The organism is uncultured Oribacterium sp. (assembly GCF_902481605.1).
GTDB lineage: Bacteria > Bacillota > Clostridia > Lachnospirales > Lachnospiraceae > Oribacterium > Oribacterium sinus.
In genome coordinates this window covers 55,990-113,660 of record NZ_CABSXI010000001.1, presented here as the reverse complement: position 1 = coordinate 113,660, position 57,671 = coordinate 55,990, and the positions used below count along the sequence as shown (strand labels likewise).

Here is a 57,671-nt window from a genome sequence, read left to right as displayed (position 1 = left end):
AATAGTTGGTGAACTCGATTAATCCTCTGGTATACACCCCATTGCCATAGTATGCTTCGGTACACTCCTTTGCCAGGTTCTTCGCCAGCTCCTCATCCTCTTTCGTCCTATTCGAAAGAATCAGCTCATATTCTTCCAAAGACAAATGATGGGTTTTTTGTAGCTGACGAAGCAAATCTGCTACTTTACTTGCTGGCATAGGCAGTTTTTACACTGATTTCCGGGATGTTCCCAATCTTTCCCGCCAAAGCGGAAATCGTGTCGTTGGGGGCATCCAGAGCGATGGATACAATGTTTACTCCCTTCTTCTCATAGGGCAGTCCCATTCTTCCTACGATATAATCTCCATACTCATGAAGCAGCTGATTCAATGCATCAACGGACTCACGGTTTTCCACGATAATGGCCATTACCGCAATTCTGCTTTCCTGTTCCATAATTGAACCTCCTTTTACTATAGTACTGTCAGATTATTTTACCATATTGCCAAGGGAGAGGCTATAGGGGAGTTTATTTTTGGAGAATATTATAAAATCCCTCAGAAGTTGCCGTTCCTGGGGGATTTGCGTACTGCATGAGTACTTCTATTTTACATTTCCTTGTCCTATACATGAATCGCATCGGATGCATTTATAGAATAAATTGTAGCATGCTTCAAAGCATTCCCATATTTCTTATTTTGGCCTGCAAGCATTAGCACAGGAAGTATAAAAGCCTTAATGAAATACAGAATTGTCCAAATCACAGTGTTTTCGAATTGGTAAGATTTCGTTACAACTCCATAAAGTAAAGTAGAATTCAGAATCAAATTAAATGTTGTGGCCAAACTAGCAGTCATTAGATTCGTCCGTATTTCGGGATGATAAAATTTTACTGCATATAGGCCAAGTAAAGAAATGTTGTAAATACAAATCGGCTTATAATCTTTCCTATAAACTACCAGTGTTTTTCGATTATAAAACAAAAACTTTTTTCTTACATAATGGGCTTCATTAATCCATACATGGCTTACAGCAGTAATTTCCGTCCAGGGCACAAGTAAATCTATTTTACAAAGGTAAATCCCCTCCTCACCAATGCTACATTTCCAGCCTATAAAAGAAAATAATAAAATGAGAAAGAGACTGATTCCCGAAAGGATATAGTTTATCTCCTCCTGACCAATACTAACCATCCCTTGAAAAAGCTCCAGTTTCTCACCACTCTTCTCGGTAATAGTCCAAAGGAAAAGAAGAGGAAGGATCACAACGATAAACAAATAGTAGCGATAATAAATACTATGAAACTTAATTCCTTTTTTCATCCTAAACGAAACTCCAACACTATGCATTAAACCTGTCAAAAAGATCATGCTTCAATCCTAAACTCCAAAAGATGCCCTAAAAGCTCCTCCGCCGGTACAGCGAATTCCTCTGCAAGCTCCTGCAAACGTTCATCAATCAAATACTTACTTTGCCTTTGATAATGCATTAATCGCTCTCCGTGAAGAAAGCTCTCACTGATTCCATTGGGCTTTGCCCCTAACTTCCGCATCATACCGATAGAAGCTTCATTGTCCGCATCCACCCGTCCTCTATAGACAGACTCTCCGGTACGGCGCTTTAAGGCCTTCATCAAAAGTCTTAAGCTTTCTGTACCGATTCCCCGTCCTTGATATTGTTTTTTCAAGGAAATGCACAATTCCCAAGGGCTTGCCTGTAGATTTCGGATTCCACAATAGCCTAAGAATAGTCCATTAAAAGAAAATATACTGTAATAGGCTCTATTCCTATAGTGGAAGCTGTTCCAAAGATTCTTTAAAAATCTTTGATCGGAAAAGGCCGCCTTAAAGAAGGAAGCATCATATTCCACCTCCATATAGCCTTCCCTATCTTCCTCTGCAATTCCCAGCAAACAAAGGCTTTCTCCCTCCGCCAGAAGCTCCCCTGCCTTCGGTAAAATGCTTTCATCAAAAGCAGGATTCCTCTCCTCCAGAACTTCTTCCTCTGCGAAATGAAGTTCCTCCTCTAGTGCAGAAAAGAGGCTGCAAAATCGCTCTGCTGCCCCTTCTTTCTTGTCACCCTGTTCAATTTTTTCGATTTCTTTCAAACCTTCCAATATTTCCGAGAACAACATCTGTTCCTTCAAGTGAATATTTCTGTCCTCCTTCAGTACTTTCATAGCCACCCCTCTCTGTAGGTCGCCGTCCCACACTCTATAATTCTCCAAGCCTTATTGCCGGAGAATATTTTTATACCGAAAAGGCTATCTTTCTAGCTTTAGGATACACCCAAGAGTATGGGATTTCTACACTTTAGAGCATAAAAGTTTTTTGCAATCCTGCTAAAGCTTTAAATTATTTTTCATTTTTTTCAAAATTATAATTTTATGGGTTTTCGATGTCTATGAAATTTAATAAAGAAAGAGATTATAAAGAAAGAGATTATGAAGCAAAAACAACCCTAGCTTTCATGCATCATAGATCTGAAATGGGGGTAATCTGAGCCCGTCAGTACTTACTGAAAGCAAGTACCTTCCTTTATCCCTTAGACATACAAAATCCTTTGTCCTGCTGCCTTCTTTAAGCGATTCATTAAGGCAAATCCTACTCCTTCTTCGGAATAGCACTCTCCCAAAATCAATTCCACTCCCTCTTCATCCGCCTTACGAAGCAGTCGAAACAAATTATGGGTCATGGATAGGGGTTCCTCTCGCCTACCTAAAATTTGCACTGTAAAACGACCATCCCCCTCATATAGGGACGCAGTATCCTCTCCGCAAAGAATCCAGATCCTTTTCTCCGGAGATACCGAGAGTTCCTTCTCCCCATAGGAAAGGATGGCTTTTGCTACAGACTTTTTCACCTCTTGCTCCGGGCAATCAGAAAGTTCCTCCCCCCCGTAGGAAAGGATAGATTTTGCTATGTCCTCTTGTCCTGCCTTTAAGTCATTTTCCTCTTCTTCCTTTTTCTTAAAGAGTATCATCTCCGCCTTAGGTGCATAATGCCGGTACTTCATGCCGGGAGCCTTTGGGGTAAAGCCCTCTGCCATGCTCTTTCCCAATAAAGTCGGGTCAATGGCCACCTTCTCCCCTAAAAGCTCTTCCAAATCTTCCGGAGTGATAGCTCCCGGACGAAGCAGGGTGGGACAGTTTTCACTTAAATCCACAATGGTGGATTCCACCCCGATGCCTACTGCTCCATCCTCTAAAATCCCCTCAATTCTCCCTCCCAAATCTTCAAATACATGAGAGGCCTCTGTGGGGCTGGGGCGTCCGGACAGATTTGCGGAAGGTCCTGCAATGGGAAAGCCGCAGGCGCGAATCAGGTCGAGGGTTAAGGCATTTTCCGGAGAACGGAGAGCCACCGTTTCCAGTCCTCCGGTGCTTTCCTTTGGCACAATGTCGGACTTTGGCAGTACCAGTGTCAAGGGTCCCGGCCAAAAGGCTTCCATCAGCTTCTTTGCCTTTTCCGGTAAAGCCTTCACCAAAGGATAGACCTCTTCTATAGAGGAAACGTGCAAAATCAAAGGATTATCGGAGGGTCTACCCTTAGCGGCGTAAATCTTTTTTGCCGCCTCCTTATCCAAACCGTTCCCTCCTAAGCCGTATACAGTTTCTGTAGGGAAAGCCACTAAGCCTCCCCCCTTTAGAATCTCAGCGGCCTCTGAAATCCCTTCTTTTCCAAAGATTTTTGTCTTCATCCTGACGCCTCTATTTTAAGATGTTTTTTCTTCTAAATTCAGAATAGACCAAAAGCCCTGAGGCTCCTGTCCCAGCTTCCAAGCCGCAACACCTTGAATGCCCTTTTCCCGAAGCAGGCTCATCTTTGCTTCCATGGACTTTTCATCCTCCATCCAGATTTCCTTTTTCTCATTTCCATCCTGAATCACACCGTAGTATTGACCAATATCCTCTTTCCACTCTAAAGGAACATTTTTCTCTGTAATCCATTCCTTGGCCTTTGTGATGGAAAGAGCCTCGGAACGGAGCTTTCCGTTTGTATCGGTAATCCACACTCTGGTATAGAAAGGAAGGGCGATAATCACCCTGTTCTTATCCATCTTCGCAGCACTTTCGTCAATTCCCCTCTCCACATAGCTTAAAGAGGACACGGAGCCTGCTTCCTCGGATCCCGCATAATGCTCGTCATAGCACATAATGACTACATAGTCGCAAATTTCTCCCAGCTCCTTGATATTGTAGTAAGCATTATAAGAATAGGGAACATAGCAATCCACGCTCAAAAAGAGCTCCTCGGTACGGCAGGCAATGGACAGCTCCCGCATGAATTCCAGATAATCTCTGGCTGCGCTTTCCGGTAAAAGCTCAATGTCCACATTGATACCGTCAACCTGCTTTTCCTTTAAATCCTTGACCAGATTTTCAATTAAAGCACTTCGATGCTTTGCCGCAGAAAAAAGTGCCTTGGCATCCACCTTTCCCGCATCAAAGTTATTCAGGGTGGCAAATACCTTCTTTCCTGCTGCATGAGCCTTGGCTACATAGTTGGCATCACTATAAGAAATAAAGTTCCCGGCATTGTCGGAAAGCACATACCAGGTAGGTGCCACAATATTTGCCTCAGCTGCATTGGGAAGCAAAGTATCCAAAGTATTATTGGCTTCCCGGGTAGTAATCTGGTGGAAGGCCAAAGTCGGATGGACTCCTTCTCCCATACTTTTATGAGAATAAACCGGAGCCCGGAAGTCGGAGCTCTTTTCAATCTCCACCTCATCCCCTAAACGACTGTTTCGAAGATAACCGATAAAGCCGTCCTTGGTTTCCACCTTGGACCACTTCTCCATTTTCTCCAAAACAAGAACCTTATCTCCCTTTTCCATATCCGTAAGGATAGGGCTCTTTACACCTCCCTGTACGCGAACCGCCTCTTTAGCCGTTAAAGTAGCCTGCTTTTCCTTACCAAAAGCATTGTAGAGGAAGACTCTCTTATGCTCCGTATCCGTAAAGTTCTCCACTTCCAAAGCGGTATGGGACTGAATCAGTGAGAGGCTGAGGAAAATGTTTTTCCCATCCACAAAATAGGGAAGCTTTCCCTCCTTTCCCTTTTCTCCCGGCTGATAGATTTCCACAGAATCCGGCAAAGCATAGCGAAGGGTTTTCTCATCATCGTCATAGTAAAAACGAATATTTAATTGCTTCACCACAAAGCCATAGGGAAGATACACCTCTCCGTCCTGCATTCTTCCCAGAGTCAGTACAGAATCTTCCACCTGCTTTTCATGGTTTAAATACAGCTCCACATTGTCTCCGGATACGGAAAAATAGCTGTTAAAATCCGCTCTGGCTTTGGTAGGCATATATTTCTTCACATAGTAAAAAAGCCCTGCTCCGGCAAAAAGCAAAATGAAGCAAAAAAAGATCAGAAAAAAAGGAAGCAGGCTCTTTCCCTCACTCTTCCCCCTTTTTCTGCTCTGTCTTTCTCTTTGTTCTTCCATTCCTTACCCCTTCTAAACTTTTATCGATAAATTCACTATTCCAAGTCCTATGCCCCTTTTGTTTTGCATCTTAATCCTTTTCTTTCTTCTTATAACACCGTGGGAAAGACTTGAAAATTTCCTTAACACTCTATATGGAAACCATTTTATTATACAAAAATCCCCCCTTTTCCCCATTAAGAAAAGGAGGCATTTTCCTTAATTCTTCTCTTCCAAACGAGCCAGTTTCTCTGCCTGATCCTCGGTAATCAAAGGATCGATTAAAAGATCCAGATCCCCGGAAAGTACTGCATCAATGTTGTAAAGAGTAAGCTTAATTCTATGATCTGTCACTCTTCCCTGAGGGAAGTTATAAGTACGAATCTTCTCGGAACGGTCTCCTGTTCCCAGCTGAGAACGCTTTTCCGCCGCATTTTCCGACTGCTGCTTTTCCAGCTCGATTTCATAAAGTCTTGCTCTCAAAAGTCTCATAGCCTTCTCTCGGTTTTGCACCTGAGAACGCTCTTCCTGACACTCTGCCACAAGACCTGTAGGCTCATGAATCAGTCGAACCGCAGAAGAAGTCTTGTTGATATGCTGTCCACCTGCTCCGGAGGAACGGAAAACCTCCATACGCACATCCGCAGGATTGATTTCTACCTGCACATCCTCTACCTCCGGCATAACCGCCACAGTTGCAGTGGAGGTATGAATTCTTCCGCCACTTTCCGTCTCCGGAACACGCTGTACTCTGTGTACCCCGGACTCATATTTTAAACGGGAGTAAGCACCGTGACCGTCTACAATAAAGACTACTTCCTTTAAACCCCCAAGGCCGGTTTCATTAAAGGAAACAAGCTCTGTCTTCCAGCCTCTTTTTTCCGCATAGCTGGTGTACATTCTATAAAGCGATCCGGCAAATAAAGCCGCTTCCTCTCCCCCTGCACCGCCACGAATTTCCATTACGATGTTCTTATCATCATTTTCATCCTTAGGTAAGAGGAGAAGCTGAATCTCCTTGGTAAGTCTCTCCTGGTCTTCCTTGGCCTGCTGCAATTCTTCCTTGGCCATCTCCAGAATTTCCTTATCCTTTTCATTGTCCAAAAGGGAAAGAGCCTCCTCTTCACTTTGCTCCGCCTTTCGGAAAGCCAGATACGCCTTATAAATCGGCTCCAGGCTGGTCTGCTCCAAAATCAACTTTTTATACTGACTAATGTCGGAAACCACCTCCGGAATCGTCAGGTTATGCATAATTTCTTCGTAATGCTTTTTTACTTCTTCTAAATTTTCAAACATCCTTTACTCCTTGTAATGGAATTTTTCCCAAGAGGGGATTCAATGCTGTAAGACCTGCACGCCTAAAGGGGCTGTCTTGGCTCTACACTATGCATTAGAAAAGGGAACGCCTCATCTCTATACTATGCACTTGCAAAGGGAACTATATAGCAAAAAGCCTCCCCCTGTCAAATGGGATTTCCGCTTGACTCCGTGCTATATTTTCGTATAGTGATAAGGGAAAAGAAATTCACTAAAAAGGAGGAAATATGAAGGTTCAAATCGTTGGTAGTCATATATGTCCGGGATGCGTAGAAATTCTGGAAAAAATGAAGAAAAGAAATGTAGAGGTGGATTTTGTAAATATTTTTGAGGATTTTCACTCTCTGAAATATTATCTGATGTTACGGGAGCAGGAGGACTGCTATGCGGAGATTCGGAAGCAGGCCCTTCAGTCTGATTATCCTGAAAATGGCAGACTGGGCATTCCTTGCATGATTCTTCCGGACGGAAGAAAGTTTTTGGATATGGATGAGGCCTTGAAGGCTTTGGAAGCTTAATAGCTCCAAAGCCTCCTACATTCTACCCTTTTCTACCTGCTCCTTTGCCAGCACCGCAGCGCCCAAGGCTCCGGCATAGCGGGCATTTTTATGGGAATGAATGGGCTTGCCGATTTTCTCCGATAAAATCTCCTGAAAATAGGCCGCTTCACAAAGCCCTCCAGTAAGATAGACCTCCGGGCTTTGATCTCTGAGCCTTCCCAACATTTGCACCACCTTTCCTGCAACGGATTGCAGGATGCCGTAAGCAATATTGGCTCGTTCAATCCCCTGTCCTACCAAGGAAATCACCTCTGATTCCGCAAAAACCGTACACATGGAGCTGATTTTTACCTCTTCGGTATGCTTCTTGGCAAGAGAGTTTAAGTCCTCCATGGAAATGTTTAAGCGGTTTGCCATAACCTCCAAAAACTTCCCGGTTCCTGCAGAGCATTTGTCGTTCATAAAAAATTCTTCCACGGTTCTCCCCTTACAGGTAATGACCTTGGTATCCTGACCGCCCACATCGATCACATTCATGGCTTCATTCCCAAAAAGAGCCATGGCTCCCTTGGCATGGCAGGTGATTTCCGTCATGGTTTTTCCCGCAAAGGCCACCGCGTTTCTACCGTAACCCGTGGCAATGCAGGCATAATGTTCTTCATCCATGGGTTCTTCCAATCTTTCCCCAATGGACTTTAGAGCCTCAAAGCTACTCCAGCCGGTAGGTACGGAAAAGGCTTGAAGAATCTCGCCTTTTCCGTCTAAAACCACCGCCTTTCCCGCTGTGGAGCCTATATCAATTCCTAAATATTTTCTCTCCATCTTCCCTTCCCTACAAAAAGACTAAAAAGGAATTACAGCATCTCGATAAATGCTGCCACACGGGTATTTAACTGTCCCACATCGGACTGAGAGTAGTCAGTCTCTACGTTAAGATAAGGAATGCCCTTTTCTTCATTTACAAAGCGGCGAATCTTGTTGGTTTCAATAGCATAGGTATGGCAGGCCTGCAAGGTCATATCCAAAACACCATCCGCATGATACTCACTGATCATCTCTCCCAAAGTCTGGAAACGGTTATTATTCGGTGTCATTACAGAGCAGCCGATAGCCAGATATCTTCTGGAAATTGCCTCGTAGATATCTTCAGCATTTTCATCCACCTGAATACCGATAGCCTTTTCTCCTGTACAGTTTTCATATCCTACTACCACACCGCCATTTTCCTCTACCGCACGAATGACCTTCTCGGTAGCTCCTCCGATAGGGCAGCCTGTAATCAGTATACGGGGGCGCTTCTCAAAATGCTTTCCTGCCTTATATTCCTCTTCTGTCTTCTGCTTTAAGGCAATGACCTCCTCCGCCAATGCCGCTCTATCAAACTTAAAGGTAGAGCCGTAGAGTACCTTAAAAACATCATATCCGGAAATCGGTGTAGGATCGTGCTTCATGAGTCCGTAGAAATCCTTTAATGCCTGATTGGCTCTATTGTTGATTCTAGTGGCTTCTCTAACCATCTCGTCGGTAATCTCTACCTGGAATTTCTCGGAAAGATAGTCCTTTAAGCGAATGATTTCATTTCTATAGAGCTGAACTGCCGCCTCTGTCTGCTCATGGGGCAGCCGCAGGAAGAAAACGTCCTTAAACTCACTCATCAGTTCGTACATCTTCTTCTTTCCGTCACAGGTGCTTTCTCCCACAACCACATCGGAAAAATAGAAAAAGGGGCACTTGTCGGTTTTTGCAAAACCATAGCTTGACTTAATCAAAGGGCAGAGATTCTTGGGTAGATCCTTTTCCGCCTCTGCAATGGTTTCATCGGAAGTTGAACAAAGAGAAACACTGGCCGCTCCTGCCGCCATAGCAATTTCCTTCGGAAAATATGTACAATAAGATCCTACAATGGGCTTCCCCTGGTCCTTCCATTCCTTCACCATCAGGAAGGACTTCTTTCTCTGCTCCGCAAAGCTCTCAAAAATCTCCGGCAAATCCTGTACAAGTTGCATGTTTGTCTCCTTTCCAAAATAGACGCAAGTAGAATATATTGTGCTACAGCTCCTCTTCCCTCCTGACAAAAGAGAGAAACTGTTGTAACCTTTCCTGTTTGGTATCGGAGAAAAACCCCTCCGGTGGGGCATCCACCTGAATCTTCCCTTCTTCCATAAACAAAATTCGGTTTGCCACCTGTCTGGCAAAGGAAATTTCATGGGTGACGATAAGCATGGTGCGCCCCTCTTTCGCTACCTCTTGTATGGTAGCCAAGACTTCCTTTACCCACTCCGGATCCAGAGCCGAGGTGGGTTCATCGAATAAAATCACCTCGGGGTTTACCGCCAATGCTCTGGCAATGCCCACTCTTTGCTGCTGTCCTCCGGACAGCTTGGACGGATAGAAGTCCATTCTATCCCCCATCCCTACTTGCTCTAATAAATGCTTGGAAATTTCTTCCGCCTCCGCTTTGGGCATCTTTTGCACCTTCGTTAAGGCTTCCATAACATTTTCCAAAGCAGTTTTGTTTTTAAACAGGTTGAACTGCTGAAAAACCATGGAGGATTTCCGCCGTAAAGCATAAACTTCTTCCTTTGTGTGGGACTTTGCATCCACTGTACATTCCCCGATGCGAATCTTTCCTTCGCTGGGTACCGTAAGATAATTTAAACAACGAAGCAGGGTGGACTTTCCCGTTCCGGAGGGACCAATGATGGCTACAATATCTCCTTTATGAATCTCCAAGGAAATATCCTTTAAAACCTCTGTTCCTCCCGGAAAGCTTTTGGACAAATGTTCAATTTCTATGAGCACTTCTTTTGCCACGGATTGTCCTCCCTACTTCTATGCATAATCCTTTACATACTTCTTTGTATGCTTCTTTACATAATTCTTTGCATACTTCTTTGCATACTTCTTTACATACTTCAATATGTACTGCTGTATGAATACTCTTCTTATACTCTTCCGCTTATTTCTTATTCCACGGTAAAGCCAAGCTCACTGTAAGGAATAATGTTCTTGGTCATATCGGAATACATATATTTCTCTACAATCTTTGCTACAGTTCCGTCCTCCAGCATGTCGGAAAGAACCACATTTACCTCATTTCTTAAAGCCTTACCTTCATCAGTTTTTGCAAAGTAGTAAGCAACGTCGTTGGCATAAAGTCGCTCATCCAAGAAACGAAGCTTATTGTTGCTGGCATTTTCCCACTTATAGACTGCGGAGTCTGTGGAAGCAAAGGCATCCAGTCTTCCCAAAAGAACATCCTGATATCCTGCGGAACCGTTCTCTCCCTCATACAGGGTTACAGTAAAGCCCTTTTCCTGCCCCATTCTTTCAATGGTCTGCTGGGCAGCCTGTCCGTTTAATACTCCAACCTTCTTATCCTTTAAATCATCGAAGGTCTTAATGGCACTGTCTTCCTTTACCACTACGCACTGTGCATCTCCATAGTAAGGTACGGAGACCAAATACTTCTGCACCCTGTCAGCATTTACCGCATAACAGTTTGCCGCCACATCCGCTCTTTTCGCATCCACCTGTCCGAAGGTTGCTCCGGAGCCGGTGGCCTGCATCACATCAATGGTCCAACCGGTTCTGTTTCCTATTTCCTTCCAGATTTCCGCATCAATACCGGTCCAGTTGCCCTTATCGTCAATCAAGCTGTAGGGCTCTCCCCCACCGCTGGTCGCCACATGGACGGTTCTTCCTTTTGTGATTTCCACCTTGGCACTATCACTGCCTGCTTTCTCTGTAGCTTTCTCGCTTTCTCCCGCCTTCTCCTCGGCTTTCTCAGAAGCCGCCTCAGTAGCCTTCTCACTGGCATTTTCGCTTCCTGCCGCAGTTGTTGCCGTCTTAGCTCCTCCGCAGGCATTTAATGCCAATGCAGCCAAGGCCAAAGCAATCCATAAATTCTTTTTCTTCATTTTTCTTCCTCCCTATACAAAAGTTTCGCTTTTCCAAGCAGTAGCCAAGTTTTCTTTGAATTTTCCTAAGGAAAAGCTCTTTTAGTAAGCTTCCTTTAGACGCTTCTCCACTATTTTCCGGAAAAAATCAAAGAAACTAATCACAACCCAGTACACCAGCATCACTGCCCCATAAACTTCAAAATAACGGTAGCTTTGGGAGCCTTCCGTTCTGGCTGCTCCCATGATATCTGGAACCCCCAGCATAAAGGCTAGGGAACTGGATTTGATCAGATTGATAAAGTCATTAAAGAGGGGTGGTATAGCCACACGAATTGCCTGAGGCAAGACAATGCGGTATACCACCTGAAAGTGAGTCATCCCCAAAGACAGAGCCGCTTCTTTCTGTCCTTCTTCTACAGACATAAGGGCTCCTCGGATGCTTTCTGACATAAATGCTCCAACATTGACACTCAGCACAAAGGCTACTGCGGAAATCGGTGTCATGTCTCTTACAAGAACACTGTAAACCGCCAAGCCAAAATAAAAGAAATAAAGCTGGGCAACGATGGGGGTTCCCCGCATAAAGGAAACCAAAAATTTACATAAGGGGTTTAAAATCGGAACCTGATAATAAGAAATAATGGCAATCAAAATGCCTAAAACCAGGGAGAAAAATGTTGCGATTAAAGCGATTTCCAGGGTTACGGGAACCTTTAGGAAAATCTTGGGAACCACAGAAAAAAAATAAGAAACATCAAACATTGCGCTATCCACTTTCCTCTATACAAGCCTTAAAATTCGTGTCAAAAAGAAAATTTTTCTTTTATAGGATAAACGAAAATGCATAGCATGACAAATTCTGAAAACTTATAATTCTCTATTATTATAGGGAATTTAAATAAATATCTTCCCCTTATGCCTCTTCCGCCAACGACCTTATGGACTGAGCATACTCCGAAGGAGACATATCACACTCTTTTTTAAACTGCCGGGAAAAATAATGAATGGAGGAGTAGCCCAGCTGGTCTGCAATCTGGGTAAAGTTTAACTGCCCCTCTCGAATCATCCGCTTTGCGGTATCAATCTTCATCTTATGGAAGAGTTCCATCACTCCCATGCTTCCCACTTCCTGAAAGAGCTTTTGTAAATGAGAACGTCCCAAGAGCATATCCCGACAGATTTCCTCTATAGTAAGCTTCTCCTGAATTCTTCTTTCCAGATACTCTACCACGCTGTTATAAAGCTCCCGTTTCCGATTTCCCTTTTCCACAAAATACTCCGTACTTCTCCCCGGTAAGGGCAAAGAAAAATACCGTCTGTATAAGGAAATCAAAAACTCCGACAAATACTGCCGAATAAGCTGTTGCCCACCGAAATTTTGCTCCGGAGAGAAAAGCAGCTTCTTTTGGTAGGGCTGATCCATTCTCCCGCTGAAAACATTGCTGCCTTCTTGAATAATTTTCGATAAAATCCGCTTTTCCTGCTCCGTAACGGAAAGACATTTTCTGCGAAAATGCCAAAGAGCCGGACTGTGACAGTAAAAACTGATGACCACAAGGCTGGGCGCACTCTTTCCGTTGGTTAAGACATTATGAAACTCATTGGGTTCATGAAAGAGTATTTCTCCCTTTTTCAGGGGAATCTCCTTCTCTCCCGCAATAGCGGTGATTTCTCCGGAATCCACACAAACAAATTCCCAAAAGGGATGAGCCTCTCCGGGAAAAGCAAAATCTTTATGGTATTGAAAATAATGAAGAGATACCAGTTCCAAAATCTCTATAGAATCCTGCAAATACACGCTTTCGTAATCCATTCTTCCCTCCCTAAACTTGCCTTTACCCCCAATACCGATACATTTGTTTTAGTTTCAGCAGTTAATATGCACTTAAAATGCACTTAAAACGTACTTAAAACGCCATGGAAGCTTAATAAACTGTTTTCCTCTATTGTCCTCCGGCATCGCTATACTATTCGATTATACCAATTAAATCGCTAATCATGCAAATATATATTGCCATTTTTTATGCTTTTTGCACTAAAATACGGAGTAGATTTAGAAATTATACAGAGGAGCAGCATTATGGGAAAACGAACAGGACAATTAACTCTTCCCGGAGAAGAGAATTTTTTTGAAGAAACCAAGGAGCTGGTGGAGCGTTTAGGAGCGGATGCCATCAGAGACAGTGACGGCACGCACTTGGATCCAAAAAGTAAAACCCTGCCGGTAAAAATTTACAGCACTTATTTTGTAGCCAGAGGGCACAATGAATTTGCAGAAAAGCATCCGGAGGAGTGTCAGCAATTTTATCTGATGTCAAAGCCTCTAACCGCCTATTCCTCCCACTTGGAAATCCCCTATATGGAAGGCTTCTTTCCGAAGCAGGTAAGTCCGGACTTTGACCATGATCCGAAAAAATGGTGGGAGCTTATAGACCGTAGTACAGGGGAGGTGGTAGAGCCCTCCCTTTGGAGCCTAAAGACAGAAAAGAAGGAAGAGGAAAATCAGTATCTCCTGATTCTGGAAGATGCTCTTCCCTTCCACCGTTATACCCTAAGCTTTTTGGCCTATGCCCTTTGGGATCCCACAGAGCTTTATAACCACATTACCAACCAGTGGGGGGATAAGCCCGGAGACATCCCTTTTGATATTCGGAAGCCCCACAGTAAGGCCTTCGCTAAATCCTGTCTCAGCCAGTGGTTGGCAGAACACCCGGATACGGATGTGGTGCGCTTCACCACCTTTTTCTACCATTTTACCCTTCTTTTCAATCATGAAGAAAAGGAAAAATATGTGGATTGGTTTGGCTATGGAAACACCGTTTCCACAGATGCTTTAGAGGCCTTTGAAGAGGAATACGGCTATGCTCTTCGGCCGGAGGATTTGGTGGACGAGGGATATTTCAACAGTACCTTCCGTATTCCCAGCAAGGCTTATCTGGATTACATGGATTTTATTCAACGCTTTGTGGCCAAGGAAGCCAAGGAGCTGGTGGAGCTTTGCCATAAGGAAGGCAGAGAAGCCATGATGTTCCTGGGAGATAACTGGATCGGTACAGAGCCCTACGGAAAATATTTTCCCTCCATCGGCTTAGACAGCGTGGTGGGAAGCGTGGGAGGAGGGGCTACTCTTCGTCTGATTTCCGACATTCCCGGAGTCCGTTATACCGAAGGGCGTTTCCTTCCCTACTTCTTCCCGGACAGCTTCTCTCCCGGTATGCATCCCGAAAAGGAAGCCATAGAAAACTGGATTAGCGCAAGACGGGCCATTTTCAGAAGTCCCATTGACCGCATCGGTTACGGCGGATATTTGAGCCTGGCCTACAAGTTCCCCGCCTTTTTGGATACCATGGAAAAGGTGGCGGAGGAATTTAGAGCAATTCATCAGGAAGTAAAGGGGCAGAAAGCCTACAATAAATGTAAGGTAGCCATCCTGAATGCCTGGGGAAAAATTCGTTCCTGGCAGGCTTACATGGTGGCGCATGCCCTGTATTATCAGCAGATTTACAGCTATTTCGGTATTTTAGAAGCCCTGTCCGGTATGGCGGTGGAGGTGGAGTTCCTCTCCTTTAGCGATCTTTTGGAAAATGGAATCCCAAAAGACATTGATGTCATCCTGAACGCAGGGGATGCAGGTACCTCCTGGTCCGGTGGAGAAATCTGGCAAAATGAAAGGCTTTGCACCATGCTACGGCAATTTGTCTATGAGGGTGGCGGCTTTATCGGTGTGGGAGAACCCTGCGCTACGCAGTATCAAGGCAGCTTCTTCCAGCTTTCCGATGTGCTGGGTGTAGAGAAGGAGCTGGGCTTCAGCCTTTCTACAGACAAGTATTTTAAAACGGAAAAGACCGCTCACTTCCTATTGGAAGACTTTTCCAAAGAAGAACTTTCCTTTGGGGAGAGTAGGAAAAACATTTACGCAACGGACAAGGATACAGAGATTTTGGAATACAGCGACGGTTCTGTGCACCTTTCTTCCCATGCTTTCGGAAAGGGTCGAGGCATCTATATGGCAGGACTTCCCTACTCTCCGAAAAACACCAGACTTCTTTTACGGGCTCTTTTATACAGCTGTGGTAAGGAAAATGAATACGCTCTCTACCAGGCCACAAACCCCTACTGTGAAGTGCATGCCTATCCAGAAAAGGGACTGCTTGCAGTTTTAAACAATAGTCAAGAGCCTCAAGATACCGGCTATTATGACGGAAAGGGAAGGCTACAGGAAATCCATTTGGAAGCCGGAGAAATGCAGTGGCACAGGGCAGAAAAACTGTAAACTATATACGTAAAAGAATAACAAAAAATAAAGCAGAAAAGTACATAACATGATAAGCCGGGACAGCACGCAGTCAAAAGGACAAATGCTTTACACAATCGTATAAAGATTATTTAGGAAATTCTCCCTATACTTAGAAGAAAATAACAGATGTTTTTGTTCCTTCTATATAATTCATAAAAAATAAGAAGAAGCAGAACAAAAAGAGGAAATCCCCTACAGTAAGCAAGGGATTTTTCCGGAAAACGGAGGAAAAAATGAAAAGAAAATTATTGTACCCCATCGCCGTAATGGCATCCTTAGCCCTTGCGCTTACAGCATGCGGCGGCAGCCAAGCAAAGGAAAGTGCAAAAGATGAAAAGGGCGAAAGCAAGGCTGATGCAGGTAGTGAAGCTGCAAAGGCTGATGCTTCCGCACAGAGTGGAGACGGATTAGTATACTGGTCCATGTGGGAGGCTACAGAGCCACAGGGACAGGCTTTGAAAGAAGCAATTGATGCTTTCACCAAGGATACCGGCATTGCCGTAGATGTTCAGTTTAAGGGAAGAACCGGAATCCGTGAAGGATTACAGCCCGCACTTGATGCCGGAACCAACATTGACCTTTTCGATGAGGATATCGACCGTGTAAACAAGACCTGGTCTGCTTATCTTTTAGATTTAGAAGAATTGGCAAAGGCAAATGACTACGAGAAAACCGCAAATGCCGGCCTTATCGCGGCTTGTAGAGAAGTAGGCGGAGGAACTTTAAAGTCTATTCCTTACCAGCCAAATGTATTTGCTTTCTTCTACAATAAGGCAATCTTCGATGAAGCAGGCATTAAGGAAGTACCAAAGACCTGGGAAGACTTGGACAAGGCTTGTGCTTTAATCAAGGAGAAGGGCTATGCGCCTATCACCAGTGATGACGCTTACATCTTAAGCAGCTTCGGATACCACCTGTCCAGAATCAACGGCTATGAGAAGGCCTCTCAGATTGTGAAGGACGGAAAATGGGATGATCCTTCTGTTCTTGCAGTAGCTAAGGCTTATGAAGACTTTGCTAAGAAGGGCTATTTCTCCGAGAGCATTGCCTCCAATGTTTGGCCGGCAGGGCAGAACCAGGAATTGGCTGCAGGAACTGCTGCAATCTACTTAAACGGTTCTTGGCTTCCAAACGAAGTGAAAGACATTGCCGGCGACAACTTCCAGTGGGGATGCTTTAGCTATCCTGCAGTAGAAAATGGAGTAGATGGCGTTGAAGCGGCAAACTTCGGAGCACAGGTATTGGCAATCAACAAGAATTCCAAGCATGCTGAAGATGCATTCAAGTTAATCACCTACTTCACCAAGGGTAAGTACGACCAGAAGCTTTCCGAGATGTCTTTGGGAATTCCTGCAGACAGCGACAATAAGGAATGGCCTGAGATTTTATCCTCTGTAAAGCCTGTTATGGAGAGCTTAAAGACTCGTTATCCATGGGCAGCTTCCGCAGAAGATAATGCGGATATGACTCCGATCTTAAAGGAGAACTTCACAAAGCTTTGCGGTGGCAGCATCACTGCTGAAGAGTTTGTAAAGAATTTACAGAAGTAATGAAATAGTAAAATGACATTTGACGCTGTGAAAAAAGGAAATCAGGGCCCTCCTCTAATCCGGGGAGGGAAATGCCCTAAAACTTCTTTTTTCACAGCCAATTTTTTAGGAGGCTACAGTGAAAAAGAATTCTGCTATACTATTTGCCTTTGTCAGTCCTGCGGCAATTCTCTTTCTTTTGGTGTTTCTTTATCCCATCCTGAGAACCTTGTGTATGAGTTTCTTTAAGATCGACGGGGTAACGGATACCTTTTCAAAATGGCAATTTGTGGGATTGGAAAACTATCAAAAGCTATTAAGCACCACCCTTTTCCGGATTTCTATGGGAAATCTCTTCCGGATTTGGGCTTTAGGGGGAATCCTGGTGCTCAGCCTTTCCCTTCTTTTTGCCGTAATTATAACCTCCGGCATTCGTGGCAAAAGCTTTTTCCGTGCCATGATTTATCTTCCCAATATTGTTTCTGCAGTAGCCTTAGCCACCATGTGGCTCCAGTATGTTTACAGCCCGAAATTCGGCTTATTGAAGAGCTTTTTCACCATGGTTCATCTGGACAAGCTGGCCAAGATTCAATGGCTCAGCAATGACCATAAGTTTATGGCTCTTTTGATTGCCTATTGCTTCGGTATGGTGGGCTATCATATGTTGATTTTTGCCAGCGGTATCGAAAGAATCAGTGGAGACTACTTTGAAGCTGCCACCTTAGACGGCGCCAATAGACTCCAGCAATTCCGACACATTACCCTTCCTCTTTTAAAGGGAATGTTCCATACCAATATCACCATGTGGTCTGTCAGCAGCGTAGGCTTCTTCGTCTGGTCCCAGCTTTTCTCCACGGTAACGGCGGATACCCAGACCATTACTCCTATGGTCTATATGTATATGCAGATTTTCGGAGCGGGAAACAGTGTTACGGAGCGAAATGCGGGAATTGGAGCCGCGGTAGGGGTTTGCTTAAGCCTTTGCGTAGTCCTAATCTTCCAGCTTTGTAACCGTCTTTTCCGGGACAAGGATTTGGAGTTCTAGATTTGCTGAAAATACTATCGCTAAGATTCCAAAGTATTTTCCGTTATAAAAAATCTTACTCCTAAATCCAGGATGGCTAAATCATTTTTTCAAAAGTCCATAAAGCTAGTCTGTGTAAAGATAGAATTGGAACATAAACAAGAAGGAGAAACAATATGTCATTCTTTTCCAAAGAAAAAACTTATAGAGAACCCATACGGTGGCAGAAGGAGTTGCGTTTAGCCCCTGCTTATCTACTGCTTTTGATTTGGATTTTCTTCACCGTGATTTTGCTGGGTTGGGTGGTTTTGGCCAGCTTTTCCACCACCAAGGAGATCTTTGCCAATAAGTTGCTTTCCTCCGGTTTTCACTGGGAGAATTATGAAAAGGCCTGGGTCAATTCCGATGTATCCACCATCTTTTTTAACTCTCTCTTTTATTCTCTGAGCTCCGTTTTTCTTTTGGTTGTAGTCTGTGCCCCGGCAGCCTATGCTCTTTCTCGATTTTCCTTTAGGGGAAATCAGCTCATGCAAAATGCCTTTGTGGCTTCCATGGGTGTACCGGTGGTCATGATTGTTCTGCCCCTCTTTGCCATGGTGGCAGGACTGGACATTTTGAATCATGTAATTCCCAACAAGCTTACCCTGATTTTCCTCTATGTAGGCATCAATGTACCTTACACCACGATTTTCCTGATGGGATTTTTTGCCAATATTTCCAGAGCCTTTGAAGAGGCTGCCGCCATTGACGGTTGTCCTCCCGGAAAATGCTTTTGGCAGATTATGCTGCCTATGGCACAACCGGGCATTATCACTGTCAGCATTTTCAACTTTATCAATGTTTGGAACGAGTACTTTATCTCCTTAATCTTCGGAAACTCCGACCAGGTGCGTTCTGTGGCGGTTGGACTCTACTCCATGATTAACTCCATGAAATATACCGGAGACTGGGCAGGGATGTTTGCCTCTGTCATCATTGTCTTCTTACCCACCTTTGTACTCTACCTCTTCCTTTCCGAGCGAATTATTGCCGGAGTAACCGGAGGCGGTGTAAAGGGATAAAAAGCGTAAATCCTTGCAGTGCAAAGCTGCAGTTTTTTCCTCATGCCATTTTTTGAAAAGGAATTCCTATGAAAAACAAATTAACGAACGAAGAATTGCAAAATGCCCTTTCCCGATTTGCTTTGGAGGGAGAGATAAAATCCTGTACTCCCTATGGTTCGGGGCATATCAATGATACCTTTTTGGTGGAAGCCGGCAGAAACTATATTCTGCAACGAATCAACAGTGAAATCTTCACAAAGCCCAGGGAACTGATGGAAAATGTAGACCTGGTCTGCCGCTTTATGACGGAAGAAATCAAGAAACAGGGCGGAAATCCGGAACGGGAAAGCTTGCAGATTATCAAAACTAAGGACGGAAATCTTTATTACGAAGACGAGAAGAAGAATTTTTTCCGAATGTATCTCTATATTACCGACTGTAAGGCCTTTGACCTTGTGGAAAAACCGGAGCACTTTTATGAAAGCGCCTATGCCTTTGGGCATTTTCAAAAGCTGCTTTCAGACTTTCCCGCAGAAAAATTACATGAGACCATCCCCCACTTCCATGACAGCCCGCAGCGTTTTCAGCATTTTCTGAAGGCTGTGGAGGAGGATAAATTCGATAGAAAAAAAGATTGTGAAGAGGAAATTCAGTTTTTCCTCTCCCATGAGAAAGACTTGTCCTATGCTTTGGAGCTTTTGAAAAAGGGAGAATTGCCGCTACGGGTAAGCCACAACGACACCAAGTTAAACAATGTGCTCTTTGATGCCAATACGGAAAAGGCTCTTTGCATCATTGACTTGGATACCGTCATGCCGGGACTTTCCATCTTTGATTTTGGAGATGCCATCCGCTTTGGTGCCAACACCGGGGCGGAGGATGAAGAGGATTTAAGCAAAATCTCTCTGTCTCTTCCCCTCTTTTCCCTCTATACCAAGGGCTTTTTAGAGGCCTGCGAAGGCTCCCTTTGGGAGAAAGAGATTCTTTCCCTACCGGAAGGCGCAAAAATCATGACTTTAGAATGCGGAATGCGCTTCCTCACCGATTATTTGCAGGGAGACAGCTATTTCCATGTAAAAAGACCGGGACATAACCTGGATCGTGCCAGAACCCAGATTGCCCTGGTAAAAGATATGGAAAAGAAATGGACGGAGATGAAGGCAGAAGTGAAGAAATACCTGAGATAAAAAGCAGGAATTCTTCATAATAAAAAAATAATGCAGTATAGGTCTAAAATTGGGGCGAGCTCTCGCTAGCTCAATCCTGTGTATTGAAGGACTGTATTTATTAAAGATGCGCTCTAATGCAGTATGGGTCTACAATCGGGGCACGCTCCCGCTAACCTCGCCTTCGTAACAGTACTAACTTCAAGCTTCGCTTTGCTCGCTTTCAGTAAGTACTGACGGGCTCAGATTGCCCCAATTATAGACCCATACTGCGTTATTCGCTTCACTTATTGATTTTTATAGTTCTTCACTTCGCCGGATTTCACAAGTACCGGGCTCAGATTGCCCCTTTTTTAGACCTATACTGCATTAAAAAACGCCTATTGTATTTTGAATAATCCCAGCTTTTTATCTCCATATAAACCAAACGAAGAGATAGCCGGTTCCTGCCGCAGCCAGGGTAAAGGGAATTCCGATTTTCATAAATTCGCCAAAGCCCACCTTGTAGCCCTCCTGCTTTAGCATTCCTACTGCGGTGATATTGGCACTGGCTCCGATGGGGGTGATATTTCCGCCCAAAGTTGCGCCGGTTAAAAGTCCAAAATACAGAAGATAGGGTTCAATCTGTAAGAGCTGGCAAATGCCGGTAATGATGGGAAGCATGGTTGCCACATAGGGAATATTGTCAATAAAGGCAGAAAAGATTACAGAGCCCCAAACAATAATGCTGTACAAGAGGAAAAGATTGTTTCCTCCCAGCTTTACGATTCCTTCGGCCGCAAGATCAATCAGACCCACATCGGTAATGCCCTGAATCACAAGGAACAGCCCCATTAAAATCAAGAGAGTCTCTCTATCCACAGAAAGCAAAGACTTCTTAAGATTCTCCGGCATTTTCTTCACATGATAATCCACCGCCATACAGATGACGGCGATAATACAACAAATCAAGCCGTTAATAATTCCGGGCGTGTTGGGAATAAAGGAGGCTACAATCAGAGAAACCACCACCCCGATTAAAGCGATACTGGGAAAATATCCTTCCACCTCGGTTTTTTCCGTAGCCTCCACCGGCTGACGGAATTTTCTAAACAAAAGCATCATAATCGGTACGGTCGCCATGGCTCCCAACTCTACGGAAAAGAACATTCCGGGTTTTCCCTTCATAAAGAAAAACTCCATGAAGTTCATCTTGGCATAGCCCCCCAGCATAATGGAAGTGGTATCTCCTACCAAGGTTGCAGCTCCTTGTAAGTTGGAGGATACCGCAATGGATAAAAGCATGGGAACCGGGCTGATTTTGATTTTCTTACAAATGGCAATCCCCACCGGAGCAATCATCAAAACCGTAGCCACATTGTCGATAAAGGCGGATACTGATCCTGCAAATAGGGACATTAAAATGATAACCCACATCACATTGGAACATTTATCCAAAATAATCTCCGCCAGACGATTGGGCATCTTGGATTCAATAAAGAAATACACAATGACCATGGTTCCGCCGATCATCATTATCACGTTCCAGTTAATGACGGATAGGAGGTAGAGGGGATTTCTCTGTAATATACCCAATCCCACAAAAAGGAGAGCCACCACCCAAATGGCATATAGCCTCCACTCCTGTTTTACAATCATCACTACATACATGAGAATAAACAAAATCAATGCAATACTTTGTAATGGCATCCCTACTGCTCCTTTACTGTAAAATATCCGCCCTCACTAGCTTGCTTCCTATACCACTGTTTTATAGTCGTTTTATAGTCGCTCTATGATCGTTTTATGCGGATTCATCTCACTTTCTTACTCTAATACTACTAGGCAAAGAAAAAACTCCCGCAAAGCAGGAGCCGTTTTTCCTTTGTTATGCTATTGTGCCCTAAGCTATTAAGAAAGTCAAGAATTCTCTTCTTTTTGATACTTCGCTCCATTTCCAAAGGGGAAAGTTCCCTCTCCCACACCTTTTAGAAAATGATACTTGGCAATCCCCAAATCCACCATGTCCATGTCGTAATTATCCGGTACGAAAGCTCGAAGTTCCCCACGCTCATAAAAGAACTTCGGCTTTTGCTTATTTAGTGCACTGGGCGCTAAAGCTACCGCCTCCATTCCCTCCTGAATCCAATGGGGATAGGAATCTTGTCCGGAAATTCGCTCATGCCAAGGCTTTTTCTTCATAGGGAACAAACTGCCAATCAGCTTTCTGCCGATTCCTTCTTCTCCGCTATGTCCAAGAACGATTACCGCCTGAATATGCTCATCCTCCGGATAACAAAAGCTCTCCCGGTCAAAGGTTCCTCCAACCCAGCAGCTTCCTATCCCAAGCTCTTCCACAAACAGTACCAGCTCCTCCCCATAAAAACCGATTTTCTCCCGAAAGTGGGCAAGCCCCGCATTTCCCTTTAAGAGAATCAAACTACGAACATTTTTGAAAAGACCGTAGCTTTTCCGAAAATCCTGAAATGCTCTACTGCCGTCTTCTTCAAATTCTATGGTAAGTCCTGTTTCCAGATTGATTGCAGAAATTTTATTTTGAATCGCCTCCATTTCCTCCTCGGACAGAGGGGCCGGAGTAAAAATACGATGTGATTTACGATGTAGGATTGCGTCTGTCATGCTTTTCTTCTAATTAGCCTTTCTTTTTAGAATTTATTTCTTTCGTTTTCCTTTAGCATTTATAGCTATTACGAAATTTATTACCGACTTTTATGACCAAGACTTGTACCGGCCTCTTCTCTATTTTCAATAGCCAAAAACACCCTTCCTAGTATAGAAAGTTTTTTGCAAAAAGCAAGGGAGAGGATGTCACTTCCTCTCCCTCTCCTATTCTGCCTTTAACAATGCGCTTACCAATGCCGGAATCGCCGCAAAATCCTCTTCCTTTGCCGTCCATTCCGCCCGAATATTTTCAGGAATGACATTATAGCCTGCTTCCTTTAAGGACTCCTGTAAAACCTTCACAGACTCTCCGCTCCAGCCATAACAGCCGAAAGCTGCTGCCTTTTTCTTCTTAAACTTCAGCTGCTTTAAAAACTCCAACCAGCCTGCCACAGAAGATAAGACAGAATTTCCCACGGTGGGGGATCCTACCGCAATGGCCTTGGACTTAAAGATCTCCGTCATCACTTCATTTTTATCCGACTTGGAAATGTTAAAAACCTTCACTACCGTATCCGGACTTTGCCGATGAATCTCCTCCGCAATGCTGTAGGCAATCTTTGTAGTGCCCTCCCACATGGTATCAAAGGCAATCGTCACCTGATCTTCCTGATAATCCTGAGCCCATTCCGCATATTTTTCCACAATCTGCATGGGATTTTCCCGCCAAATGGCACCATGGGAAGGAGCAATAATCTCTATCGGAAGATTTAAAGCCGTAATCTCCTCCAGCTTTTTCCGTAAAATCGGAGCAAAGGGGGCCACAATATTGGCATAGTACTTCATGGCTTCCTTCATGAGAACGCATTGATTTGCCTTATCGTTAAAAAGCTCCTCCACCGCATAATGCTGTCCAAAGGCATCCATGGAGAAGAGGATATTGTCCCCGGTTAAGAAAGTTGCCATGGAATCCGGCCAGTGGAGCATCCGCATTTCCAGGAAAATGAGTTTCTTTCCGTTTCCGATATCCAAGGAATCCCCGGTCTTAACCACATGGAAATTCCAGCCCCTCTTGCCATACTGCCCCTCAATGCTTTTCACCGCATTTGCCGTACAATAAATAGGCACATCCGGAATCTCCTCCAAAATGGTAGTCAGAGAGCCGGAATGGTCGCACTCCCCATGATTTGCCACGATGAAATCAATCTTTTTCAAATCAATTTCTTTTTTCAGATTCTCCACAAAGTCAAAACGATGGGGTGTCCAAACCGTATCCATCAAAACCGTCTTTTCTTCCTCGATGAGATAGGCATTTTGGCTGGAACCGTTGATGATGGAATAATCATCCCCATGAAAATGCTGTAATTCCCAGTCGATATAGCCTATCCAACTGACATTTCCCTTTACTGCTTTTCTCATCTTATTCTCCCAAAGAATTCTCTTATGTACTTTAAACGTTCTCTTATGCCAAACTGATTAACAAAGCCATTTTGAAATTCCCCTTGGCTGTTACTGCATGCCGTCCTGCCTTGGCAAAATGGAACTCTTCTCCGGCATGAATCACATGGTCCACGCCCTCATACTGAATTACTGCTTCCCCTTCCAGCGCAAATACCATAGCCTCTCCCGGAGCTGCGTGCTCGGAAAGACCGGTGCCCTCGGCAAAGGACATCAGCACAAACTTCATTTTCTCATTGTGCATCAAGTCCATGTTTACAATCTTGCCCTCCTGATAGGGGAGTAAGTCTGCCAAACGAAAAACCTCACCTGCTTTTACTGCTTCATTCATAAAATCTTCCCTCCTTATGGAAATTTCTGTGTATACTGCACCTTTTTCACTACGGATTCCCACCGGTTTCTCCACCGGGGTGAGAATGGCTTGCCCCTTGGAAAGGAACTTCCCCTCTCCTTCTCCGTAAACTTCTATCTCCCCCTCCGCTACGAAAAGCAGCTTATGATAGGAGTAAAGCTCTGCACTGATATCCGTCCTCTCCGCCATGGAAAAATAAATGACAGCGTTTTCTCCCGGATGAATCTGCTTGGATACTGTACAGCTCCGTACCGGCGGATTGTCTCTTGCTATGGAAAACACTTCTCCGACTTTTTCTTTCATAAGCCTCCTTTCTTTGCCGAAGGACTTTGATTTTGAAAATGCTTCAGGCTTTAAAAACATTGCTCTTGAAGTCTCTTTAAGCTCTAAAAAATTCGCCCTTTAAACAATTTAAACTTTAGCTTTATAAGAGGCTTACATCTTTAAATCCTTCTTACAAAGTCTATTGTATACAATATATGCGATTCATTTGTTGCAAATGCAACAAATGAATCTAACAAAAGAAAAAAAGAATTTTTACCGATATATCTCATACAGGTGCTTTCTACAATTAGATACATTATTTATCGCCATAATGAGAACCACATTCTGCAATTTCCAGCATATCTCCCACAATACGAAAAACAATCCGATTCTTTTCATCGATTCTTGCACTCCAAAAGCCGGACAAATTATCTGATAATTTTTCCGGTTTTCCAATACAATTATATCCATTTCTATCTATGTCTTTCAAAATTTTATTTATTCTTCTTAGTGTTTTCTTATCTTGTTCCTGCCAGTATAAATATTCCTCCCACGCTTCATCATGCCATATTTTTCTCATTATTCGGCCTCAATAAGCTCATGCTCATGTATCTTATATCCGGCCTTCATCTCCGCAACTCGTCTTTCCAAAGTAGCTAAATGTTCACTACTATAAAACGTGTCTCTCTCTGTTGTAATTTCAAATGGAATTCTTCTTTCACGAACTACCGTTTTAGCAAAAATGCAAAATGCTGTAGTCATATTCATCCCCACATCAGAACAAAACTCATCAAACTGTTTCTTTAAATCTTCATCCATACGAACACTGATACTCGTCTGTGCCATAAGAAAGCCTCCTTATCTGTATTGAATTTTAGAATCATATTCTATATATTATATATACATTGTATTATATTTTCAATGCAATGTATATATAATTATTGTTAATTTGGTAATTTGCATTATAAAGTAAATCACCATACTAATCTTTAAAAATTGATTCACTAAACAAGATAATTTATTCACTATTCTTTTAAGGAAATACTAACTCTTTATCAACTAACCTTTCTTCCATTTCCAAAGAGCCGTTCCAAAAATGAGGGCATAGCCCACGAAGCTATAAACGTCCGGAATTTCCCCAAAGACCACAAAGCCCAAAACAGCCGCAAAGAGTACCTGAGAATAGTCAAAGACGGAAATTTCCTTTGCAGGGGCATAGGCATAAGCTTTTGTCACAAAGATCTGCCCCACAGCCGCACTACATCCTGCCAAAATTAAAAAGATAGTCTGTTGTGCAGTCATTGGCTTGTATTGCAAAAGAAAAAATGGAAGCAATACCAAAACGGAAAACATCGAAAAAGAAAAGACCACTACCGGTCCTTTCACGCCACCTAAGCCTACCTTGCGAACAAAGGTATAGGCCGTTCCCGCCGAAAATCCTCCAAAAAGTGCCACCAGTGCGGGAAGTCCCACGATTCCCTGCCCGGGCTTCACCACAAAGGCTGCTCCCAGCAAAGCTAAAAGAACAGATACAATCGCCATCTTATTGGGCTTTTCTCCCAAAATAAAAATAGACATTACAATAGCAAAGAAAGGCGCCATTTTCTGTAAAATACTGGCATCCCCCAGCTTCAGATACGTAATTGACCAAAAGTTACAAAGAATCCCCAAGGTTCCAAAACAACAACGAAGAAGTAGAGGAATCCTAAGCTCCTTGGGGACAGAATAATGCAATCCCTGCTGCCGCATCATCACGAAGGCAATCAAAGCCGCCACACAATTTCGAAACATTGCTTTCTGCATGGTAGGCAGATCTCCGGAAAGCTTTACAAAAAAAGCCATTCCCGCAAAGCCTGCCGCAGAAAGGATTATGGAAATGATTCCCTTTATTTTACGGTCTTTTTCTAATCTGATTTCATCTTTCATTTACACTACTCTACTTTCTAAACTAAATATACTGTCTTATTATAACGAAGATAAAATAAAACAGCCAGTGTAGTAATTCATCCTTGCTCTATTCCTTTTCTCTCGTAAAGCCTTTATACTGAAAACACTTGAACCAGGCAACTTCTATTCCTATAGAAAATATACAGAAAGTTTGACGGCATCCTATGTACAGCGCTATTGATAATATTCATTTTCATTTTTTATATATTGATCGCTATTCCTTTGGGCGTAATTGGATCTTTCCTGAAAGCAGTATTCCCTACAATATGCTCCGCTACATTGAATCCGGAACCGCCAGCTTCTTTATAGATTCTCAGGAGTATTCTGTAAAAAAGGATCAAATCATCTATATCCCCAAAGGAAGTCAGCTCTCCTGCTTTGCCACCAGCAGCCATTTTTCCTTCACCAGTATTCGTTTTACCAGCTCTGTTTTCTTTGAAGGAGGGGACTTACTGGGGGATTATTATCATTTGCCGAAGATTATGGAGGGCAAGGGAGAAAGCTTTTATTTTGATGAAATCTATCAATGGGTAAAAAAAGAGAGCCCTGCAAAGATGTTCTTTGTCAGGGGATATTTAGAGCTTTTGATTGCCTCTCTCATTGCCAAGGTAAATCCCGAAACAAATCAGAATGAAGTTCCTTCTAACACTTTGAATTCCCAAATGTCCATAGAAGAAAAATCAGAAAATGCTTCTGATTTTTCTTCTCGTATTCTTCCTACTACAAATAAGGGGAAAAAGTACGGAGATGAAATGGACTTAGATAAAATCAGAACCCAAATCAAAAAATCCGGTACCGCCATGGATTCTCGTATCCAGGGGGTAGTGGATTATATTCTCTTGCATCCCAATGAAAAATATTCTCCAAGCCGTTTAGCGGAAATGGCAGAATTAAGCAAACAAAGATTTACTTCCTTATTTAGTTCCCAGCTGGGAAAATCTCCCATGGTCTATGTCAAAGAACTAAAGCTTACTACTGCTGCCAGAAAATTGCTGGTTTCCAACCTTCACATTAACGATATTGCCTATGAACTGGGCTATGAAGATAGCAATTACTTTATTCGTGAATTTAAACGAGCTTTTGGTTGTACACCAAATCAGTATCGTCATATTGCAAAAGAATAAAAAATATTTCTTATTTATTATTTAATATAGAGGATAAATCTTATTAACAGCAAAAACATTGTTTTATGAGTGTAAAATGCTATTATTAGGTCTATTTTCTATGGAATCGTCTAATTTATTCCTATATCATACAAATTAATCAGTTATTATCCACAAATAAATATCGCAAGTCCCAAAAGAAACTTGCGAACAAGATGCCTAGGATTCCCCTATAGCACTTGCATACTACTAAGGAGGAGATTTATGAGAAAAAAGATTTTAAGCGCTATGCTGAGTCTGACAATGCTTTGCACAGCTCTGAGCGGATGCGGTAGCAGCGCCGCAAAGGAAGAAAGCAAAGCTCCTGAGCAAAACAGCAGCGAAGCAAAGGGTAGTGAGGAAAAGGCGGAAGCTAATGCTGAATTGGAGGGAGATATTACTTTCTGGCATTCCTTTACCCAGGGACCAAGATTGGAAACCATTCAGGAGGCTGCGGATAAGTTCATGGAGGAACATCCAAAGGTTACTATCAAAATTGAAACCTTTTCCTGGAATGACTTTTACACCAAGTGGACAACAGGGCTTGCTTCCGGGAATGTGCCGGATATGAGTACCGCTCTGGTAGGGCAGGTTTCCGAAATGATTAATTCCGACGCTATCATTCCTCTGAATGGATTAATTGATGATATCGGACGGGATAAGTTCTATGAAAACGCATTAAATGAGCTTTCCGTAGACGGTAACAACTATGCTGTTCCTCTCTATTCTCACGCCATGGTGATGTGGGTTCGCAAGGATTTACTGGAAAAAAACAACTTAGAGGTGCCAAAGACATGGGATGAGCTTTATGAAGAAGCCAAAGCGCTAACCAAAGACGGTATTTACGGTCTCTCTTTTCCTTGTGGCTCTACGGACTTCCAAGCCACCAATTTCCTGAATTTTTACGTAAAGGGTGCCGGAGGAAGCTTACTGACGGATGACTTAAAAGCGAATCTTACCAGCGATTTAGCTATAGAAGGAATTAACTACTGGTTGAAGGTATATAAGGACTGCTCACCAAAGGATTCCATTAACTACAATGTACTGGATCAGGCTACACTCTACTATCAGGGGAAAACCGCTTTTGACTTTAACTCCGGATTCCAAATCTCCGGTGTAGCGGCAAACTCTCCGGATTTACTGGATTATGTAGACTGCTATCCCATCCCCACCATTAAGGGTACAGAGCAGAAGGGCATTACCACTTCTAACCAGCCTTTGGTTATTTGGAAGAATTCTAAGCATCCTGAAATTTGTGAAGCCTTTATCAAAACCTTATATGAAGAAGATACCTATGTGAAATTCCTTCATTCCGTTCCTGTCGGAATGCTTCCGGCAATTAAGGGAATCGAGGATTCCAAAGCGTATAAAGATGACCCCACTATTCAGAAATTTGCTCATGCGGAAGAAGTGATTTCTTCTCAGATTCCCGGCGGAACTGCTATCGGATTTGAACATGGACCAAGCGTACAGGCAGGTATCCTTACCAACCAGCACGTAATTGAAGAAATGTTCCAAGATATTATTACCAACGGAACAGATGTAAAGACAGCCGCTAAAGCAGCTGAAGATAAGTTAAACAGCTTAATGGAAGCTGCTACGCAATAATCTTTTTCTTCTCGAAAGAGGCTGCAAGAAGATTTCTTCTTGCAGCCTCTCCAAACTAGAAAGGTAGGTCAGAAAATGAAGACAAGATCTTATACGAAATGGTTGTTTGTACTTCCTGCCGTCATTGTCGTAGCCGCCCTTTTTATCTATCCCATTTTTTCCAGTCTCTTTTTCAGTATGACCAGTAAGAATCTTATTCGACCAAGATACAATTTTCTGGGACTGAAAAACTATAAAGATATTCTAAGTGATCCCAAATTTTGGGCAGCCTTTTTGAACTCTTTAAAATGGACTGTATTTTCCTTGTTGGGACAGATATTGGTGGGCTTCACTGCTGCTCTGGCCTTAAATCGGGTAAAGCTCTTTAAAGGGATGTATAAAACTCTACTGATTATCCCCTGGGCCTTCCCTTCCATCGTTATCGCCTTCTCTTGGACTTGGATATTAAACGGAGTCTATGGCATTTTGCCGAATCTTTTGGTGAAATGGAAAATTTGCGAAACCGCTCCACAGTTTCTCACAGAAAAGAATCTGGCTTTTATCGTACTGGTACTCATCAACATTTGGTTCGGAGCACCAATGATTATGGTCAATGTCTTATCTGCTTTACAAACTGTACCACAGGACCAGTATGAAGCCGCAAAAATTGATGGTGCCAGTGCCTTGCAGTCTTTTCAACACATCACCATTCCCCACATCAAGCTGGTTATGGGACTTTTGGTGGTTCTAAGAACGGTTTGGATTTTTAATAACTTCGACTTAATCTATCTGATTACCGGTGGAGGGCCTGCCGGAAGCACACAAACCGTTCCCCTTTATGCCTATGAAATGGGATGGGGAACCAAGCTGCTGGGAAAATCCTCTGCTGTAACAGTACTGCTGTTTATTTTCCTAATGAGTGTTTGCATTATCTACTTCACCATTATGAATTACTGGGAAAGGGAGGAAAATAAATGAGAAAGAAATATTTTGCGAGCTTAATCAGCCACATCTACCTCTTGCTCCTCTGTTTCTTCGCCGTTTTCCCCTTGCTATGGATTATTATTTCCTCCATTAAAGGAAAGGGCGAATTAACCGGGAATCCCACAGCCTTTCTTCCGAAAGTAGTAACTTTGGAATATTATCGCCATGTGATTTTTGATTTGGGTTTCATTGTAAATATCCGAAACAGTGTCATTATTTCCTTAGCCACAACAGGAATAGCTATTACAATTTCTGCCTTGGCAGCCTATGGCATTGTTCGATTCTTCCCTAAAATCGGAACGGTACTATCGAAGGTTTTGGTGACCACCTACATTTTCCCTCCCATCCTTTTGGCCATTCCTTATTCCATCGTAATGGCAAAGCTGGGACTGACCAATACCAGAATCGGATTGGTACTGGTGTATCTCTCCTTTAGTATTCCCTATGCGGTTTGGCTTTTGGTGGGATTTTTTAAAACAGTTCCCATAGGAATAGAAGAAGCCGCAAAGATAGATGGAGCCAATAAAATTCAGGTGTTTATGCAGGTAGTGATTCCTCTGGTGGCACCGGGAATCGTAGCCACCGCCATTTATACCTTTATCAATGTTTGGAATGAGTTTTTATACTCTTTAATCCTGATTAATGATACTTCCAAGATGACTGTGGCTGTTGCCCTTCGCTCCCTAAACGGTTCAGAAATATTGGACTGGGGCGATATGATGGCGGCTTCCACATTGGTAGTAGTTCCTTCCATTATCTTCTTCTGCCTGATTCAAAATAAGATTGCAGGAGGACTGTCCGAGGGAGCTGTAAAGTAAATTAATGTAGAAGCTATATCAACTTTAAAAAAACGAAAATAAAAAGCGAGGATTGGGACTATGAGAAGTAAAGAAATGAATATTTAGCCCTAAATCGTGAAAAGTTAGGAGTTAAACATGATAAATTATGCCGTAGTGGGTGTGGGCTATTTCGGTGCAGAATTAGCCCGCATCATGAAAGAACAAGAAGATGCACAAGTCGTTGCTGTTTATGATCCGGAAAATGGAGAGACTATTGCGAAAGAATTGTCCTGCGATGCAGAAGCAAGCTTGGAATCCCTTGTTTCCAGACCGGATGTAAATTGCGTGATTGTAGCATCTCCAAATTATTTGCACAAAGAGCCGGTAATTTTGGCTGCAAAACACGGAAAAAATGTTTTTTGTGAAAAGCCTATCGCCCTCTCCTACGCAGACTGCGACGAAATGGTAAAGGCCTGTGAAGAAAATCACGTGATTTTCATGGCAGGACACATCATGAACTTCTTTAATGGTGTACACCATGCAAAAGAACTGATTAATGAAGGAAAAATCGGAAAGGTTCTCTACTGCCACTCTGCCAGAAACGGATGGGAAGATGTGCAGGAGTCCGTATCCTGGAAGAAGATTCGGGAAAAGTCCGGAGGACATCTTTATCACCACATCCATGAGCTGGATTGTGTTCAGTTCCTCATGGGAGGGATGCCGGAAGAAGTTACTATGGAAGCCGGAAATGTGGCTCACCAAGGCGAAGCCTTTGGTGATGAGGATGATATGATTTTCATAACCGCCCGTTTTAAGGATGGCCGTTATGCTGTGATGGAATGGGGTTCCGCCTTCCGTTGGCCGGAGCATTATCTACTGATTCAGGGTACAGAGGGAGCCATCAAGCTGGATATGTTTGATGCCGGCGGTACTCTGAAGATAGACGGAAAAGAAAGCCATTTCCTTCTTCACGAAAGCAAAGAGGAAGACGAGGACAGAACCCGCATTTATCACGGTACGGAAATGGATGGCGCCATTCAATACGGTAAGCCCGGCAGAAAGCCACCACTATGGCTACAGGGCATTATGAAGAAGGAAATGGCCTTCCTCAATGGTATAATGCACGGCAAGGAAGTAAGTGACGAATATAAGCCATTGCTTACCGGAGAAGCCGCAAGAGCTACTATTGCCACAGCGGATGCCTGCACGAAGTCCAGAATGGAAGACAGAAAGGTAAAGCTTTCAGAAATTATCGGATAAAAAGATAATCACTCTTCCATGATCCACCGAATCCCCTTTTCGATTCTTTGCTCCACTTCACAAAAATGGTTTCCGGGATTTTGCTCAAAATTCACACAGTATCCCGAGGATTGGTAGTGCTCTACCAGTTCTCGGGTTTTTCTTTCTATGGTGTACAGGACGGCATGCTTGGTCTTCGCTTCTTCTGTTCCCAAAGAAAGATAGAGCCTCTCCGCTTTGCTCAGCATTTTCTTCTCCTTGGCAAAGGAAACAAAGTCCGGATACCAAAGGGAGCCGGAGACAGAAGCAATCCGAGAAAATAAAGAGCTTCGGTAGCCGGCATATAGGGCAAAAAGACCGGCCAAGGAATATCCGGCCAACGCATAATATGTAGGCTCTTCTCCAAGAATTTCTACTGCCCTCGGAATAATTTCCTTTTCTAAAAGGAACAAATATTCATCCGCTCCGCCAATAAAATCCTTCTCATTTTTAATAAGAGCAGGACTATCCCAGGGGCACATGTCCTTCTGCCATTCCAAGTTGTTGATACAAAGAAGCGGAAATGTAAAGTACTCCTGCCCTTGTAAAAGCTTTACCACCGCCTCTTCCTCTTCGGAAAAGCAATGAAGAATCAGTAGATGAGGGGATAATTTGACTTCTGATGATTTGACTTCTGATAATTTCCCTCCCAAAGCTCTTGCTTCCATAGTCTGACCATTTGTGTTCAGACTGGTATTTGTATTCGCCTGATTTAATTTCTTCTCTACCATACTTTCAAGCGGTTGATACAGTGTCGCTTTCTTTCCCTCTACGGAAAAGGACGATATTTTCAGCTCTTTTTCCATTCCTATATTCTCCATTCCTATTTTTTCCATCTCTGCTTCCAACAAATCCGGTTTCTGTATCCATAGCTTCTTTATCCATAGTTTCTGTATCCATAGTTTCTTTATCCATAGTTTCTTTATCCATGGTTTCTACATCGCTGCTTCTGTATCCATAGTTCCTACATCGCTGCTTCTGTATCCATAGTTCCTACATCGCTGCTTCTGTAGCGCCGGCCCCTCTGTATCTCTGGTTCATACACATCCGGCTGCTCCATTTATCAAAGTATCATGCTCTGGATATTTTCTATACTATAGCATTGTTTTCCTTTTCGGAATACAAATCTAAAAAAAGCTGGAAATCCCGGGGATTCTTGTAGATTGCCTTCTCATTTGTGCTAAAGTAAAGCTATCAGTTATCAAACTAAGGATTTTTTCAGCAAATGTTATAGCTATAAACTACAATGCTACAGAACCGTTTCATTATAAATCAATTTCATCGGAAAGGAGTTACTATGCAGAAAACCATATATCTTGCAGGCGGTTGCTTTTGGGGAGTAGAAGCCTATTTTCAAAGAATACCGGGAGTGCTCTCTACCTCTTGCGGTTACGCCAACGGAAACAGCAGAAATCCCAGCTATAAAGAGGTTTGTCACAACAATACCGGCCATGCGGAAACCGTAAAAATCGACTATGACCCGGAGCGCCTGCCTTTAAAAAATCTTTTGCGTTATTATTTTCGTATTATTGATCCTACCAGCTTAAATAAGCAGGGAAATGATGTGGGCACCCAATACCGCACCGGTATCTACTATGTAGAAGAAGGGGACAAAGAGATCATTCAGGAGGCTCTAAAAAAAGAGCAAGAGCAGTACAGCTCTCCTTTAGTGGTGGAAGTGCTTCCCTTGGAAGCCTTTGACTCGGCGGAAGAATATCATCAGGATTATCTGAATAAAAATCCGGGAGGCTACTGCCACATCTCCCTTGCCCTGGCGGATGAGCCATTGATTGATTCAGAGCAATATCAGCCTCTTTCCGAAAAAGAGCTACAGGAAAAGCTGACAAAAGAGGAATACAATGTGCTGATGCATAGTGCCACAGACCGTCCCTTTGAAAATGTTTATTGGGATACAAATGCTAAAGGGCTTTATGTGGATAGAGCCACCGGAGAGCCGTTATTTTCCTCCAAAGACAAGTTTCACTCCTCTTGCGGATGGCCCAGCTTTGCAAAACCTATTGCCGGAGAAGTGATCCGCTACCTGGAGGACAACAGTCTGGGAATGCGTAGAATAGAAGTCCGTTCCCAGGGTGGAGACTACCATCTGGGCCATGTCTTTCATGACGGTCCAAGAGAACTGGGCGGCCTCCGCTACTGCATTAACTCCTCTTCTGTCCGCTTTATTCCCTATGAGGAAATGGAAAAAGAGGGGTATGGGGAACTGAAAAAATATATATAAAAAACCATCTTCCTTGCCTTAGTTGCCGGCGCAACTAAGTTCCCTCCAGTTCCTATACGTTCTGACGTTCCATCTACTCTTCAAATCAGATTGAAACGAAAACAAAGTATGATAAAATAGTAAAAATTAATGTTTGAATAGTACGGAACAAAAACAAAGACGATAACTAAACTCTCTTAAAGAGAAAAGGCAAGGAGGACGAAATGAAAGCGAAAAAACAACTACTTTTAGTATTATTCCTTCTTCTTAGCTTTCTTTTTCTGTCTTGTGCAAAGGCAGAAAAAGAAGCTGGCAGGACGGACAAAACAGGAGTAGAATCAGGTACTTCACAGAAGGAGCAGAAGGACAGCAGAGAAGAAAAAGAAGCACAAGCTGAAAGCACGATTATAGGAATGCCCCATATCCTTTTAGAAGAAATCGGAGAAAGGCACACGGATGCAAACTATCATTATCTTTATAGTATAGAAAGCACTAAGTTACACTTGAAGGAAGAGGGTGAGAAATTTAATGCCCTGAGAAAGGCCTTTGAAGACTATAACAAGGAAGTAGAAGATCTCTATCAAAAGGATTTTGCGGAGTTGGTAAATATCGCTAATACTTCAGAAGAGGCCAAAAGGAATGTGGCGAACTACTTAGGAAATACTCCTGAAGTGAAGACCAATAGTGATGTTATTCGGGCAGACAAAAGCATCGTCAGCATTTTAAATTCCAAATCTATAGATTACACGGGAAGCGGAAGCGAGTATCAGCACTATTCTTTGAATTTTGATAGTAAAAGCGGAAAACGACTGGCTTTTTCCGATGTGGTAAAAGACAGGGACAGCTTCTTTGCTTTGGCTGAAAAAAGAGCGCAGGAATCCGCAGGTACAGCTGTGGAATTTCCTCCTGCACTTTTACAGAATATAAAAGAGAAGGGAGATGCACTTACTTGGACGGTAAATGCGGAGGGCGTTTCTATATATTCCGATATCGATCTTACCGGCCGGTCTCTTAAGTCCCCCAAGGTTCTTACCGTATATTTTGATGAAGGGGAGAATCTATTTGTCGAAGATTATACTAAAACGGAAGAGGACTATGTAATCCCACTTTTTGACAATATGTATCTGGATGTAGATGTGGACAGAAGCGGAAAACGGGAGCCCGTTTATCTGAAAAAACAGGAAGAAGAGGGAATGTTTTATTTGGATATCTCCGTCGTTTCCGGCAATAGAGAAAGTGGAGCTGTGGAAGGCATTGACGGAACTCCTTATCTTCTCAAAAAATCCGGAAAATACTACATTTACCTCTTTAAGTATGAAGAAGACGGGGTAACTTTACTCTATCGAATCGACCTCTCTACCATGGAATTAAAACCGGAGGAAAACTGGTATGTGGACCTATCTGCTAGAGAATACTACTTTAAAAATGTAGGCAATATCGAATACACGCATCTTCTCAAAGAAAATTTTACGGATGCTAAAGGGTTTTGCGGAGCAGAAGACAACGGCTTTCTCAGTACCAATACTGTAGAAATAGACTGGTTGATTGATGCGGAAGCCTATCCAAAACCAAATGGAAACCGCTACAAAATAACCAGCAATCATGTTATCCAGGCTATTCAAGATGTTCCGGTTCAAGAAGTAGATGTAAATGGAAATGTGCTAAAAGAGGGAACTATCCCCGCCGGTTCCTATCTCCTACTGATGTATACGGATAATGCCTCTTACATGGATATGCGAATTATTGATGAAAAATATATAGACAATGTAGGAAATGAGGACTTCAGTATTTTTAACCTAAATGATTTTAGTCAATTCCAATATAACGGAACTTGCTACCGAGTACCGGTTGAAAGAGATACGCAGAATTGGACTTTAAATATCAATGGAAAAGACGAAAATGAACTCTTTAGGGGAATGCTATATGTTGGCTAATCTTGCTAAGGTCAACGCATGCCGGTTCTGATACAAGCTAAAAGATAGAAAAAAGCAGTGGAAAAGACATCCACTGCTTTTTCAATTCATTACAGTGCCCCAAGCTCAATCTCCCTTAAGCTATGTTTTTCTACCTTTAGATGAATCCCTTCTCCTTGGAAGCTGATTTCCTTAGCCTCCGCCGGGAGTTCATAAAGGGTGCCGGAGAGAACCTGCTCCCCATCATTTATAAAGAGCTCAAAGGAAAAACGGTCCAGCAAAAGTCTTAGCGAAAGCTCTTTCGAACTTCCCACATAAATCCTTCTTACTTCACAAATACTGGCAGACCTTCCTGCATGACTTCTATCCACAGTCAGGATTCCCGTTACAAAATCATAAGTACAGAGGACATAGTTCTCTCCCTGCTTTGCAAATTTCATTTGGAAAACTTCTTGTCGTTCAGAAACTACTTTCTGTTCAGAACATTCTTGATATTTTAGGCAATACTTGGAAGCCGAACTCCGTAGACTAAGGTCCAGAACTTTGCCCTCTAATTCTGCATAGCTTTTCTCTTCTTTTTCGCAGGAAATCTCCAACTCGACCGTATCCTTATAAAGCTTCTGAATCTCCGAAATGGGGCGCTGGCAAAGCCTGTCTCCCCGGAAAAACATTTCTCTGGGAAAAGACATTTGTCCATACCACTTAGCATTCTCCGGAGCATTTCCACCGGCTTCAGGAGCCTGCATCCAGCCTACCATGATTGTTCGTCCATCCCTTTCCATGGTCTGAGGCGCATAAAAATCAAAGCCTAAATCCAAAGCTTGGGGGTTCGCCTTTTTCATAGTCTGCTGTAGCAGATTTTCCAAAAAATCTTCTGCTCTGTTCTCTTCCTTTCCCTGCTGTGACTCCGGTAGAATATCTACTTCTTCACTTATGGTATCCCCCACAAAAGCAACGGTGCAATTTCCATTCCTAAACAAGGGACTTGTATTTTTCATATTCATGACCGAAAGGGAAAGCACAGGACGACCTTCCAGGAAAAAGAAATCCGGACACTCCCACATCCCGCCGAAGCTTCCGTCATTTTCCCTAATCGTGTCCAAATACTGCCATTCCACCACATTTTCCGAAGAAAAAAGCAAAGCCGCTCCAAGATTGTCTCTCTTCTTTCTGGCCACGGTTACCGCATAGTATTTTCCGTCTTTTCCAATCCAAAGCTTGGGATCTCGGAAATCTTCAATCGTGAATTCTTCCGGCAAGTCCTTTTCTGAAAGCACCGGATTTCCCCGGAACTTTTGATACTCTCTCCCATCCCCTCTGGCGATGCACTGGGTTTCTCTTCGAATCCCATTTTTCCCTGATAAATCCGTAGAATAATCCGGAGCCTTGGTATAATCCGCCGTATACATAATAAGATGAGAGCCATCCTTATCCGCTATAGCGGTACCGGAAAAAACACCGGTTTCATAATCTTCATCCGGCGCAAGACTTGCCTCTTGATAGTCCCAGTGGAGTAAATCCTTGGAAGTCCAATGCCCCCAATGCATCGCATCCCATCTGGTGCTATAGGGATTATACTGATAAAAAAGATGGTATTCCCCCTTATAGAAGGAGAAACCATTTGGGTCATTGAGCCAGCCTAGCGCAGGGCTTAAATGAAAGCCGGGACGCTCCTGTCTTTGTATCTCCGAAAAATGTGCCTTTTCAAAAGAACGGGCAAGGGATAATTTCTTTGATATTTCATTTGATATTTGCTTCATACGACTCCTTCAACTTTCACTCCCAGCTTTTCCACTTCCTTTTTTTCTTTCTCCGAAAATGTCTTATCCGTTACCAGCATATCAAATTCCTGAATGGAGCATATCTTCATCATCGCCTGCTTCTCAAACTTACTGGCATCTGCCAACAAAACAGACTGCTTTGCCTGCTGCAAAATAGCCTTTTTCAAAGCCACTTTTTCCAATGTAGGCGTACTCAGCTCCAGCTTTTCATTAATGGAAGAAGCCCCTAAGAAGGCGATATCAAAAGAATAATCTTTCAATTGATTCACTGTATAGCTTCCCAAAGCAGAGCCGGTACTTTTCTGGATTTCTCCTCCGCAGAAAAAGAGGCGTCCCTTTCCACTTTGTAAAACGCCGGCAACCATTATGTCCGTGGTGACCACAGACAAACCCTCACGTTCTTTTAATAATAGAGCCAGTTCCCTATTGGTGGTTCCCGCATCCAAGAAAATCACCTTGGCATCTTTAATAAGTTCCAAAGCCTTTTGGGCAATACGCTTTTTTGCCTCAATATTCTGCACTTCCTTTTCCTGATAAAGCACCTCATCCCGCAGAATGGCTCCCCCATGAAAACGCTCTATCCGGTTCTTTTCTTCCAGATATTTTAAATCTCTCCGAATGGTCATTCCGCTGACAGAAAATTGCTTAGCCAGTTCATCTACGGAAACGGAACCATCCTTCTCCAAAATGGATAAAATGCTTTGCTGCCGTTCTCCTGATAACACCTTTTCTTTTTTCATGATTTCTCCCCTAGCTCATTCCGGTCCTTTTCTCCGAAAACATCTTAGCATATTTTATAAAAAAATGGCTTAGCTTCCCGAAAGAAACCAAGCCATTTATCCTCAAACATTTATCCTCGGAAAATTAGTGCATAATAAAGCTAAGGATAATTACTTCCAAACATCCTACAGCCCAGATAATGGTTGTGGTAATGGACCAAACACGAATCTGATCCTTTGCCTCACTTACGCCAAGAGTTCTGTTGACTACCCAGAAGTAGCTATCATTGAAATAACTGAAGAAGCAGGAGCCTACGCAACAAGCCAAAGCGGAAACCACAGGATTAGCTCCGGTAGCCAGGATAATCGGTGCGGAAATACTTGCCGCTGTAGTCATGGCTACAGTTCCGGATCCCTGGATAAAACGCATTACAGTGGAAATCACAAGGGGAAGCAGAATAATCGGTACATTCATTGCGGTAATTCCCTCCGCCATATAGGTTCCCAGTCCGGAATCCTTAATGATTTGTCCTAAAGCTCCACCGCCACCGGTTACCAGCATAATGATTCCTGCAGACATCATTCCCTTCTCCATCGAAGAAAGGATATCCTTACGACTCATCTTTTTGCCAAGAATGAAAATAGCGCTTAATAATCCGATACCAACCGCAACAATAGGCTGTCCCAGGAAAATCAGAATATGGAAAAATCCGTCCATAAGCTTCATTGCCGTAAATACGGTATTCATTAAAATCAAGATGACAGGTAAAACAATGGGAAGGAAGGAAGAAAATGTAGAGGGAAGATTTTCTGAACCTAAATTGATTTCTTTTCCAAGCTCTACACTACCGGCCTGTGCCTCCACAAGCTCATCGTTTTCATTAACAATCCAGTTTAACTTCTTAGCAATATACTTTCTGGCATAAAGAATAGCCACAATGGTCATTGGGATAGAAAGAACCAAAGCCAGTAAGATAAACTGTCCTACATCCACACCGAAGATTCCGCAAACCCCCAAGGGGCCGGGTGTAGGAGGAACCATGGTATGGGTAATTACAAGACCTGCTGCAAGAGCTACCCCCAAAGAAATCAGAGATTTCTTTGTAACCTTGGAAATCGCCTTTGCGATAGGGGACAGGATAATGAAGCCGGAGTCACAGAAGATAGGAATAGAAACCAGGAAACCGGTAAAAGCCAAAGCCTCCTCTTCCTTATTCTTTCCAAATACCTTTAAGAAGCAAAGAGCCATTCGCTTTGCTGCTCCTGTTTCCTCAAAGATTGCTCCCAGCATAACGCCGAAACCAATAATAATACCGATACTGGATAAGGTATTTCCAAATCCGCTGGTAATAGACTGCAAAATACCGAACTTCGTTCCATTTTCCAAGGTGATGGTATTCAAAGGCATTCCGCCAATTACACCAATCACTACGGTAGTGATAATCAAAGCCAAAAAGGCCTGAATCTTTGTCTTTAATACCATGAAAATCAGTAACACAATACCGATTGCCAAGCCCAGGAGCATTTGCTCTCCATGTAAACCATTAACCATACTTTCCTCCTCTTTAGAAAAATACTTTACTTTTCCCCTTCGTTGTCAATTGCTCATTTGCATAAGCCAATTTTTATGTCTTTCCGGTTCTTCTTAGTGCTTAAAAGCCTCTGCATACTTTGCCGCAAGTCGAATCGCTTCTTCCATACTGATGCTGTCTGCAATGCCGGTTCCGGCAATGTCAAATGCAGTTCCATGATCCACAGAAGTTCTTAAAATCGGCATACCGTTGGTAATAGCGATAGTTCTATCAAAATCCAAGGTCTTTGTAGCGATATGCCCCTGGTCATGGTAGAGAGACAGTACGGAGTTGTATCTTCCCTGTGCTGCCTGATGGAAAACAGAGTCTGCCCCGATAGGTCCAACCACAGGATAGCCCTCCTTCTGCAGCTCTTCCACCGCCGGCATAATCTCCTTCACTTCCTCGTCTCCGAATAAGCCATGCTCTCCACAGTGCGGATTCAGGCCGGCAATGGCCATTTTTCCGTCTGTAACCCCCAGCTTTTTCAAAGCCTCCAGACAACGCTTCACATAGTCCTTAATTCGCTCCTTGGTAATCATATCCAGCATTTTCCTAAGAGATACATGTCTGGTTAAGAAGAACACTCTCATGCCGTTACACTCAAACATGGTCAAAGGATCTTCCGTATTGGTTAATGAACCAAAAATCTCCGTGTGACCGATAAAGGGTACCTCTGCCGCCTTTAAGGATTCCTTGTTGATGGGCGTGGTAGCCACCGCATCCACCAGTCTTTCATTGGCCAGCTCGATAGATTTCTTAATATAGGAAAATGCAGCCTTTCCGCACATTGCGCTGACCTTTCCATAGGCAAAGTCCGCCATGGAAATTTCGCCCTCCTGCATATAGTAAAGGCTGTCCTTATCCTCTCCCAATTCCTCTATTTTTTCAATTTTCTGCAAACGAATGGGAACTTTACAGATTTCCACCGCCTTTTCCAAAATCTTTCCGTCTCCGATAACCACTACCTTTGCAATGTCCTGGATTTCCTTTTTGGATACAGCCTTCACCACAATCTCCGGACCGATTCCCGCAGGATCCCCCATAGGTACTGCAATTACTGCTTTCTTCATTTTATCCTCCTTCTTTTCATCATTTTTATTTTTGAGACCGGCAAATCTTGTTTCGTAAAATCTATTAGATTTACCATTTTATACAAAGAGCTTTTCCTTCAGGAAGGAAATGCAACGGATGATGGCATCTCTTCCGCCCTGGCTACCTCCCTTTGTAACCATATGCATTCCCGGGAAATCCCCCAGAAGCATTTCCCCGTGAGCCGCCAAGGGTAAAACCTCTTCCTTTAAGCTAAGACCTGCAGTTTGAAAGCGTTTGCAAATAGATACCGTCACATCTCCACCGCTACTGTATATTCCCTTAAAGCTCTTTTCCCGCTCACAGATTCGATGAGCAATCTCCGCAAAAGCCAGATTCATCTTATTGCTGATTTCTTCGATTTGGCAGGCTCTGCTTTCCGCAAGCTTTCCCAGATCCACACGATTTTCCGGATAGATGCCGTCTCCCGTCACCGTGAAGACTCTATCCTTGTCCACATCCTTTAGAATGGCATCCACCACTCTTTGAACCTCCTGCTCCCACTGCTCTTCCCCTTCCAAAAGCGCCTTGGTTTCCACAAAAACGTTCTTGCATCTTTGGGAAAGCCACAGCTCTTCCAGCTGCAATCTGGTATGAGGATTTACGCTGCCTACCACAGCCAAAACCTTGTTTTTCTCCTTCTTTTCTGTGGGAGGAATTCTCTTTCTCACAAGACTTGCGGTAAACACACCGGGATCCACCGCCAAGACCTTTAGCTTGGAGGTCTCCACCGCATCCGCAATTAAATCAATGTCTTCCTGGCTTACACAGTCCACCACAATAATGCGGTTTCCCTCCTCCGCCAGCTTCTTCATGCAATCCGCAAGATAATGCTTTCCGTGCAGCAAATCCTTCATCAAAATGGAGGCAATGGGGTATTTGCTCTGCTTTCGGAACAGCTCAGCCACCTCAGGATTATTCACCGGCGTTTTCGGATCAATGGCAATATCCGTCTTATGAAGCGGAAGCCCCTCCACCAACATATAGCCTCCGAGAACTATACGGGAGGATGTGGGGAAGCAAGCTACCACAATAGCCACATAGTCTTCTCCAAGGGATTCCAGCATGGCATCCACTTCCGCTCCCAGGTTTCCTCGTAAAGTACTGTCAATCCGTTTGCCGTAAACCTTGGTATCTTCGTTCTTCAGTAGATTACAAACATTGGAAACTCTTCTATACGCCAGGTCCTGATCAATCCCTCTACTGTCCGTAGGATATAAAACGCAGTCACACTGCTCCAGCATAGACAGCTCTAAACGCTCAGCATTTAAAACCGTATAGGCGCTATAATTCATCTTTTTCAGTAAAACTCCCGTGGCATTTGCTCCGGTTAAATCATCTGCGATGACAATACACTTTGGCATTCTTCTCCTCCACTTGTTGATAGTTCTTAATGGATGTTCCTATGTGTTCCTTTATCTTGATAAGTGCACCTGGGCATTCGTATAAATCTCCCATAACGGATATACATTCATACATCTTAGCGCATGTTAATATGTGTTCTTTTATGTTTATTTAATGAAAATATAAACATACCTAACAGAACTGTCAATAAAATCCACACGAAAATAAACAGATTTGTTAATTTAGATTAAAATAAACTACCGGTTTTGTAGAAAATCCCCTCCATCCACCAAACTTTCTTCACAGAACTAAATAGAAGGCTTTATCCTCAAAGCAAAGCCATATAAAACCTCCTCCAAAAACTCCTATCACATAAAAAAACCGCACTTTCGTACGGTTTTTTATAATCACTATTTTTCTTTTAACTAAAGGAAAAAGATAATACTTCTTCCTTCAAGGGAATGGATGGAGCCGCACCAAATCGGGAAATGGCAATTCCTGCAGCTCTGGCTGCCAAGTCCATGGCTTTCGGAACCGTTTCTCCATTTAAAATTCCTGCAATAAAGTATCCGGTAAAGGTATCTCCCGCAGCAGTGGTATCCACAATTTCCGTTTTATAGGATCTTTGGCGATAAAGGCTTTCCCCGTCAAAGTAAAGAGCTCCTTCCCCACCAAGGGTTAAAACGATTTTCGCTGTAGGATACTGAAGATGTAAGGCTCTAATCATTTCTTCGCTCTCTCGGTCGGCACTATCCTGTCCTAAGATCTGCGCTGCCTCCACTTCATTCAAAAGAAAATAATCCACATATTCCAAAGGTAAAGCTAAGATTGCTTCATTCATAGGAGAAGGATTCAGCACAATCTTCATTCCTCTTTCATAGGCCAGTTTCATAATACTGTCTATCTCATTGATTTCATTTTGCAATAGAAGAAAATCTCCTTCGGCAAAATTTGCGATAGTCTTCTGCACCTGTGCCTTGCTGATTTTATGATTTGCACCGCTATAGAGAATAATACAATTATCCCCCTCTTTATCCTTTTGAATAATCGCCGTTCCTGTTTGTACGCTATCCAAAGACTGCACATAGTCTATGTTCACGCCTGATTCCTGAAGCAGCTTTAGAAGAAATTCTCCGTCCTTTCCTACCGCTCCGGCATGAATCGTAGAAACACCGGCTCTTCCCAAAGCCAGAGACTGATTTAAGCCTTTGCCCCCCGGAAATATGTTTAAAGCATCAGAGGAAATCGTTTCTCCTTTTTGAACAAAATGGTCCAGACTGTAAACATAGTCAATGTTTAAAGAACCAAAATTTAAAACCTTCATAGCTTCTCCCGTTATGCTTCCTTTGTCAGCCAACGCGCAAGGTTTTGGAACAAGCGGTTGTAATCCTTCCACTCACAGAATTCAGGTGGTGCCCAGTGGGGAGCACAGTCCGTGGTGAACACAGCGGATCTTCCCTTACCGTATTCTCCCAAAGCGATAAAAGGATCATCACATACTGTTGCTAAAAGTTCTGCCTCTGGTTTTAAGATAGTCTTGTTATAGCCTAAAACTCTTGGCCAGGTCTTTTCTAATCCCTCAAGGATAGCATGCTCTTTCACAGAAACAGGGCGAACTCCTTCACAATGCTCCATACGATCATCTGTAGCAAGTACCTGGACCGGTAAAACCTCCTGCACAGCTGTGTCCTGCCACTTTCCCTTAGCATCCACGCCGGAGAAGGTCAAATATCCTCCTACCATTAAGAGAGCGCCTCCATCCAAGACATAGTCCCGAAGTAAGTTACAACGGTTCGGCATAATTTCGCTGCGAGTAAAGGTTGCTCCGGGTAAAAGAAGAGTATTGGCTCCAATGTCTGATAAAATAATCAAATCATACTGCTTTAATTCTTCCAAGCTGAAAGGAAATTCTTCTGTTGCCAAATGATTTGGAAGAAATGTAAACTCATATCCTCCCTCTTCAAAAGCTCTCTTAATATACTTCTCTCCTGTCTCGTAAACAGACGTATAAAAGCTGTCAAAGCCTTTCACGTGAGTGGTATAGCTCATCCATGATTCCCCTGCCAATAAAACTTTCTTTGCCATGTTTTTATTCTCCTTTTCTTTTCACTATTTGTTCTTAAAAGCTTTGTATTCCTTTTAAGAGCACTGTATTAAGCCTGACAAAAGTCCAATATCAGTTCTGCATAAATCAAGATAGACTGTAAGTAAGCCTCCAAATCCAGCCATTCATCCACAGCATGACACTGGGCAAGATTTCCCGGTCCAAACTGTATGGTGGGGCATTCCGCGATATTTCTCCATAAACGAGAATCACAACCTGCCGGAGAGCCTACTACCTTGACATCCTTTCCTCTGACTTCGGAATAAGCCCTCTTAAAGCTGTCCACAAAGGGAGAATTCTCCTCCATCTCAAAGCCGCCGCCAAATTGTGTAATCTGTATTTCCGGTAAATGCTCTTCCATCCAAGCATCCGATTTCGCAACTCTTTCCACTACATCTTGGAATTCTTTTACCACCTGATTGTGACTCATCTGATTGGGAAGATAATGCACACAAACCTCAAACATACACTCCTCCGCCACAGTGGAACCGGCAGTTCCTCCATGGATAAGACCTACATTTAAGTTTGGAGCCGGTAAAAGAGGATGCTTGTAATGTAAAAGCCATTCATGCTCCTTCTCGTTTAAAGCCTGAATCACCTTAATTGCTTTTTCTATGGCGCTGACACCATTCTGCTTGGCGCCGGAATGACATGCTTTCCCGGCAAATTTTACCCTGAAAAAGACAAAACCCATATGCGCCAAAATTAACTCATCGCTAGTGCCCTCACAGACCACAACGCCATCCGCCCTCTGCCCACTCATAATCGCCTGCATGGAGCCGTTTCCGCCGCCTTCTTCATCACAGACTGAAGTGATTTTCACAGAACCGGAGAAGGGAATTCCTGCATCCTGCAAAAGCTTTACCGCCATAGTTGCAGCCATCAGCCCCCCCTTCATATCTGCAGTACCTCTTCCGTAAAGCTTTCCGTCCCTGATCGTAGGGCTAAAGGGAGGCGTGGTCCATTCCTCCACTTCATCCGCGGGCATTACATCTATATGGCCGTTAAACATCAGGGTTTTACCGGGCTTTTCTCCGTTAAATTGAGCGTAAACATTGTATCGGTCCGTCTGCTGATGCCCCAGGTTTCCCTCTTGATAAAGGGAGAAGCATTTTTCAATATCCTCTTCCTTCATGGAATCCAAAGTGACTTCCGCTCCCATCTTCCTAAAGAGCTCCGCCATATAATCCTGTCCTTGTTTTTCCAGGCCGCCATCAATCCCATGCCCCAAATCATGAGTATCTATCGCCACGAGCTCCGATAGGCGATCAATATATTTCTGTTTGTTTTTTTCTAAAACCTTTTTTAAAGCTTCCACTGTATTCCTCCCGGAGATACCCATTGCCGACTATCTTGTCCACATTAGTCGTATAGTTTTAAGCCATCTTCTACAATGTCCCAAAACTTTTCCACATCAATATCAATACCTACATTGACATTTGGCTCCTTCTTCATATAGCCAAAGAAATCACAGTTGGTTCTGCCATAGGACTGAGAACTGGATGTGTCCACTGTCACATTCATGGGCTTTGTAATCAGAACCGTAGAGTCAATAAGGTAAGCAATGGTAATGGGATCGTGCAAAGGGCCACCCTCCCAACCATATACCTCTTTTTGCGTTTTACAGAAAAATGCCATTAGATCCGTAAATAAGTCCGAAGCCTTGTTGCCAACCTTACGCATCCGCTCCACAATTTCCGGATAACAAAGAGCCTTTCTGGTTACATCCAGCCCCACCATGGTGATAGGAAGTCCGGAGGAAATGCAAACATGAGCCGCTTCCGCATCCGCCAATATATTAAACTCCGCAGCAGGAGTTACATTTCCATTGGCGTAGGAACCACCCATAAAAACAATTTCTTGAATCTTATTCACAATTTTCGGCTCCATACGAAGAGCCATACCCAAATTCGTCATAGGGCCGGTGGTAACCACAGTGATTTTTTCCGGAGAATTCATCAAAGTCTTAATGATATAGTTAACAGCATGATCTGCCTCAATTTCCCGATTTAATTTCTCGAATACAGGACCATCTAAACCGGTTTCCCCGTGGATGTCTCCGGCAATCACCTTATCTCTCACCATAGGTTGACCGCAACCTGCATAAACCGGAAGATTCAGGTCTAAATGCTGTACTAAATGTAAAGCATTTCTCTGAGTATTTTCCAAAGTCTGATTTCCTGCAACAACAGTAATCCCCAAAAGTTCCAAATTAGGATTCTTTGCCGCAAGAATTATCGCCACTGCATCATCATGTCCCGGATCACAATCTAATATAATTTTTCTTTTATTCATTCTTTTAACATTCCTTCCATTTTCTTAATCCTAAACTCAATTTCAAATAACATTCTCTAATTCGTAATTAATGAAGATTGCTTTTTCTTGGTAGCCTGAATCTTTACCGCCATGGAAATAGCCAGTACTACAATGGTCACAATATAGGGCATCATCAAAATAAATTGAGCAGGAATACCGTAGGCCTGTAATCTGGCTCCAACAGAATCGGAAAATCCGAAAAGCAAACACCCCATCGCTGTCAGCACCGGATTTGCACCTCCGAAGTACATTGCCGCAACTCCCATAAAACCACGGCTGTTGGTCATATTTTCCACAAACTGTGTACTATAGCCCAAAGATAAATGGGCTCCCGCCAATCCACCGATTAAACCGGATATCAACATAGCTTGATATTTAACTGCATTAGCTTGAATTCCCGCAGTTTCAGCAGCCATAGGAAATTGTCCTACAGCACGAAGGCGTAATCCCCATACCGTCTTATAGAAGATAAACTGCAAAAGAATAATAAAAATAATTACAAACCATTCCGTAAAGCGCCAGTCATTAAACAAGCTGTTTAAGACCGGAACATTTTCCAAAAATGTCATATGCAATTTTGGAATAGGAACGATTGAGGGATTGGAAAAGCTTCCGCTGGTATGGAAAAACACCTGAAGCATAAACTTGGTTAATGCAATAGCCAAAAGATTTATGCCCATACCGATGGCACAAATTTCAGAATTGTACTTAATATGACTAACAGCCATAATCATAGCAATGAGAGCTCCACCAAGCATAGCCGCCAGAATTCCCAGCATCCAGCTACCGGTAAAATAGCTCACAGCCACCGCTGTAAAGGCTCCCACCAGCATAATTCCCTCAGTACCGATATTTAAAATATTTGCCTGCTGTGTTATCGCTGCACATAAAGCTGCATAGATTATGGGAGTGGATGCCCGGAAGGTTGCATAAATCAGTGATAGATTAAAGATTTTTCCTAAATTCTCTGACATTATTTATCCCCTCCTTTCTCTATCTGATTAGAAGCTATCTCTGTTTTTAATTCCTTTTCCAGCTTTCTCCGCTGCCGAAGACTAATGACAAAATCCATGGTTGCGATAATAATAAACACTGCAGAGATAGTATCTACAATAGATTTCGGTACGCTGGTAGCCTGCTGCATAGCCATAGCCCCTGCCTTTAATACCGCCAAGAAAAAAGCCACAAACGGAGTAAAGAGCATGTTTGACTTCACAATTAATGCTGCCAACATACCATTCGTTCCTAAATCCCTTGCAAAACCGTCCAGATAGTATCCATGTACACCAAGAACTTCTATGCATCCTGCAACTCCACCAAGGGCTGCAGAAAGTAACATCGCACCGATAAAGACTTTTTTAGAATTAATACCGGCATAATCCGCATGGGCAGGATTGGTTCCCACAGTTCTAATCTTATATCCCCACTTTGTCTTATAAGTCATCCAAATGACTGCCAATACCAAAAGGATAGCAATAAAAACCCCCATATTTGCCGAAGAAGGCTTCATGATTTTCGGAATCGTTACCAGCACAGGCTTGGACTGAGGAGTAGCCACTCCTGCGCTCATGGGTCCACTAACCAGATATGAACCAATATACAGCGCTACCGTATTCATCAAAATCGTTACACAGACTTCCGATACATTAAAATAAGCCTTCAAAATCGCCGGAATCAAGCCCCATAGCATGGCTACCACAATGGCCCCGGTAAAGCAGGCAAGATATAAAAGAGGTACAGATAAAAATCCCCAATTGATACCGATATAAGCAGCAGTAATGCCTCCTAAAATTACTTCTCCCTCTACTCCGACATTAAACGCACCAGCCTTAGCTGCCACTGCAAATGCTGTTGCAGTAAGCAGTAAAGGAGTAAAGCCCGCAATGACATTTCCTCTTCCCAGTTTTGTTCCCAAAGCGCCTTTTAACAATGCCAGATAAGCATCAATAGGATTTTCCCCAATGGCAAGAATAAAAATGGCGCCCACCAAAATCGCCAGGAAAAAGGTAAACAATATTTTCAAAAAGCTGTTCAAAGACTTATTCATCTCCCTTTCCTCCTTCCTGTAACTGATTTTCCGTCACGCCTTCTTTTGCCTGATGGTCTTCTACATCAACTTTAGGCTGTTGCTTTGTCATATCTTCTTTTACCTGATGATCCACCGTACCTCCCATCATCAGAAGTCCCAGGTTGTTTTCATTGGCTTCTCCGGCACTAAGCTCTCCGGTAATCGTTCCTTCGTGAATAACAATGATGCGATCGGAAAGGGATGTGATTTCTTCCAACTCCGTAGAAACCAGCAATACTCCTGCACCGTTCTTCTTCGCCTCCTCCAAAGTCTTTTGAATAGACTCTATGGCACCGATATCCACTCCTCTGGTAGGCTGAGCCGCCACCAGTAGCTTCTTATTCATGGAAACTTCTCTTGCTACTACTACCTTCTGTGCATTTCCTCCGGAAAGAGAGGATGTGGGTAGCTTATAGTCTGTGGGGCGAATATCAAAGCGCTTCACCATTTCTTCAGAATGCCGGTCCATAGCAGCTGTATTCATGACCATCCCCCTGCTGAAGGGTGCTTTGTCCACTTCCACCGCAACTAGATTTTCTTCAATACTCATGGTTCTATTCAGTCCCCGGGTATTTCTATCCTCCGGAATATGTGCCAATCCCACTTCTCGTACTTTTTTCGGAGAAAGGTTGGTGATTTCCTTTCCGTCCAGGAAGATATGCCCTCTCTCCACAGGACGTAGACCGGTGATTGCCTCAATCAGTTCTGATTGCCCATTTCCGTCTATACCGGCAATGCCCACAATTTCTCCCTCATTCACATGTAAGGACAGGCCTCGAATTTTGGAGCTTTCCTTTTGACTGGGAATCCAGACATCTTGTACATCCAAAATTTTCTTTCCTGCTTTTTCATATGTCTTATCAATATGTAGGAACACTTCTCGGCCAATCATTTTCTTGGTTAAATCCAGAGGAGAAGTTTCTTCTTTAGACACAATTCCCATATGCAACCCCTGTCGCATAACAGAAATACGATCCGAAATTTCCATAACTTCGTTTAGCTTATGAGAAATAAACACCAGAGATTTTTGCTCTTTCTTTAAATTATTTAATATCTCAAAAAGCTTTTTAGTTTCTTGAGGAGTCAAAACAGCAGTAGGCTCATCCAAGATGATAATATCCGCCCCTCTCATCAGGGTTTTGATAATTTCTACACGCTGTGCTTCTCCCACGGAAATCTGGCTAACCTTTTTGTCCAGCTGAATCTCCATGTTGTATTGGTCAATAAAGTGTTGAATCTCTTTTCTTGCCTTATCGAAGTCAATCTGTAGTCCCTTTTTAGGCTCAAAACCTAAAATAACATTTTCCAACACAGTCAAATCATTGACGAGCATAAATTCCTGATGAACCATTCCAATCCCATGTTGAATGGCCAACTTGGGATCTAACTTGCCCATGGACTGTCCCTTAACAATAATCTCACCGGAATCTATGGGGTACATACCGTAAAGCAGTTTCATCATAGTAGACTTTCCTGCTCCGTTTTCTCCGATTAATGAATGAATTTCTCCCTTAATCAGGTTGAATTGTCCATCTTTTACGGCATGCACTTCTCCAAAGGATTTTACGATGTTTTTCATTTCTACAACAAATTCACTCATTACTCTCCCTCATTTAACTGATAAAGAAAGGGCATGGGAGCCCTAAAGAGTCCCATGCCCGACACAAAGTTTCAGGCTTTATGCTTTCGGACCGAAACCTTCATAATTTTCCACTACAATCTCACCGGAGATAATCTTCTTGGACAGTTCTTCGCACTTGTCTACGATATCCTGTGGGAACTTCTCTCCCAAAGACTTCTTGATCTCTGCGAAATCAGTTAAGCTCACACCGCCCTCTGCCAAAGACAGATACTGGGTGGAACCGCCCTTAAATGTCCCCTCAACAACAGACTGAATAACAAGATAGCACGCATTATCTACTCTCTTCACCATGGAAGTTACCACATGTCCAGGCTGGTCAGCATCCTGGTTTAAGTCTACGCCGATAGCATACTTATCCGCTTCCTTTGCCGCTTCCAAAATTCCTGTTCCTGTTCCGGAAGCCACATTCATAACAATATCAGCTCCCTGCTCATACTGTGCAAGAGTTAATTCTTTTCCCTTTAACGGATCTGTCCAAGAACCTGCAAAAGCCTGCAAAATAGTAACATCCGGATCGATGTACTTTGCGCCCTGCTCATATCCTGTATAGAAATCATGGAGTACAGGAATATCCATTCCGCCAACCCATCCGATTACATGTGCATCATTTACATTAGGAATATCAGTTTTCTGTGTAAACATAGCTGCTGCAGCACCGGCAAGGAAAGAACCCTGATTCTGGGCAAAGCTGATGGATTCCACGTTATCAAGATCAACGGTTGTATCAATTACCGCAAACTTAACATCCGGATAGTTAGGAGCATGCTCTGTAATGTAATCAGCGATATTGGAAGATGCACCGATGATAAGGTCATAACCTTCTTCGCAGGCAGCCACTAAATTCGCTTCCCATTCCTGTGCCGTAGTGCCTTCAAGAGACTTTAATTCAATACCGAAATCCTCAACTGCCTTCTTCGCACCGGCATTGCAAGAGTCATTGTAGGACTTATCGCCTAAGTTACCTGTGTAAACGATACAAACACGAACACCCTTTTTCTCTTTGGAATCAGACTTATCAGAAGACTTTTCCTCCTTAGAATCAGCCTGTGCAGCCTCGGTTTTGTTCGCATTGGACTCTGCCACCTCATTTGCAGACTTTCCGCATCCCAGCAATAAGGAACAACTTAACAAGCTTGCCAGAATTACACTCAGACATTTTTTCATTCTCTTTTTTCCTCCTTCACAAATATACGCTTTTTGCATCACCTAGATTATTTGTACAGGAAACTGTTTTCCTATACTTATTTTCTTATTCATAAGATATATCATCCGCCAGATTTGTGTCAATATCAATATATTTCTGTCGACAATTTTATCTGTTTTCAACTAAATGCAATATTATTTATATACAATATGCACATGTTTCGCACTGCATATCTCTTTCGTCAAAAGATTATTTTTTGCTTTCTTCCAATTCCCTCTTATTTTTTTGTCTGTTTCTTACAATTATAACAAGTTCCAAAATATTAGGCTCCACCTGAAAACGAAAACAAAGGTTCTAAATTCCTTAAGTTTATTATATGATAAGCACAAGTGTTAAAGTAGGAGAAAAAGTATGACCATTAAAGAATTTGCTCAATTAGCCGGTGTGTCTGTATCAACCGTTTCCAAAATTTTGAATCATAAAGACGCAAATATCAGCCCCCAAACAAGAGAGCATGTCCTTTCCCTTGCAAAGATTCATAATTATAAACCTTACTCTTTTGTGAGAACACAATATCCCGAAAAAACCAGTATTTTCGGGGTTATCTTTCGAGACTGTATTCCCGACGACAGACTCCTGAAAGGTTTAATGAATGTTGCCCGTTCCTACGGTTATGGCATAACAGTGCTGGAAAGCCATTTAAACAAAACGCAAGAATTAAAAAACCTATCCTTGCTTACTTCAAGCAATGTTGACGGCATTCTGTTTAATCCTATCAATTCCAAGCCATCTTCTGAAGTCTATGCACAGCTGAAGCAAAGTAAAAAACCCTACTTTCTTTTCAGTACAGAAGAAGATATTCCCGGTCCGGATTTTCTGCCTACCATTTCCTATAAAAGTATGGCGGAATTCTTGACCCAAAATCTGGTTCAAGCAGGACATTCCAAAATCGCCCTTGTGGCAGAAAAGGAAAGTCCTATTCGAAATGAATTTATTGAAGGTTTCAAAAGCTGTCTGTATCAAAATGCCATTTCTTTTACGGAAGAATTCATTTTCAGTAAAGATAACGAAAAATTTTACCGCCATATTTCCTGCGGGAGTATTAGTGCTGTACTAACTCTGCACTTCCAAAGTAGCTTTCAAATCTATCAAAGATTACTAAGCCGTCATTTGCATATTCCCAATGACTTTTCCTTGCTTACCTTATGTAAACACCAAAGCAATATTAATAACTTCTCCGAAATATCAGCCCTGCTAATCCCCTTTGAAGAATTTGGAGAATATCTTGGCTCCTGCCTGATCAAGCATCTTGAGCATTCTGAAAATACAGAACAGGAGCGAAAGCATTTTCAGCCGGACTATCATTTAAACCACACTAAATCTATTTCCGCCCCCGCTATGACTAAAAGAAAAAAAGTTCTTGTTTTGGGAAGTGTAAATATTGATTCCTACCTATTTTTCCGAGAGCTTCCCAGCCCGGGAATGGCAGCCAAGACCAGTCGTTCTTCCAACTATTTAGGCGGAAAAGGGATGAACCAAGCCATCGGAGTGAGCAAATTGGGACATCACGCCAGCATTATAGGGCTTGTCGGGGATGATTTGGAAGCAGATACCATTTACGAAAGTGCAAAGCAAGCAGGGATCAATACCGCCTATTTGAAGCGTGTCCACGGAGAATTAACCGGCAAAGGATATATTTTCTTAAACAACAGCGGAGATTCCATCGTCTCCATCCTTTCCGGGGCCAATGAGTGTGTCAGTAAGAAACATGTTGAAGAGGCACTTCCCATCTTCAAAGACAGTCATCTATGCCTTCTAAATACTGAAGTTCCGCAGGATACGATCTTGACCGCTTGTCGTTTAGCAAAAAGCCACAAGCTCCCTGTCCTATTGAAGCCTTCCTCCATAAGGCAAATAAACCCGGAAATCCTTGCCTTAACGGATATCTTCCTCCCAAATTTAGAGGAAGCACAGATTCTTTTATCCACAGAAGAATCTCAGCTTTCCAAAAAACTACAGAAGATGCAGGCAAAAGAAGCTTGCGATAAAGCACTTTTAGAACAGTGTGCCGATTACTTTCTAAAAAAAGGGGCAAATATGGTGATTATAACCCTGGGAAAACAAGGACTTTTTGCAAAAGGAAAAGGCATATTAGGGCTTTATCCCGCCAAGGAAGTTAAAGCAATCGATACCACCGGAGCAGCCGATGCCTTTATCAGTGCCCTAGCCTCTTATATTCTTCTGGACTTTCCTATGGAGCAGGCTATCCGTATTGCAAGCTATGCAGCAGCACTAAGTGTCACAAGAGAAGGAGCCGCCCCCTCCCTAGTGGATAAGAACAGCTTGGAAGCTTATATAGCAACGGAAGAGCCGGAGATTTTGGAATAATAAATATTTTGTATGCTATCAAAAAAGCACACTTACCTCTTGGTAAATGTGCTTTTTTAGCCTCCAACATTCTTATATCTTAGTCGAATAAATGAATTAACCTTCCGTCAGATGGCCTGGTAAGATTAATTTTTCTAATCGCCTCAGGGGACACTTTATATTCATGGTTTTCATCCAACAGTCCATTTACTTCCTGCTCCACATCCGTTAACTGTGTATAACAAAAACCTTGGAAGAACGGAAGTTCTATTATGGCCTTTGTTATGGATTCATATCTTTCTAAAAATGCTTCTTCTGTTTCTACAGTATTGCCATATCCCCACTGTTCTTTTTCCTTTGTGGAAAATGCTATCCCACCATACTCAGTAAGTAATATTGGTTGCTTATCATATTGATACCCATTGGAAAAAGCCGATTTAAATCCACAATGATATTCTTCCGTAGTCTTCATTTGCTCCATAAAAGTACTGTATCGATTGAAGAAATCTTCCCCCCTTTCCGTATAGTCATGAAGTGTCAACAAATCCGTTTTGGTGTGCTCCCAACCATCATTAGAGATTACAGGCCTATATGGATCCAAAGATTTTGTCAAATAGTATATCCCTTCTGTCAAATACTGTTCCGCTTTTTCTTTTTCAATTTCAAATACTCCCCATGATTCGTTGAAAGGCGTCCAAGCAATGATAGAGGGATGATTATAATTTTGTTTTACTGCCTCCATCCATTCTTTAGTAAAAGCCATAATGCTTTCTTGATTGAAGCGATAATTTGATGGGAATTCACTCCATACCAATATACCCATAGTATCGCATAAGTAAAGGAATCTCTCATCCTCTATCTTCTGGTGTTTTCTGACTCCATTGAAGCCCATTTCTTTAATCTTTTGCAAGTCATGCAATAAAGCCTCTTCGTCCTTTGGTGTTAATCCTGTATCCTTCCAATAACCCTGATCCAATATCAACCTTTGATATAATGGACAGCCATTTAGTAGGAACTTCCCCTCTTCTATCCTTATTTCTCGGAGCCCAAAATAGCTGAAAACGGAGTCTAACATTCCATCTTCTTCCTTGATTTTAATCTCCAAATCGTACAGATTAGGCTCCTGAGGACTCCATCTCTTCACCAAAAATGGATCTATAGCAGGATTATCCAAATAGACTTTTAACTTAAATCTTCCTTCTTGAACTATCGCCTGAACCTCTGTCACATCTATATTCTGATACTTCACTTTCAGATTGGCAAACAATGGACATTTAGATGGCTTTGTTTCAACAGAAAGCAAGCAAGCATCTTCAACAAGCCCTTCTATTTCTACTGTATGTTCATATAGCTGTGGTGTGATTTTAACATCTTTAATATATCTTTGATTAACAACTTCTCCCCAAACGCTTTTCCAAATTCCGGAAGTTTGTATATACCAACAAGCATAACTATACTGTTCCCATCTTTGCTTTCCCCTAGGTTGTTCCATATTCGAAGAGTCAATAGCCAAAACAGTCAATATATTCTCTTTATCTTCAATGTACTCTGTCACATCAACAGAAAAGCGAGAATAGCCACCGCAATGCTGCCCAACTTGCTTTCCATTAATATAAACCTTGCTCAAATAATCTACGCCCTCAAAATGCAGAATAAATCGTTTTCCCTCCAGCTCCTTCTTATTAACAGGCAGCATTCTCTGATACCATAAATATCCGGAATGATTCTGAATATGTACTCCACTTTCTTTTGTTTCCGGACTAAAGGGAACTAAAATTTTTCTCTTTTCCGCTAGCGGTATCCCCATCTCCCAATGGCTTTTTTCTCCGGTTTTTTCATTGTCAAAAGCAAAGTCCCATTCCCCATTTAGTTCTATCCACGAGTCTCTTACTAATTGTGGTCTGGGATAATTTTCAATATGTTTCATGCTATTCTCCTTTTCCTTTATCCTTTGATACCACCTGTACTAATTCCTTGAACAATTTGCTTTTCAAATATTAGATATAAAATAATCATCGGCAAAGAAGCCACCATGTTTATACACATTGGAATGACAAAATCGGGCCTCTCTATCTTAATCAACGTCGGAATCCCGATAGGTAGCGTATATAGTTTTTCGCTAAATACACAAAGTAGTGGCCAAATATAATTATTCCAACTTGCGATGAAACTCATGATAGCAATTGTCGCAATGATTGGTCTTGAAAGCGGAAGGACGACTTTAGTGTAAATTATCCATTCCCCACCTCCATCGATTCGTACTGCCTCAAAAAGTTCTCTTGGTAGTGACCTAAAAAAGCTATAAGTGATTACAAAATTCATAGAACTGGCCACAGATGGCAAAATCAAACCGCTATAGCTATCAATTAGCTTTAATTTGCTCATTAATACAAATAAAGGAATAATCGTTGCCTCACTGGGAACCAGAATTCCAATAAGAAAATAAAAATAGAAAAAGCCACTTCCTTTAAAGGAAATATGAGCTATGCTATACGCCGCTAATGTAGACACAAGAACAGACAATGCGGTAGTCACCACAGCGACAATCAGGCTATTACAGAACCATCGAAACACTCCTGTTTTCAATAAAACCTGAGGATAATTTTGTAATGTATAGGGTGGTGTAAACCAAGAAAACACATTATGAAATTGCTTTCCTTCGTATTGAATGGAACAAAACAGCCCCCAAATAATCGGAGAAAGCATAATTAAAGCGATAAGTAAGGAAAGTGCAGAAATAAGATTGCTTTGTATTGTTTTCGTTCTATTTCTCATACTCAACCTTCCTCTTGTCTTCCAAAGCGTCTT

At 42.7% G+C, this 57,671-nt stretch carries 51 protein-coding genes (2 of these 51 only partly in view); 14 read left to right on the top strand and 37 right to left on the bottom strand.

Going from position 1 to position 57,671, the window contains the following annotated elements; all coding sequences use genetic code 11:
- The 7 genes from hydE to prfA all read right to left on the bottom strand — a co-directional run.
- Positions 1-199, bottom strand: partial view of a [FeFe] hydrogenase H-cluster radical SAM maturase HydE gene (gene hydE, locus RDQ32_RS00550; RefSeq protein WP_308578693.1) — the 5' end (the start) only. 881 nt of this gene lie to the left of the window's left edge; the window shows 199 of its 1,080 coding nt (coding positions 1-199); its start codon is at positions 197-199; its stop codon lies off the left edge, out of view.
- Positions 186-437, bottom strand: a complete 252-nt coding sequence (locus RDQ32_RS00545) for a TM1266 family iron-only hydrogenase system putative regulator (protein WP_304069895.1) — start codon at positions 435-437, stop codon at positions 186-188. Before RDQ32_RS00545 ends, hydE begins: the two co-directional genes overlap by 14 nt.
- 167 nt (positions 438-604) lie before the next feature.
- On the bottom strand, positions 605-1,303 hold the full coding sequence (locus RDQ32_RS00540) for a hypothetical protein (protein ID WP_040649068.1): 699 nt from the start codon (positions 1,301-1,303) through the stop codon (positions 605-607).
- A 44-nt stretch (positions 1,304-1,347) separates the two neighbouring features.
- Positions 1,348-2,160, bottom strand: a complete 813-nt coding sequence (locus RDQ32_RS00535; RefSeq protein WP_308578691.1) for a GNAT family N-acetyltransferase — start codon at positions 2,158-2,160, stop codon at positions 1,348-1,350.
- Between the two features lie 365 nt (positions 2,161-2,525).
- Positions 2,526-3,680 carry an L-threonylcarbamoyladenylate synthase gene (locus tag RDQ32_RS00530; RefSeq protein ID WP_308578689.1) on the bottom strand — a complete coding sequence of 385 codons (1,155 nt, stop codon included), beginning with the start codon at positions 3,678-3,680 and terminating at the stop codon, positions 2,526-2,528.
- 15 nt (positions 3,681-3,695) lie between these two features.
- Entirely contained in the window at positions 3,696-5,435 is a 1,740-nt protein-coding gene (locus tag RDQ32_RS00525; RefSeq protein WP_308578686.1) for a glycosyl hydrolase family 18 protein, read from the bottom strand.
- 198 nt (positions 5,436-5,633) lie between these two features.
- Entirely contained in the window at positions 5,634-6,710 is a 1,077-nt protein-coding gene (prfA, locus tag RDQ32_RS00520; protein ID WP_007157084.1) for a peptide chain release factor 1, read from the bottom strand.
- Between the two features lie 248 nt (positions 6,711-6,958).
- Here prfA and RDQ32_RS00515 point away from each other — a divergent pair, with 248 nt between their 5' ends.
- Positions 6,959-7,249, top strand: coding sequence for a glutaredoxin (locus RDQ32_RS00515; protein ID WP_308578684.1), 291 nt, complete (start codon positions 6,959-6,961; stop codon positions 7,247-7,249).
- A gap of 15 nt (positions 7,250-7,264) precedes the next feature.
- Here RDQ32_RS00515 and RDQ32_RS00510 read toward each other — a convergent pair whose 3' ends face one another.
- From RDQ32_RS00510 to RDQ32_RS00485, 6 genes are all read right to left on the bottom strand, one after another.
- On the bottom strand, positions 7,265-8,053 hold the full coding sequence (locus RDQ32_RS00510; RefSeq protein ID WP_308578682.1) for an acyl-CoA dehydratase activase: 789 nt from the start codon (positions 8,051-8,053) through the stop codon (positions 7,265-7,267).
- Between the two features lie 32 nt (positions 8,054-8,085).
- Positions 8,086-9,237: a double-cubane-cluster-containing anaerobic reductase gene (locus tag RDQ32_RS00505; protein WP_308578680.1), complete on the bottom strand. Its 1,152-nt coding sequence runs from the start codon at positions 9,235-9,237 to the stop codon at positions 8,086-8,088.
- Between the two features lie 43 nt (positions 9,238-9,280).
- Positions 9,281-10,045, bottom strand: a complete 765-nt coding sequence (locus RDQ32_RS00500) for an amino acid ABC transporter ATP-binding protein (RefSeq protein WP_308578678.1) — start codon at positions 10,043-10,045, stop codon at positions 9,281-9,283.
- A 152-nt stretch (positions 10,046-10,197) separates the two neighbouring features.
- Positions 10,198-11,151, bottom strand: a complete 954-nt coding sequence (locus RDQ32_RS00495) for a transporter substrate-binding domain-containing protein (protein ID WP_308578675.1) — start codon at positions 11,149-11,151, stop codon at positions 10,198-10,200.
- An 81-nt stretch (positions 11,152-11,232) separates the two neighbouring features.
- Positions 11,233-11,907: an amino acid ABC transporter permease gene (locus tag RDQ32_RS00490; RefSeq protein ID WP_330606939.1), complete on the bottom strand. Its 675-nt coding sequence runs from the start codon at positions 11,905-11,907 to the stop codon at positions 11,233-11,235.
- Between the two features lie 139 nt (positions 11,908-12,046).
- Positions 12,047-12,946 carry an AraC family transcriptional regulator gene (locus tag RDQ32_RS00485; protein ID WP_308578672.1) on the bottom strand — a complete coding sequence of 300 codons (900 nt, stop codon included), beginning with the start codon at positions 12,944-12,946 and terminating at the stop codon, positions 12,047-12,049.
- Positions 12,947-13,213: 267 nt separating this feature from the next.
- Here RDQ32_RS00485 and gnpA point away from each other — a divergent pair, with 267 nt between their 5' ends.
- The 5 genes from gnpA (at position 13,214) to RDQ32_RS00460 (ending at position 20,213) form a co-directional block, all read left to right on the top strand.
- Positions 13,214-15,406, top strand: coding sequence for a 1,3-beta-galactosyl-N-acetylhexosamine phosphorylase (gene gnpA / locus RDQ32_RS00480; RefSeq protein WP_308578669.1), 2,193 nt, complete (start codon positions 13,214-13,216; stop codon positions 15,404-15,406).
- A gap of 257 nt (positions 15,407-15,663) precedes the next feature.
- Complete coding sequence (locus RDQ32_RS00475) at positions 15,664-16,980, top strand: ABC transporter substrate-binding protein (protein WP_308578667.1); 1,317 nt, start codon at positions 15,664-15,666, stop codon at positions 16,978-16,980.
- A 118-nt stretch (positions 16,981-17,098) separates the two neighbouring features.
- Complete coding sequence (locus RDQ32_RS00470; RefSeq protein ID WP_308578665.1) at positions 17,099-18,004, top strand: sugar ABC transporter permease; 906 nt, start codon at positions 17,099-17,101, stop codon at positions 18,002-18,004.
- 155 nt (positions 18,005-18,159) lie between these two features.
- Positions 18,160-19,044 (top strand): carbohydrate ABC transporter permease, encoded by an 885-nt coding sequence (locus RDQ32_RS00465; RefSeq protein WP_308578662.1) that lies wholly within the window; start codon positions 18,160-18,162, stop codon positions 19,042-19,044.
- Between the two features lie 68 nt (positions 19,045-19,112).
- The gene (locus tag RDQ32_RS00460) at positions 19,113-20,213 is read left to right on the top strand and encodes an aminoglycoside phosphotransferase family protein (RefSeq protein ID WP_308578661.1); all 1,101 of its coding nucleotides are present in this window, start codon (positions 19,113-19,115) and stop codon (positions 20,211-20,213) included.
- A 387-nt stretch (positions 20,214-20,600) separates the two neighbouring features.
- On the opposite strand, the gene RDQ32_RS00455 is transcribed toward RDQ32_RS00460, so the two are convergent.
- The 7 genes from RDQ32_RS00455 to RDQ32_RS00425 all read right to left on the bottom strand — a co-directional run bounded on the left by RDQ32_RS00455 (position 20,601) and on the right by RDQ32_RS00425 (position 26,793).
- The gene (locus RDQ32_RS00455) at positions 20,601-21,881 is read right to left on the bottom strand and encodes an SLC13 family permease (protein WP_308578659.1); all 1,281 of its coding nucleotides are present in this window, start codon (positions 21,879-21,881) and stop codon (positions 20,601-20,603) included.
- A gap of 210 nt (positions 21,882-22,091) precedes the next feature.
- Positions 22,092-22,811, bottom strand: a complete 720-nt coding sequence (locus tag RDQ32_RS00450; protein ID WP_308578658.1) for a nitroreductase family protein — start codon at positions 22,809-22,811, stop codon at positions 22,092-22,094.
- A 207-nt stretch (positions 22,812-23,018) separates the two neighbouring features.
- Positions 23,019-24,212 (bottom strand): flavodoxin domain-containing protein, encoded by a 1,194-nt coding sequence (locus RDQ32_RS00445; RefSeq protein WP_308578655.1) that lies wholly within the window; start codon positions 24,210-24,212, stop codon positions 23,019-23,021.
- Between the two features lie 43 nt (positions 24,213-24,255).
- On the bottom strand, positions 24,256-24,906 hold the full coding sequence (locus tag RDQ32_RS00440) for a cupin domain-containing protein (protein WP_308578653.1): 651 nt from the start codon (positions 24,904-24,906) through the stop codon (positions 24,256-24,258).
- A 277-nt stretch (positions 24,907-25,183) separates the two neighbouring features.
- Complete coding sequence (locus RDQ32_RS00435; RefSeq protein WP_308578650.1) at positions 25,184-25,447, bottom strand: Txe/YoeB family addiction module toxin; 264 nt, start codon at positions 25,445-25,447, stop codon at positions 25,184-25,186.
- Positions 25,447-25,713 (bottom strand): type II toxin-antitoxin system RelB/DinJ family antitoxin, encoded by a 267-nt coding sequence (locus RDQ32_RS00430; protein ID WP_304072831.1) that lies wholly within the window; start codon positions 25,711-25,713, stop codon positions 25,447-25,449. Before RDQ32_RS00430 ends, RDQ32_RS00435 begins: the two co-directional genes overlap by 1 nt.
- A 213-nt stretch (positions 25,714-25,926) precedes the next feature.
- Entirely contained in the window at positions 25,927-26,793 is an 867-nt protein-coding gene (locus tag RDQ32_RS00425; RefSeq protein WP_308578647.1) for a DMT family transporter, read from the bottom strand.
- 185 nt (positions 26,794-26,978) lie between these two features.
- Here RDQ32_RS00425 and RDQ32_RS00420 point away from each other — a divergent pair, with 185 nt between their 5' ends.
- The 5 genes from RDQ32_RS00420 to RDQ32_RS00400 all read left to right on the top strand — a co-directional run bounded on the left by RDQ32_RS00420 (position 26,979) and on the right by RDQ32_RS00400 (position 32,566).
- Positions 26,979-27,938 carry a helix-turn-helix domain-containing protein gene (locus RDQ32_RS00420; RefSeq protein WP_308578645.1) on the top strand — a complete coding sequence of 320 codons (960 nt, stop codon included), beginning with the start codon at positions 26,979-26,981 and terminating at the stop codon, positions 27,936-27,938.
- 243 nt (positions 27,939-28,181) lie between these two features.
- Positions 28,182-29,564, top strand: coding sequence for a sugar ABC transporter substrate-binding protein (locus RDQ32_RS00415; protein WP_308578643.1), 1,383 nt, complete (start codon positions 28,182-28,184; stop codon positions 29,562-29,564).
- Between the two features lie 75 nt (positions 29,565-29,639).
- Positions 29,640-30,521, top strand: coding sequence for a sugar ABC transporter permease (locus tag RDQ32_RS00410; RefSeq protein WP_308578642.1), 882 nt, complete (start codon positions 29,640-29,642; stop codon positions 30,519-30,521).
- The gene (locus tag RDQ32_RS00405; RefSeq protein WP_308578640.1) at positions 30,518-31,345 is read left to right on the top strand and encodes a carbohydrate ABC transporter permease; all 828 of its coding nucleotides are present in this window, start codon (positions 30,518-30,520) and stop codon (positions 31,343-31,345) included. Before RDQ32_RS00410 ends, RDQ32_RS00405 begins: the two co-directional genes overlap by 4 nt.
- 117 nt (positions 31,346-31,462) lie before the next feature.
- Positions 31,463-32,566: a Gfo/Idh/MocA family oxidoreductase gene (locus tag RDQ32_RS00400; protein ID WP_308578638.1), complete on the top strand. Its 1,104-nt coding sequence runs from the start codon at positions 31,463-31,465 to the stop codon at positions 32,564-32,566.
- Between the two features lie 8 nt (positions 32,567-32,574).
- Here RDQ32_RS00400 and RDQ32_RS00395 read toward each other — a convergent pair whose 3' ends face one another.
- Positions 32,575-33,420: an alpha/beta hydrolase-fold protein gene (locus RDQ32_RS00395; RefSeq protein ID WP_308578636.1), complete on the bottom strand. Its 846-nt coding sequence runs from the start codon at positions 33,418-33,420 to the stop codon at positions 32,575-32,577.
- Positions 33,421-33,881: 461 nt separating this feature from the next.
- Here RDQ32_RS00395 and msrA point away from each other — a divergent pair, with 461 nt between their 5' ends.
- Together msrA and RDQ32_RS00385 are read left to right on the top strand one after the other, a co-directional pair.
- Positions 33,882-34,823 carry a peptide-methionine (S)-S-oxide reductase MsrA gene (gene msrA, locus RDQ32_RS00390; protein ID WP_308578635.1) on the top strand — a complete coding sequence of 314 codons (942 nt, stop codon included), beginning with the start codon at positions 33,882-33,884 and terminating at the stop codon, positions 34,821-34,823.
- 203 nt (positions 34,824-35,026) lie between these two features.
- Complete coding sequence (locus tag RDQ32_RS00385) at positions 35,027-36,736, top strand: hypothetical protein (protein WP_308578634.1); 1,710 nt, start codon at positions 35,027-35,029, stop codon at positions 36,734-36,736.
- A gap of 89 nt (positions 36,737-36,825) precedes the next feature.
- Here RDQ32_RS00385 and RDQ32_RS00380 read toward each other — a convergent pair whose 3' ends face one another.
- From RDQ32_RS00380 to RDQ32_RS00320, 13 genes are all read right to left on the bottom strand, one after another.
- Positions 36,826-38,475: a GH32 C-terminal domain-containing protein gene (locus RDQ32_RS00380; protein WP_308578633.1), complete on the bottom strand. Its 1,650-nt coding sequence runs from the start codon at positions 38,473-38,475 to the stop codon at positions 36,826-36,828.
- A complete protein-coding gene (locus tag RDQ32_RS00375) occupies positions 38,472-39,236 on the bottom strand; it encodes a DeoR/GlpR family DNA-binding transcription regulator (RefSeq protein ID WP_308578631.1) in 765 nt (254 codons plus the stop codon). Before RDQ32_RS00375 ends, RDQ32_RS00380 begins: the two co-directional genes overlap by 4 nt.
- A 124-nt stretch (positions 39,237-39,360) precedes the next feature.
- Positions 39,361-40,767, bottom strand: a complete 1,407-nt coding sequence (locus RDQ32_RS00370; protein ID WP_308578629.1) for a gluconate:H+ symporter — start codon at positions 40,765-40,767, stop codon at positions 39,361-39,363.
- A 93-nt stretch (positions 40,768-40,860) separates the two neighbouring features.
- Positions 40,861-41,859, bottom strand: a complete 999-nt coding sequence (gene pdxA / locus RDQ32_RS00365; protein ID WP_308578627.1) for a 4-hydroxythreonine-4-phosphate dehydrogenase PdxA — start codon at positions 41,857-41,859, stop codon at positions 40,861-40,863.
- Between the two features lie 78 nt (positions 41,860-41,937).
- Positions 41,938-43,242, bottom strand: a complete 1,305-nt coding sequence (locus tag RDQ32_RS00360; protein ID WP_308578626.1) for a four-carbon acid sugar kinase family protein — start codon at positions 43,240-43,242, stop codon at positions 41,938-41,940.
- 401 nt (positions 43,243-43,643) lie between these two features.
- A complete protein-coding gene (locus tag RDQ32_RS00355; protein WP_308578625.1) occupies positions 43,644-44,546 on the bottom strand; it encodes a ribokinase in 903 nt (300 codons plus the stop codon).
- Between the two features lie 11 nt (positions 44,547-44,557).
- Positions 44,558-45,307 (bottom strand): glutamine amidotransferase, encoded by a 750-nt coding sequence (locus tag RDQ32_RS00350; protein WP_183682365.1) that lies wholly within the window; start codon positions 45,305-45,307, stop codon positions 44,558-44,560.
- Positions 45,308-45,375: 68 nt separating this feature from the next.
- Complete coding sequence (locus tag RDQ32_RS00345) at positions 45,376-46,668, bottom strand: ArgE/DapE family deacylase (protein WP_308578623.1); 1,293 nt, start codon at positions 46,666-46,668, stop codon at positions 45,376-45,378.
- 20 nt (positions 46,669-46,688) lie between these two features.
- Entirely contained in the window at positions 46,689-47,621 is a 933-nt protein-coding gene (locus RDQ32_RS00340; RefSeq protein ID WP_308578622.1) for a nucleoside hydrolase, read from the bottom strand.
- A gap of 56 nt (positions 47,622-47,677) precedes the next feature.
- Positions 47,678-48,616, bottom strand: a complete 939-nt coding sequence (locus tag RDQ32_RS00335) for an ABC transporter permease (protein WP_007157123.1) — start codon at positions 48,614-48,616, stop codon at positions 47,678-47,680.
- Positions 48,616-49,689, bottom strand: a complete 1,074-nt coding sequence (locus RDQ32_RS00330; protein ID WP_308578619.1) for an ABC transporter permease — start codon at positions 49,687-49,689, stop codon at positions 48,616-48,618. The genes RDQ32_RS00335 and RDQ32_RS00330 overlap by 1 nt, the downstream gene beginning before the upstream one ends.
- Positions 49,682-51,310, bottom strand: a complete 1,629-nt coding sequence (locus tag RDQ32_RS00325; protein WP_308578618.1) for an ABC transporter ATP-binding protein — start codon at positions 51,308-51,310, stop codon at positions 49,682-49,684. The genes RDQ32_RS00330 and RDQ32_RS00325 overlap by 8 nt, the downstream gene beginning before the upstream one ends.
- Positions 51,311-51,388: 78 nt before the next feature.
- The gene (locus tag RDQ32_RS00320; RefSeq protein WP_183682351.1) at positions 51,389-52,516 is read right to left on the bottom strand and encodes a BMP family protein; all 1,128 of its coding nucleotides are present in this window, start codon (positions 52,514-52,516) and stop codon (positions 51,389-51,391) included.
- A gap of 391 nt (positions 52,517-52,907) precedes the next feature.
- Between RDQ32_RS00320 and RDQ32_RS00315 the strand changes: the two genes are divergently transcribed.
- Entirely contained in the window at positions 52,908-54,884 is a 1,977-nt protein-coding gene (locus RDQ32_RS00315) for a PfkB family carbohydrate kinase (RefSeq protein WP_308578616.1), read from the top strand.
- A gap of 79 nt (positions 54,885-54,963) precedes the next feature.
- Here RDQ32_RS00315 and RDQ32_RS00310 read toward each other — a convergent pair whose 3' ends face one another.
- The 3 genes in view from RDQ32_RS00310 to RDQ32_RS00300 are tightly spaced (at most 17 nt apart) and all read right to left on the bottom strand, a layout consistent with a single transcriptional unit that may run on beyond the window.
- Positions 54,964-56,790, bottom strand: coding sequence for a sugar-binding domain-containing protein (locus RDQ32_RS00310; protein WP_308578614.1), 1,827 nt, complete (start codon positions 56,788-56,790; stop codon positions 54,964-54,966).
- Between the two features lie 17 nt (positions 56,791-56,807).
- On the bottom strand, positions 56,808-57,638 hold the full coding sequence (locus tag RDQ32_RS00305) for a carbohydrate ABC transporter permease (protein WP_007157132.1): 831 nt from the start codon (positions 57,636-57,638) through the stop codon (positions 56,808-56,810).
- A gap of 2 nt (positions 57,639-57,640) precedes the next feature.
- Positions 57,641-57,671, bottom strand: partial view of a sugar ABC transporter permease gene (locus tag RDQ32_RS00300; RefSeq protein ID WP_308578612.1) — the 3' portion only. The gene runs 881 nt beyond the window's last position; the window shows 31 of its 912 coding nt (coding positions 882-912); its start codon lies beyond the right edge, outside the window — the gene reads right to left on this strand; the stop codon is at positions 57,641-57,643.

Excerpts from the sequence above, each read along its gene's own strand:
- RDQ32_RS00450 (WP_308578658.1), bottom strand. The coding sequence starts at position 22,811 with ATGACAGACGCAATCCTACATCGTAAATCACATCGTATTTTTACTCCG.
- RDQ32_RS00410 (WP_308578642.1), top strand. The coding sequence starts at position 29,640 with ATGAAGACAAGATCTTATACGAAATGGTTGTTTGTACTTCCTGCCGTC.
- RDQ32_RS00325 (WP_308578618.1), bottom strand. The coding sequence starts at position 51,310 with ATGAGTGAATTTGTTGTAGAAATGAAAAACATCGTAAAATCCTTTGGA.
- RDQ32_RS00445 (WP_308578655.1), bottom strand. The coding sequence starts at position 24,212 with ATGAGAAAAGCAGTAAAGGGAAATGTCAGTTGGATAGGCTATATCGAC.
- RDQ32_RS00420 (WP_308578645.1), top strand. The coding sequence starts at position 26,979 with ATGTACAGCGCTATTGATAATATTCATTTTCATTTTTTATATATTGAT.
- RDQ32_RS00350 (WP_183682365.1), bottom strand. The coding sequence starts at position 45,307 with ATGGCAAAGAAAGTTTTATTGGCAGGGGAATCATGGATGAGCTATACC.
- RDQ32_RS00485 (WP_308578672.1), bottom strand. The coding sequence starts at position 12,946 with ATGGATTACGAAAGCGTGTATTTGCAGGATTCTATAGAGATTTTGGAA.
- RDQ32_RS00405 (WP_308578640.1), top strand. The coding sequence starts at position 30,518 with ATGAGAAAGAAATATTTTGCGAGCTTAATCAGCCACATCTACCTCTTG.
- RDQ32_RS00425 (WP_308578647.1), bottom strand. The coding sequence starts at position 26,793 with ATGAAAGATGAAATCAGATTAGAAAAAGACCGTAAAATAAAGGGAATC.
- RDQ32_RS00460 (WP_308578661.1), top strand. The coding sequence starts at position 19,113 with ATGAAAAACAAATTAACGAACGAAGAATTGCAAAATGCCCTTTCCCGA.
- RDQ32_RS00545 (WP_304069895.1), bottom strand. The coding sequence starts at position 437 with ATGGAACAGGAAAGCAGAATTGCGGTAATGGCCATTATCGTGGAAAAC.
- RDQ32_RS00475 (WP_308578667.1), top strand. The coding sequence starts at position 15,664 with ATGAAAAGAAAATTATTGTACCCCATCGCCGTAATGGCATCCTTAGCC.
- RDQ32_RS00315 (WP_308578616.1), top strand. The coding sequence starts at position 52,908 with ATGACCATTAAAGAATTTGCTCAATTAGCCGGTGTGTCTGTATCAACC.
- RDQ32_RS00385 (WP_308578634.1), top strand. The coding sequence starts at position 35,027 with ATGAAAGCGAAAAAACAACTACTTTTAGTATTATTCCTTCTTCTTAGC.
- msrA (WP_308578635.1), top strand. The coding sequence starts at position 33,882 with ATGCAGAAAACCATATATCTTGCAGGCGGTTGCTTTTGGGGAGTAGAA.
- RDQ32_RS00535 (WP_308578691.1), bottom strand. The coding sequence starts at position 2,160 with ATGAAAGTACTGAAGGAGGACAGAAATATTCACTTGAAGGAACAGATG.
- RDQ32_RS00510 (WP_308578682.1), bottom strand. The coding sequence starts at position 8,053 with ATGGAGAGAAAATATTTAGGAATTGATATAGGCTCCACAGCGGGAAAG.
- RDQ32_RS00540 (WP_040649068.1), bottom strand. The coding sequence starts at position 1,303 with ATGAAAAAAGGAATTAAGTTTCATAGTATTTATTATCGCTACTATTTG.
- RDQ32_RS00400 (WP_308578638.1), top strand. The coding sequence starts at position 31,463 with ATGATAAATTATGCCGTAGTGGGTGTGGGCTATTTCGGTGCAGAATTA.
- RDQ32_RS00355 (WP_308578625.1), bottom strand. The coding sequence starts at position 44,546 with ATGAAGGTTTTAAATTTTGGTTCTTTAAACATTGACTATGTTTACAGT.
- gnpA (WP_308578669.1), top strand. The coding sequence starts at position 13,214 with ATGGGAAAACGAACAGGACAATTAACTCTTCCCGGAGAAGAGAATTTT.
- RDQ32_RS00320 (WP_183682351.1), bottom strand. The coding sequence starts at position 52,516 with ATGAAAAAATGTCTGAGTGTAATTCTGGCAAGCTTGTTAAGTTGTTCC.
- RDQ32_RS00415 (WP_308578643.1), top strand. The coding sequence starts at position 28,182 with ATGAGAAAAAAGATTTTAAGCGCTATGCTGAGTCTGACAATGCTTTGC.
- RDQ32_RS00525 (WP_308578686.1), bottom strand. The coding sequence starts at position 5,435 with ATGGAAGAACAAAGAGAAAGACAGAGCAGAAAAAGGGGGAAGAGTGAG.
- RDQ32_RS00360 (WP_308578626.1), bottom strand. The coding sequence starts at position 43,242 with ATGCCAAAGTGTATTGTCATCGCAGATGATTTAACCGGAGCAAATGCC.
- RDQ32_RS00530 (WP_308578689.1), bottom strand. The coding sequence starts at position 3,680 with ATGAAGACAAAAATCTTTGGAAAAGAAGGGATTTCAGAGGCCGCTGAG.
- RDQ32_RS00455 (WP_308578659.1), bottom strand. The coding sequence starts at position 21,881 with ATGCCATTACAAAGTATTGCATTGATTTTGTTTATTCTCATGTATGTA.
- RDQ32_RS00340 (WP_308578622.1), bottom strand. The coding sequence starts at position 47,621 with ATGAATAAAAGAAAAATTATATTAGATTGTGATCCGGGACATGATGAT.
- RDQ32_RS00435 (WP_308578650.1), bottom strand. The coding sequence starts at position 25,447 with ATGAGAAAAATATGGCATGATGAAGCGTGGGAGGAATATTTATACTGG.
- RDQ32_RS00330 (WP_308578619.1), bottom strand. The coding sequence starts at position 49,689 with ATGAATAAGTCTTTGAACAGCTTTTTGAAAATATTGTTTACCTTTTTC.
- RDQ32_RS00505 (WP_308578680.1), bottom strand. The coding sequence starts at position 9,237 with ATGCAACTTGTACAGGATTTGCCGGAGATTTTTGAGAGCTTTGCGGAG.
- RDQ32_RS00305 (WP_007157132.1), bottom strand. The coding sequence starts at position 57,638 with ATGAGAAATAGAACGAAAACAATACAAAGCAATCTTATTTCTGCACTT.
- prfA (WP_007157084.1), bottom strand. The coding sequence starts at position 6,710 with ATGTTTGAAAATTTAGAAGAAGTAAAAAAGCATTACGAAGAAATTATG.
- RDQ32_RS00465 (WP_308578662.1), top strand. The coding sequence starts at position 18,160 with ATGTCATTCTTTTCCAAAGAAAAAACTTATAGAGAACCCATACGGTGG.
- RDQ32_RS00430 (WP_304072831.1), bottom strand. The coding sequence starts at position 25,713 with ATGGCACAGACGAGTATCAGTGTTCGTATGGATGAAGATTTAAAGAAA.
- RDQ32_RS00335 (WP_007157123.1), bottom strand. The coding sequence starts at position 48,616 with ATGTCAGAGAATTTAGGAAAAATCTTTAATCTATCACTGATTTATGCA.
- RDQ32_RS00515 (WP_308578684.1), top strand. The coding sequence starts at position 6,959 with ATGAAGGTTCAAATCGTTGGTAGTCATATATGTCCGGGATGCGTAGAA.
- RDQ32_RS00345 (WP_308578623.1), bottom strand. The coding sequence starts at position 46,668 with ATGGGTATCTCCGGGAGGAATACAGTGGAAGCTTTAAAAAAGGTTTTA.
- pdxA (WP_308578627.1), bottom strand. The coding sequence starts at position 41,859 with ATGAAGAAAGCAGTAATTGCAGTACCTATGGGGGATCCTGCGGGAATC.
- RDQ32_RS00375 (WP_308578631.1), bottom strand. The coding sequence starts at position 39,236 with ATGAAAAAAGAAAAGGTGTTATCAGGAGAACGGCAGCAAAGCATTTTA.
- RDQ32_RS00395 (WP_308578636.1), bottom strand. The coding sequence starts at position 33,420 with ATGGAAAAAATAGGAATGGAGAATATAGGAATGGAAAAAGAGCTGAAA.
- RDQ32_RS00495 (WP_308578675.1), bottom strand. The coding sequence starts at position 11,151 with ATGAAGAAAAAGAATTTATGGATTGCTTTGGCCTTGGCTGCATTGGCA.
- RDQ32_RS00370 (WP_308578629.1), bottom strand. The coding sequence starts at position 40,767 with ATGGTTAATGGTTTACATGGAGAGCAAATGCTCCTGGGCTTGGCAATC.
- RDQ32_RS00310 (WP_308578614.1), bottom strand. The coding sequence starts at position 56,790 with ATGAAACATATTGAAAATTATCCCAGACCACAATTAGTAAGAGACTCG.
- RDQ32_RS00440 (WP_308578653.1), bottom strand. The coding sequence starts at position 24,906 with ATGAAAGAAAAAGTCGGAGAAGTGTTTTCCATAGCAAGAGACAATCCG.
- RDQ32_RS00380 (WP_308578633.1), bottom strand. The coding sequence starts at position 38,475 with ATGAAGCAAATATCAAATGAAATATCAAAGAAATTATCCCTTGCCCGT.